The organism is Neobacillus sp. DHD-1R, assembly GCF_057747995.1.
This window is the reverse complement of sequence record NZ_CM173232.1, coordinates 4,718,283-4,775,953: the sequence shown is the minus strand read 5'-3', so window position 1 is coordinate 4,775,953 and position 57,671 is coordinate 4,718,283. Positions and strand designations below refer to the sequence as shown.

The window sequence follows — 57,671 nt, the reverse complement described above, 5'->3', positions numbered from 1 at the left end:
GATCCATAGAAAGAGGGGCTATTCAATGAGCTTTAAAATGACGAGAAAGCAATATGCTGAAATGTATGGTCCAACAGCAGGTGATTCTATTCGTTTAGCAGATACAAATTTAATCATTCAAATTGAAAAAGACCATACAACATATGGAGAGGAAGTCGTTTTTGGCGGAGGAAAGGTCATTCGTGATGGAATGGGGCAGCATCCACTTGTAACACGGGGGGATGGGATCCCAGATGTGGTGATTACAAATGTCGTTATTTTGGATTATACCGGAATTTATAAAGCTGATATTGGTATTCGTGATGGGGTCATTGCTGCAATTGGCAAAGCGGGGAATCCATTAGTAATGGATGGTGTTGATATTGTTATTGGAGCCTCCACTGAAATTATTGCCGGAGAGGGAATGATTGTGACCGCAGGTGGTATTGATACTCATGTTCACTTTATTAATCCTGCTCAAGTAGATACAGCACTTACTTCAGGTGTGACCACTCTGATTGGAGGAGGTACCGGTCCAACCGCAGGGTCCAGAGCAACAACCGTTTCTCCTGGTGAATGGAATATTCATCGGATGCTCGAAGCTGCTGAAGGGTTGCCGATTAACGTAGGTTTTACCGGGAAAGGTCAAGCTGCTGCAGAAGAACCGCTTGCGGAACAAGTACGTGCAGGTGCCATTGGGCTTAAAGTTCATGAAGACTGGGGAGCTACCGCTTCTGCCCTTGACTATTCCCTTAGAGTAGCTGACCAATTTGATGTACAAGTAGCCCTTCATGCCGATACCTTGAATGAAGGGGGATTTGTGGAAAATACAATGGCAGCCATTAAAGATCGGGTTATACACATGTACCATACCGAAGGTGCAGGTGGCGGTCATGCTCCTGATTTAATTAAATCAGCCAGCTTTATGAATGTTCTTCCGTCCTCCACGAATCCAACATTGCCTTATACCGTGAACACTATTGATGAACATCTAGACATGTTGATGGTTTGCCACCATTTGAACCCTGCTGTACCAGAGGATATTGCCTTTGCTGATTCCCGAATTAGAAAGGAAACAATTGCAGCAGAAGATATCCTTCAGGATATGGGAGTATTTAGTATGGTCAGCTCTGATGCTCAAGCAATGGGACGGATTGGAGAAGTAATTTTACGGACATGGCAAACCGCAGATAAAATGAAAAAACAAAGAGGAACCATGCAAGGAGACAGCGAGTTTTCAGATAATAACCGTGTAAAGCGCTTCGTTGCCAAATACACCATTAATCCAGCCATTACGCATGGTATTTCTGATCATGTTGGTTCTGTGGAAGTAGGGAAAATTGCTGATCTTGTGCTCTGGAATCCAGCATTTTTCGGTGTGAAACCTGAACTCGTTTTAAAAAATGGCTTTATTGTTCAAGCCTTAATGGGTGATGCCAATGCATCCATTCCGACACCTCAGCCGATTATTTATCGACCGATGTATGCCTCAATAGGGAAAGCTTTGTCTAAAAGCTCGATTACTTTTATCTCTCAAGCAGCCTTTGATGGCAAAGTACATGAGAAATTAGGATTGGAAAAAATAATACTCCCTGTTCATGGAATTCGAAAATTAACAAAAAAGGATATGAAGCTTAATTCCGAAACTCCTGAAATTACTGTAGATCCCCAAACATATGAAGTAAAAGTAAACGGGGAACTCATTACGTGTGATCCAGTTGACGTAGTACCAATGGGTCAACGCTATTTCTTATTTTGAGGTGAAAACAATGATTGTTGAAAGTATTGTAATGAATATAGAAGAAATGGAAAAAGAAGAACTTTTAAAACGGCATATGGAAAAGGTATATCTAGAAAGTTCAGATTTAGTGAAACGAATTCAGCGAGTAAAAACAGACCACGGCAAAGAAATAGGAATTCGTTTAAAAAATCCACGTGATCTTGTGGCCGGTGATGTTTTATTTATGGATGATAAAAATATGATTATTGTGGATGTTCTATCCGATGATTTGCTCGTTATTAGCCCGCGCTCTTTGAACGAAATGGGGACGATTGCTCATCAATTAGGGAATCGCCATCTTCCTGCTCAATTTGAAGAAGGTGACATGCTCGTTCAATATGATTACTTAGTGGAAGAATTGCTACAAGATTTGCAAATACCTTTTAAACGAGAAGATCGGAAAGTGAAAAAAGCATTTCGACATATCGGCCATAGTCATGATTGATAAAATGCTTTCTTTGTTCCAACTTTGTGATTCTAACTTTCCAACAGGTGCTTTTAGTCATTCATATGGTCTAGAGAGTTATATTCAAGAGAATCTTGTACATGATCAGGCTTCGTTTGCGAAGTGGCTTCATGTTTATTTAAATGAGTTTCTTGTTTATTCAGATGGACTGGCAACTCGTTTTGTTTATGAATCATTAGAAAATGAAGAGATGGAACAGGTGTGGAAAATTGATCGGATGTTAATGGTTCAGAATTTACCACGAGAAACACGAGACGGGACACAGAGAATGGGAGAGCGAATGTTAAATCTTGTGCAATCCCTATATCAGGATCCAATACTCGCCCAATATAGAGAAAGAATCCAACAGAAGAAATCTTTTGGACATCCGGCAATTGTGTTTACGATGATTGGCCATCATCTTAGCGTTTCACAAGAAAGCACAACACTATATTATTTATATTCTACCTTGTCAAGTCTAGTTCAAAATGCGGTAAGGGCCATTCCATTAGGTCAAACAGCCGGGCAAAAAACGATTAAAGAATTTCAAGATGCTTTAGTCAAGGCAACGGAAAAAATTCAAGGTTTGGATAAAGATGATTTTGGAATTGTGTCTCCAGGCTTAGAATTAGCTCAAATGATGCATGAGCGTGTGAATATTCGTATTTTTATGTCTTAGGAAAGGATGAGTTTAAATGGAACCTATTAAGATTGGCGTAGGCGGTCCTGTTGGGGCAGGAAAAACATTGTTAATTGAGAAACTTACCCGAGATTTAGATGGGAAAATTAGCATGGCGGTTGTGACAAATGATATTTATACAAAGGAAGATGCTAAATTCCTTATGCAAAATGGAGTTTTACCTTCTGACCGTATCATCGGTGTCGAAACAGGTGGATGCCCTCATACAGCAATCCGTGAAGATGCCTCAATGAATTTTGCAGCCATCGATGAATTAAAAGAGAAACATCCGGATGTTGAACTTATTTTTGTTGAAAGTGGTGGAGATAATCTTGCGGCTACATTTAGCCCGGAGTTAGTTGATTTTTCTATCTATATCATTGATGTAGCCCAAGGTGAAAAAATCCCAAGAAAAGGCGGACAGGGAATGATTAAATCTGATTTATTTATTATTAATAAAACAGATTTAGCTCCCTATGTTGGCGCAAGCTTAGAGGTAATGGAATCAGACACAAAGGTTTTTCGTGGAGACAAACCGTTTGTCTTTACAAATTTAAAAAATAATTCGGGGCTTGATGAGGTCATCAACTGGATTAAGCAGGACACCCTTTTAAAGGGACTGGCTTAGAATGACAGACTGGACAGGGGAATTACGTTTAGCTGTTGAAAATCGGAAAGGTAAGACAGTTGCAAAAAGTGTATATTTCCAGGGCGCATTGAAAGTAATGCGCCCTATTTATCACAACGATTCGGGAAAGGTCTGCTATTATATTTTAAATCCTGGGGGAGGGTACTTAGACGGTGACCGATATCGCATCCGGATTGCGGTAGATAAACAGGCTAAACTCACCTTAACCACACAGTCTGCTACAAAAGTGTATAGGACCCCCAATACATATGCATATCAAGAAACGGAAATCTTTTTGAAGAAAGACAGCTTTCTAGAATATATTCCAGATCCTTTGATTGCCTATCGACAAGCGCGATATAAGCAAAAAAATGTCATCCACATGGAAAAAGGTGCTACGTTTCTTTATTCAGATATCATTACTCCAGGATGGTCCCCAGATGGCAAAAGATTTAGCTATGACCAGCTACAATTATTGAATGAAATATACATGGATCAGGAATTGGTGACTTATGATCATATTAAGTTAAGTCCAGCAAACCAGAATGTGGAAGCGCTGGGACTTATGGAAGGGTTCTCTCACTTGGGCTCAATGCTGGTTATCGGGGAACAAACCACCTCAGAGCTGCTGGATCGGTTATATCATGTGATTCAATCAAAAAAGAATATCAGTAAAGTGGGGTTATCCCAATTAGCAGTGAAAGGGTTTGCGGTGCGGGTTTTAGCAAATTCAACACAGGAGATTGAAAGAATATTTACGGATCTTCATCATATGATTAGTCATGAATGGTTTGATACAACCCCCAGCTTCCTTAGAAAATATTAAGGTGCAAATGGCGGATTCAGGATGATGAGGGTATGGGATTAAACAGAGATAAAGTTTAAGGGAGGACCTGGATGGAGGTTACATTATTTTCCGTGTTGGCAATTGGGTTCATTTTGGGGATTAAGCATGCGATTGAACCTGACCATGTTATTGCTGTAACTACAATTGCCAGTAAAAGCAAAAAATTATGGCATGCTTCACTAGCAGGGGTCTTTTGGGGGATTGGACATACTACCACGCTTTTTATCCTTGGGATTATATTAATCCTAATGAAAAAGGATTTGTCGATTAAATGGTCCATGTCACTAGAATTTCTTGTAGGTATTATGCTTATCTATCTAGGTATTACTAGCTTATTAACCTTTAGAAAGCCTAAACAACACGATCACTTTAATGAAAAAAATTCAAATCATAATCATTTGAATAAGAATCATATATCTTATTTTAAATCATTGTTCATTGGATTTGTTCATGGACTTGCAGGAAGCGCAGCAATGGTTCTACTTACGATGAGCACGGTTGACACCGTGTGGCAGGGTGGTTTGTATATATTGATTTTTGGCGTAGGTACTACAATAGGTATGTTAATATCCACAACGATACTAGGCATTCCATTTGTGCTAAGCAAGAAACGGTTTACATTAAGCCGCAAACTTATCATGGCATCAGGAGCAATTAGTGTTTTGTTTGGAGTTTATTATATGTATAATTTAGGAATCAGTGAAGGACTATTTAAGCTTTGGATTTAAAAGTCTTAATGAGAATGATAACAACATGAAACCTTGACAAAAAATATATATTTTACTATCCTGTTATAAAATATAACTGAATAACAGAATTCGTATAACTCCAATGATATGGTTTGGAGGTCTCTACCAGGAACCTATAATTCCTGATTACGAAGAGAGTGCACTGACGTGTATTTTCTTCGTAATCAGGAATTTTTTTTTATAAAAATTTACTTGAATGAAGGGGGATTAGTATGAATTTTTCAACCTTACCTAAAATTGAACTTCACTGCCATTTAGACGGAAGTCTTAGACCGGAAACAATCATCGATATAGCGAAGAGAGAGGGAATCCGTTTACCTTCTTTAGATAAAGAAGAATTAACAGGAGAACTAATTGCTCCTTTAGAATGTGAATCGTTGGATGAATACTTAAAACGCTTTGCTATTCCTAATTTGGTTATGCAGTCAAAAGATAATTTAAAAAGAATTACCTTTGAACTTTTTGAAGATGCAGCGCTAGAAAATGTAAAGTATATGGAGGTTCGATTTGCTCCGTTACTGCACATTGCCAAGGGATTAAGTGTGGAAGAAGTGATTCAAAGTGTCATAGATGGAATGAAGCAAGCAGAAGCTCAATTTGCAATAAAAGGAAATATTATTTTGTCCTGTATGAGAACAATGACCGCTGAAAATGCTTTTGAGGTCGTCGAAAAAGGGAGAGTATTCCTGGGCAAAGGGGTGGTGGCCATCGATTTATGTGCATCCGAAGTGGAAGGATTTTGCGGTCAATTCGAGGAACCCATCGCATTAGCAAGAGAATATGGCTACAGAGTCACGATTCATGCCGGTGAAACGGGAATTGGAAAAAATGTGCTCGAGGCGGTCGAGCTGTTAGGTGCGGAACGAATTGGACACGGCGTATTTATAAAGGATTGTCCAGAGGCATACGATATTGTGAAAGAAAAACAAATCGTTCTTGAAATGTGCCCAACCAGTAACGTCCAAACAAAAGCGGTGAAGGATTTTAGTGACCATCCTATCTATCAATTTCATCAAGATGGCATCAAAGTTACCATTAATACAGACAACAGAACGGTATCTGATACAACGATGGCAAAGGAATGTACAATCGTATGGAATGAATTTCATATCAATGCAGCGGACTACAAACAAATCTATCTTAATAGTGTAGAAGCTAGCTTTGCTGATCGTGTGATTAAGGAAAAACTGAAGGAATATATCAGATAACCATCTTGTGCAAGCTAACCACCATGATTAATTATAAAAAGGTGCCTGACACCCATGCTGTAAAACGCATGGGTGTCAGGCACTTTTTATTAAGGATAAGTTAAGGTACCCCCGCCATAATAGGCTCAAGAAATAAAAAATGGCTGTGGTGTGGTCCAGACTGCCCTTGGCAAAAAAGGAGTTTTTAAAATGAAAAAATGGATTTGGATACTGATCAGTGTCCTGATAATTGGATTTGTGGGTTATCAATGGTATAACGCAAATTACAGCAATAGCAGTAGTGCCACAACCACGCAGGTTCGAACAGCCACAGTACAAAAAGGTAAATTAGAGGTTAAAATTAGCGGTTCAGGAACGGTAGAACCGGTGACTAGTGAAGATATAAAAGCAACAGACGATAATAACGAGATCGATGAAGTGTTAGTGGCTGCTGGTGACAATGTAAGCAAAGGAGACGAATTAGTAACCTTTACAGATGATAGTGATCCCATCACAGCCCCTGCTGACGGAACCATTACATCGGTGGCAGTTAAAGTGGGTGAACGTGTTAGCAATGGAATGGTGGTGGCCCACCTGACAGATTACGCGGAACTACAAACAGTGGTGCAAGTAGATGAGTTAGACATTCCTAAAGTGAAAAAGGACCAAACAGTAAGTTTAATAGTAAGTGCCTATCCTGATGTGACCTATTCAGGGACAGTGACAAATGTTTCCGAAGAAGGAAGCTCGGAAAATGGCTCCTCAACGTTTGATGTCACGATCCATATTGAAAAGCCTGTTAACTTAAAAGTTGGGATGAGTTCAGAAGCTAGTATTTTGACTAATAGCAAGGAAGATTCATTATATGTACCTGTAGATGCTGTGTATACAAACAATAGTGACAAGTATGTCATTGTCACATCTGCTAGCACAGATACTGTCACGGGGACAACCGAGCAAAAAATTGTTAAAACTGGCCTTAGTACAGATGAATATGTCGAGATCACAGAAGGAGTATCAGCAGGTGAAACAATCCAATTACCGCAGCTATTTTCAGGAAGTTCCTCATCTAATCAACAAGGCGGGATGATGCAAGGCATGGGTGGCATGAGCGGTGGAATGCCTGGCGGCGGGATGCCTCCAAGCGGTGGTGGACAAGGAACACCAAGTGGTAAAAGTAAATAAATACGTAAGATAAGAGTTTGAGCGACAAGAACGGAAGCACACCAAGAGATGATTGGGTGCTTCTTTTTATGTTGAAAAGAACGGGCAGACTTAAGTCTATCTTAAGATTTCTCTAGTAGAATGCCAGTAAGGTCAGAGTTTTTGATAGTTTATAAAAACTTAATCTAAAGGAGCATGATTAATGAATGTCCTATTAGCAGAAGATGATTCCCGACTTGGTGATTTAATAGTTTATATGCTTAAAAAGAAAGGGGACTGTAATGTCGAATGGGTAATGGAGGGAGAAGATGCTTTCTATTATGCTACCTCCGCTCACTATGATGTGATTATCATGGACTGGATGATGCCGAATGGGGATGGCGTGGAAGTCTGTAGAAGATTACGAAAACAAGGTTATTCAGGCGCCATTCTGATGTTAACGGCCAAAGACACTGTTCAAGACCGAATAGAAGGATTGGATTCAGGAGCAGATGATTACCTCGTCAAACCATTTGAGATTGGTGAGCTATTGGCTCGGTTACGTGCTCTTTCCCGCCGCAACTATGCCCCAATTGTAGAAGAGGAAATTGCGATAGATGATTTGGTGTTACATCGGATGAGCCATGTGGTTCGTGTAGGGAGCAAGGAAATTCAATTAAGCCCTCGTGAATTTCAACTATTAGATTTACTGGTGCAAAATAAAGGACTGGTCCTTCCGCGTGAGGTTATTTTAGAACGGGTCTGGGGTCTTGAAACGGATGTGGCTTTAAAAACAATTGATGCGACGGTTAAATTGATTCGAAGGAAATTACAATTATTCCAGAAACAAGATAGCCTTCAAAGTATTAGAGGGGTAGGCTATCGATTTGAACAGTAAATTACTTTCCATCATACACTTATTAACAACCCCTTCTGAAAAAGATGTTTTTAAAAGCACACAAAATCGACTGACTCGTAACTTTAGTGGATTACTTATGCTATTTCTCATCTTGTTTATTGTCATTGTCTATTTGGTTCTATATATAGTCATACTTAATAACCAGGAACGGGAACTGCAAACATTAGTAAAACAGGAAGCAAGCTACATTGAAAATGTTTTAGTTAAAAATGAACAGAGTAATCTGTATGGAATTCGAAATCAAGAAGTTGTATTTGCTGGGTTGAATCAATTTTTTTATTATGTGATAAATCCTAAGGGTGAACTATTGATGGGGAACGAAGCGAATCCTCGCTTACGTTCAGATATACTGAGTCTGATTAACGGCAGGCTGCAAAATAATAGGGATATTCGCAATGAAATCTTACACACGGATGAGAATTCGAGGGGAAGGGGAAATAAAGGAGAATTCCGACCGCCAGGTGCTGCTCAAGATATTCGCATCATGATTGCCAATCAAGCGATTTATGATAAGGGTCAATATGTTGGACAGTTATATATCGGGAAAGACGTCACATACACCTATAAGTTATTTCGTTGGGTCCTTATCATTCTCATCGTGTTAGGCGTTATTTTTGTTGGTGTTGCTTTATTTATTAGTAGGGGCATGTCTAAAAGAGCCATGGTTCCAATTAGATCTGCCTTTACGAGACAGCGGGAATTTGTTGGTGATGCCTCTCATGAATTACGGACACCTTTAAGTGTGCTGTTATCTTCTGTTGATGCGATGGAAATGACCATTGATACAAATAAGGAAAATGCTGTAGGTAAATTACTCTCGAATATGAGGGAGGAAGTGAAGCGGATGACTCATTTGGTTAGTGATCTTTTAACACTGGCCCGTTCTGATTCGAATACCATCGAAATTAACTCTGAAATATTTGATTTACGCCCACTTTCAGAAAAAACGATAGAGTCGTTAAGTCCAATTGCCAATTCCAAACAAATTTCACTTGAATTGAATGCCCCTGCATCCCTAATGGTTACTGGAGATCCGCAAAGATTGTCACAACTAGTTTATATTCTTATAGATAATGCTATCAAATACACCCCAAACGGCGGGGATGTGAAACTTTCACTTTCCAAAGAAGGGCATGAGTTAAGAATCATCGTCCAAGACACAGGAATTGGAATTAAAAAAGAAGATTATCTTCGGATTTTTGAACGGTTTTATCGGGCTGATAAATCCCGTTCTCGGCAAATGGGCGGGCATGGATTAGGGCTTTCTATTGCCAAGTGGATTGTAGAGACGCATAAAGGGACCATTCAAGTAACAAGTGAAATAGGTAAGGGCAGTAAGTTTATGGTTAAGATGCCTGACACCCGATGATTTTTCTGGATCGGGGTCAGCTGCCTTATACAAGAGTATTTTAGTAATGCAAAAAAATATTTAAATAATAGTTGACCTCGGCTAAATATAATAGTAATATAGTAATCCTGGTGAGGGAAATTATAAAATAGAAGATTATCTTATTTAAAAAAACCTTTCAGCAGTTGACAAAAATGATTTTATTTGATAGATTTATATTCTTGTGAAAAACGAAATAAAATATTTTAAAATAATGTTTGACTTTCTAAAGACAAGATGTTATATTAATAAAGTCGCTTTTGATCGATTGAAAAATTGTTCTTTGAAAACTAAACAAACAAAAACGTCAACAAACAATAACAATCGTATTTCTTCTATTATATATAATTGGAGAATGCGAGCCAACGTAACATTTATGAGCTATATCAACTTTCTTGGAGAGTTTGATCCTGGCTCAGGACGAACGCTGGCGGTGTGCCTAATACATGCAAGTCGAGCGGACTAACAGGAGCTTGCTCCTGTTAGTTAGCGGCGGACGGGTGAGTAACACGTGGGCAACCTGCCTGTAAGACTGGGATAACACCGGGAAACCGGTGCTAATACCGGATAATCTTTTTCTTCACATGAAGGAAAACTGAAAGACGGTTTCGGCTGTCACTTACAGATGGGCCCGCGGCGCATTAGTTAGTTGGTGAGGTAACGGCTCACCAAGGCAACGATGCGTAGCCGACCTGAGAGGGTGATCGGCCACACTGGGACTGAGACACGGCCCAGACTCCTACGGGAGGCAGCAGTAGGGAATCTTCCACAATGGACGAAAGTCTGATGGAGCAACGCCGCGTGAGCGATGAAGGCCTTCGGGTCGTAAAGCTCTGTTGTTAGGGAAGAACAAGTATCGGAGTAACTGCCGGTACCTTGACGGTACCTAACCAGAAAGCCACGGCTAACTACGTGCCAGCAGCCGCGGTAATACGTAGGTGGCAAGCGTTGTCCGGAATTATTGGGCGTAAAGCGCGCGCAGGCGGTCCTTTAAGTCTGATGTGAAAGCCCACGGCTCAACCGTGGAGGGTCATTGGAAACTGGGGGACTTGAGTGCAGAAGAGGAAAGCGGAATTCCACGTGTAGCGGTGAAATGCGTAGAGATGTGGAGGAACACCAGTGGCGAAGGCGGCTTTCTGGTCTGTAACTGACGCTGAGGCGCGAAAGCGTGGGGAGCAAACAGGATTAGATACCCTGGTAGTCCACGCCGTAAACGATGAGTGCTAAGTGTTAGGGGGTTTCCGCCCCTTAGTGCTGCAGCTAACGCATTAAGCACTCCGCCTGGGGAGTACGGCCGCAAGGCTGAAACTCAAAGGAATTGACGGGGGCCCGCACAAGCGGTGGAGCATGTGGTTTAATTCGAAGCAACGCGAAGAACCTTACCAGGTCTTGACATCCTCTGACACTCCTAGAGATAGGACGTTCCCCTTCGGGGGACAGAGTGACAGGTGGTGCATGGTTGTCGTCAGCTCGTGTCGTGAGATGTTGGGTTAAGTCCCGCAACGAGCGCAACCCTTGTTCTTAGTTGCCAGCATTCAGTTGGGCACTCTAAGGAGACTGCCGGTGACAAACCGGAGGAAGGTGGGGATGACGTCAAATCATCATGCCCCTTATGACCTGGGCTACACACGTGCTACAATGGATGGTACAAAGGGCAGCAAAGCCGCGAGGCCTAGCCAATCCCATAAAACCATTCTCAGTTCGGATTGTAGGCTGCAACTCGCCTACATGAAGCCGGAATCGCTAGTAATCGCGGATCAGCATGCCGCGGTGAATACGTTCCCGGGCCTTGTACACACCGCCCGTCACACCACGAGAGTTTGTAACACCCGAAGTCGGTGGGGTAACCGTAAGGAGCCAGCCGCCTAAGGTGGGACAGATGATTGGGGTGAAGTCGTAACAAGGTAGCCGTATCGGAAGGTGCGGCTGGATCACCTCCTTTCTAAGGATAATGCAGTCCTTTCGGACTGATAAGAAGTTGACCGCTTTTTGTTTGTTTAGTTTTGAGAGAGCAATTCTCTCGAAACATTCGTTCTTTGAAAACTAGATAATCGTAAGAAGAAGCAAGTGAAACATCGAGTAATCGCCATTTTAGTTTTCTCTCTTATTTAATAAGAGAAATAACCTTTTAGGTTAAGTTAGAAAGGGCGCACGGTGAATGCCTTGGCACTAGGAGCCGATGAAGGACGGGACTAACACCGATATGCTTCGGGGAGCTGTAAGTAAGCTTTGATCCGGAGATTTCCGAATGGGGAAACCCACTGCTCGTAATGGAGTAGTATCTTTACCTGAATACATAGGGTATGGATGGCATACCCGGGGAACTGAAACATCTAAGTACCCGGAGGAAGAGAAAGCAAACGCGATTCCCTGAGTAGCGGCGAGCGAAACGGGACATAGCCCAAACCAAGAGGCTTGCCTCTTGGGGTTGTAGGACACTCAACATGGAGTTACAAAGGAACGGGGTAAATGAAGCGATCTGGAAAGGTCCGTCATAGAAGGTAAAAACCCTGTAGTTGAAACTTCGTTCCCTCCTGAGTGGATCCTGAGTACGGCCGGACACGAGAAATCCGGTCGGAAGCAGGGAGGACCATCTCCCAAGGCTAAATACTCCCTAGTGACCGATAGTGAACCAGTACCGTGAGGGAAAGGTGAAAAGCACCCCGGAAGGGGAGTGAAATAGTTCCTGAAACCGTGTGCCTACAAGTAGTCAGAGCCCGTTCATGGGTGATGGCGTGCCTTTTGTAGAATGAACCGGCGAGTTACGATCCCATGCAAGGTTAAGTTGAAGAGACGGAGCCGCAGCGAAAGCGAGTCTGAATAGGGCGAATGAGTATGTGGTCGTAGACCCGAAACCAGGTGATCTACCCATGTCCAGGGTGAAGTCCAGGTAACACTGGATGGAGGCCCGAACCCACGCACGTTGAAAAGTGCGGGGATGAGGTGTGGGTAGCGGAGAAATTCCAATCGAACTTGGAGATAGCTGGTTCTCTCCGAAATAGCTTTAGGGCTAGCCTCACGTAGTAAGAGTCTTGGAGGTAGAGCACTGTTTGGACTAGGGGCCCTCATCGGGTTACCGAATTCAGACAAACTCCGAATGCCAAAGACTTATCCGTGGGAGTCAGACTGCGAGTGATAAGATCCGTAGTCAAAAGGGAAACAGCCCAGACCACCAGCTAAGGTCCCAAAGTATACGTTAAGTGGAAAAGGATGTGGAGTTGCTTAGACAACCAGGATGTTGGCTTAGAAGCAGCCACCATTTAAAGAGTGCGTAATAGCTCACTGGTCGAGTGACTCTGCGCCGAAAATGTACCGGGGCTAAACGTATCACCGAAGCTGTGGATTGACATCAACGATGTCAGTGGTAGGAGAGCGTTCTAAGGGCGTTGAAGCTAGACCGTAAGGACTGGTGGAGCGCTTAGAAGTGAGAATGCCGGTATGAGTAGCGAAAGATGAGTGAGAATCTCATCCACCGAATGCCTAAGGTTTCCTGAGGAAGGCTCGTCCGCTCAGGGTTAGTCGGGACCTAAGCCGAGGCCGAAAGGCGTAGGCGATGGACAACAGGTTGATATTCCTGTACCACCTCTTTATCGTTTGAGTGATGGGGGGACGCAGGAGGATAGGGTAAGCGCGCTGTTGGATATGCGCGTCTAAGCAGTTAGGCTGGTAAGTAGGAAAATCCGCTTACCGTGAAGGCTGAGCTGTGACAGCGAGGGAAATTTAGTACCGAAGTTCCTGATTCCACACTGCCAAGAAAAGCCTCTAGCGAGATAAAAGGTGCCCGTACCGCAAACCGACACAGGTAGGCGAGGAGAGAATCCTAAGGTGAGCGAGAGAACTCTCGTTAAGGAACTCGGCAAAATGACCCCGTAACTTCGGGAGAAGGGGTGCTCTTTGGGGTGAATAGCCTCGAAGAGCCGCAGTGAATAGGCCCAGGCGACTGTTTAGCAAAAACACAGGTCTCTGCGAAGCCGCAAGGCGAAGTATAGGGGCTGACGCCTGCCCGGTGCTGGAAGGTTAAGAGGAGGGGTTAGCGCAAGCGAAGCTCTGAATCGAAGCCCCAGTAAACGGCGGCCGTAACTATAACGGTCCTAAGGTAGCGAAATTCCTTGTCGGGTAAGTTCCGACCCGCACGAAAGGCGTAACGATCTGGGCACTGTCTCAACGAGAGACTCGGTGAAATTATAGTACCTGTGAAGATGCAGGTTACCCGCGACAGGACGGAAAGACCCCGTGGAGCTTTACTGTAGCCTGATATTGAATTTTGGTACAGCTTGTACAGGATAGGTAGGAGCCTGAGAAGCCGGAGCGCTAGCTTCGGTGGAGGCGTCGGTGGGATACTACCCTGGCTGTATTGAAATTCTAACCCGCACCCCTGATCGGGGTGGGAGACAGTGTCAGGTGGGCAGTTTGACTGGGGCGGTCGCCTCCTAAAGAGTAACGGAGGCGCCCAAAGGTTCCCTCAGAATGGTTGGAAATCATTCGTAGAGTGTAAAGGCACAAGGGAGCTTGACTGCGAGACCTACAAGTCGAGCAGGGACGAAAGTCGGGCTTAGTGATCCGGTGGTTCCGCATGGAAGGGCCATCGCTCAACGGATAAAAGCTACCCCGGGGATAACAGGCTTATCTCCCCCAAGAGTCCACATCGACGGGGAGGTTTGGCACCTCGATGTCGGCTCATCGCATCCTGGGGCTGTAGTCGGTCCCAAGGGTTGGGCTGTTCGCCCATTAAAGCGGTACGCGAGCTGGGTTCAGAACGTCGTGAGACAGTTCGGTCCCTATCCGTCGTGGGCGCAGGAAATTTGAGAGGAGCTGTCCTTAGTACGAGAGGACCGGGATGGACGCACCGCTGGTGTACCAGTTGTCTTGCCAAAGGCATCGCTGGGTAGCTATGTGCGGACGGGATAAGTGCTGAAAGCATCTAAGCATGAAGCCCCCCTCAAGATGAGATTTCCCATAGCGTCAAGCTAGTAAGAACCCTGAAAGATGATCAGGTTGATAGGTCAGAGGTGGAAGCGTGGCGACATGTGGAGCTGACTGATACTAATCGTTCGAGGACTTAACCAAATAGAAAAGCGAAGGCGACTGGTCAACTTCGACAGACGTTGGAGAGCCGGCACTGCAAATCCTGGTTTTGGATTTGAAGGGACGGATCGAAACGGCCGAGAAGTTAGGAGCCGCAGCTGGACAATTTTTAAAGCGAACTTGAGTTTTACCACTTCTTCTGCATTATCTAGTTTTGAGAGAACGATCTCTCTAATTTTATAGTCTGGTAATTAAGGCGAGAAGGTCACACCCGTTCCCATACCGAACACGGAAGTTAAGCTTCTCAGCGCCGATGGTAGTTGGGACACGCGTCCCTGTGAGAGTAGGACGTTGCCAGGCGAAGACAGAAATAAATCTTTCTGTCTTTTTATTTCCCATATTTAATGATTGAAAAAAATTCTATTGTAAATTAACACTGATGGTGTTATGATAGAAAAGCTTCTCTTGACTTGAGTGAGCACATCAATCAAAAATGGAAATAATTGATGGTTGTTTTAAACAAAGAAATGCGGTATGATAAATCTTGTCGCTTCTTTAATGAGTAAACTTGTTCTTTGAAAACTAAACAAACAAAAACGTCAACAAACAATAAATTATTAGTTTCTTACGAAACTAAGCCAACGTAACATTTATGAGCTAATCAACTTTCTTGGAGAGTTTGATCCTGGCTCAGGACGAACGCTGGCGGCGTGCCTAATACATGCAAGTCGAGCGGACTAACAGGAGCTTGCTCCTGTTAGTTAGCGGCGGACGGGTGAGTAACACGTGGGCAACCTGCCTGTAAGACTGGGATAACACCGGGAAACCGGTGCTAATACCGGATAATCTTTTTCTTCACATGAAGGAAAACTGAAAGACGGTTTCGGCTGTCACTTACAGATGGGCCCGCGGCGCATTAGTTAGTTGGTGAGGTAACGGCTCACCAAGGCAACGATGCGTAGCCGACCTGAGAGGGTGATCGGCCACACTGGGACTGAGACACGGCCCAGACTCCTACGGGAGGCAGCAGTAGGGAATCTTCCACAATGGACGAAAGTCTGATGGAGCAACGCCGCGTGAGCGATGAAGGCCTTCGGGTCGTAAAGCTCTGTTGTTAGGGAAGAACAAGTATCGGAGTAACTGCCGGTACCTTGACGGTACCTAACCAGAAAGCCACGGCTAACTACGTGCCAGCAGCCGCGGTAATACGTAGGTGGCAAGCGTTGTCCGGAATTATTGGGCGTAAAGCGCGCGCAGGCGGTCCTTTAAGTCTGATGTGAAAGCCCACGGCTCAACCGTGGAGGGTCATTGGAAACTGGGGGACTTGAGTGCAGAAGAGGAAAGCGGAATTCCACGTGTAGCGGTGAAATGCGTAGAGATGTGGAGGAACACCAGTGGCGAAGGCGGCTTTCTGGTCTGTAACTGACGCTGAGGCGCGAAAGCGTGGGGAGCAAACAGGATTAGATACCCTGGTAGTCCACGCCGTAAACGATGAGTGCTAAGTGTTAGGGGGTTTCCGCCCCTTAGTGCTGCAGCTAACGCATTAAGCACTCCGCCTGGGGAGTACGGCCGCAAGGCTGAAACTCAAAGGAATTGACGGGGGCCCGCACAAGCGGTGGAGCATGTGGTTTAATTCGAAGCAACGCGAAGAACCTTACCAGGTCTTGACATCCTCTGACACTCCTAGAGATAGGACGTTCCCCTTCGGGGGACAGAGTGACAGGTGGTGCATGGTTGTCGTCAGCTCGTGTCGTGAGATGTTGGGTTAAGTCCCGCAACGAGCGCAACCCTTGTTCTTAGTTGCCAGCATTCAGTTGGGCACTCTAAGGAGACTGCCGGTGACAAACCGGAGGAAGGTGGGGATGACGTCAAATCATCATGCCCCTTATGACCTGGGCTACACACGTGCTACAATGGATGGTACAAAGGGCAGCAAAGCCGCGAGGCCTAGCCAATCCCATAAAACCATTCTCAGTTCGGATTGTAGGCTGCAACTCGCCTACATGAAGCCGGAATCGCTAGTAATCGCGGATCAGCATGCCGCGGTGAATACGTTCCCGGGCCTTGTACACACCGCCCGTCACACCACGAGAGTTTGTAACACCCGAAGTCGGTGGGGTAACCGTAAGGAGCCAGCCGCCTAAGGTGGGACAGATGATTGGGGTGAAGTCGTAACAAGGTAGCCGTATCGGAAGGTGCGGCTGGATCACCTCCTTTCTAAGGATAATGCAGTCCTTTCGGACTGATAAGAAGTTGACCGCTTTTTGTTTGTTTAGTTTTGAGAGAGCAATTCTCTCGAAACATTCGTTCTTTGAAAACTAGATAATCGTAAGAAGAAGCAAGTGAAACATCGAGTAATCGCCATTTTAGTTTTCTCTCTTATTTAATAAGAGAAATAACCTTTTAGGTTAAGTTAGAAAGGGCGCACGGTGAATGCCTTGGCACTAGGAGCCGATGAAGGACGGGACTAACACCGATATGCTTCGGGGAGCTGTAAGTAAGCTTTGATCCGGAGATTTCCGAATGGGGAAACCCACTGCTCGTAATGGAGTAGTATCTTTACCTGAATACATAGGGTATGGATGGCATACCCGGGGAACTGAAACATCTAAGTACCCGGAGGAAGAGAAAGCAAACGCGATTCCCTGAGTAGCGGCGAGCGAAACGGGACATAGCCCAAACCAAGAGGCTTGCCTCTTGGGGTTGTAGGACACTCAACATGGAGTTACAAAGGAACGGGGTAAATGAAGCGATCTGGAAAGGTCCGTCATAGAAGGTAAAAACCCTGTAGTTGAAACTTCGTTCCCTCCTGAGTGGATCCTGAGTACGGCCGGACACGAGAAATCCGGTCGGAAGCAGGGAGGACCATCTCCCAAGGCTAAATACTCCCTAGTGACCGATAGTGAACCAGTACCGTGAGGGAAAGGTGAAAAGCACCCCGGAAGGGGAGTGAAATAGTTCCTGAAACCGTGTGCCTACAAGTAGTCAGAGCCCGTTCATGGGTGATGGCGTGCCTTTTGTAGAATGAACCGGCGAGTTACGATCCCATGCAAGGTTAAGTTGAAGAGACGGAGCCGCAGCGAAAGCGAGTCTGAATAGGGCGAATGAGTATGTGGTCGTAGACCCGAAACCAGGTGATCTACCCATGTCCAGGGTGAAGTCCAGGTAACACTGGATGGAGGCCCGAACCCACGCACGTTGAAAAGTGCGGGGATGAGGTGTGGGTAGCGGAGAAATTCCAATCGAACTTGGAGATAGCTGGTTCTCTCCGAAATAGCTTTAGGGCTAGCCTCACGTAGTAAGAGTCTTGGAGGTAGAGCACTGTTTGGACTAGGGGCCCTCATCGGGTTACCGAATTCAGACAAACTCCGAATGCCAAAGACTTATCCGTGGGAGTCAGACTGCGAGTGATAAGATCCGTAGTCAAAAGGGAAACAGCCCAGACCACCAGCTAAGGTCCCAAAGTATACGTTAAGTGGAAAAGGATGTGGAGTTGCTTAGACAACCAGGATGTTGGCTTAGAAGCAGCCACCATTTAAAGAGTGCGTAATAGCTCACTGGTCGAGTGACTCTGCGCCGAAAATGTACCGGGGCTAAACGTATCACCGAAGCTGTGGATTGACATCAACGATGTCAGTGGTAGGAGAGCGTTCTAAGGGCGTTGAAGCTAGACCGTAAGGACTGGTGGAGCGCTTAGAAGTGAGAATGCCGGTATGAGTAGCGAAAGATGAGTGAGAATCTCATCCACCGAATGCCTAAGGTTTCCTGAGGAAGGCTCGTCCGCTCAGGGTTAGTCGGGACCTAAGCCGAGGCCGAAAGGCGTAGGCGATGGACAACAGGTTGATATTCCTGTACCACCTCTTTATCGTTTGAGTGATGGGGGGACGCAGGAGGATAGGGTAAGCGCGCTGTTGGATATGCGCGTCTAAGCAGTTAGGCTGGTAAGTAGGAAAATCCGCTTACCGTGAAGGCTGAGCTGTGACAGCGAGGGAAATTTAGTACCGAAGTTCCTGATTCCACACTGCCAAGAAAAGCCTCTAGCGAGATAAAAGGTGCCCGTACCGCAAACCGACACAGGTAGGCGAGGAGAGAATCCTAAGGTGAGCGAGAGAACTCTCGTTAAGGAACTCGGCAAAATGACCCCGTAACTTCGGGAGAAGGGGTGCTCTTTGGGGTGAATAGCCTCGAAGAGCCGCAGTGAATAGGCCCAGGCGACTGTTTAGCAAAAACACAGGTCTCTGCGAAGCCGCAAGGCGAAGTATAGGGGCTGACGCCTGCCCGGTGCTGGAAGGTTAAGAGGAGGGGTTAGCGCAAGCGAAGCTCTGAATCGAAGCCCCAGTAAACGGCGGCCGTAACTATAACGGTCCTAAGGTAGCGAAATTCCTTGTCGGGTAAGTTCCGACCCGCACGAAAGGCGTAACGATCTGGGCACTGTCTCAACGAGAGACTCGGTGAAATTATAGTACCTGTGAAGATGCAGGTTACCCGCGACAGGACGGAAAGACCCCGTGGAGCTTTACTGTAGCCTGATATTGAATTTTGGTACAGCTTGTACAGGATAGGTAGGAGCCTGAGAAGCCGGAGCGCTAGCTTCGGTGGAGGCGTCGGTGGGATACTACCCTGGCTGTATTGAAATTCTAACCCGCACCCCTGATCGGGGTGGGAGACAGTGTCAGGTGGGCAGTTTGACTGGGGCGGTCGCCTCCTAAAGAGTAACGGAGGCGCCCAAAGGTTCCCTCAGAATGGTTGGAAATCATTCGTAGAGTGTAAAGGCACAAGGGAGCTTGACTGCGAGACCTACAAGTCGAGCAGGGACGAAAGTCGGGCTTAGTGATCCGGTGGTTCCGCATGGAAGGGCCATCGCTCAACGGATAAAAGCTACCCCGGGGATAACAGGCTTATCTCCCCCAAGAGTCCACATCGACGGGGAGGTTTGGCACCTCGATGTCGGCTCATCGCATCCTGGGGCTGTAGTCGGTCCCAAGGGTTGGGCTGTTCGCCCATTAAAGCGGTACGCGAGCTGGGTTCAGAACGTCGTGAGACAGTTCGGTCCCTATCCGTCGTGGGCGCAGGAAATTTGAGAGGAGCTGTCCTTAGTACGAGAGGACCGGGATGGACGCACCGCTGGTGTACCAGTTGTCTTGCCAAAGGCATCGCTGGGTAGCTATGTGCGGACGGGATAAGTGCTGAAAGCATCTAAGCATGAAGCCCCCCTCAAGATGAGATTTCCCATAGCGTCAAGCTAGTAAGAACCCTGAAAGATGATCAGGTTGATAGGTCAGAGGTGGAAGCGTGGCGACATGTGGAGCTGACTGATACTAATCGTTCGAGGACTTAACCAAATAGAAAAGCGAAGGCGACTGGTCAACTTCGACAGACGTTGGAGAGCCGGCACTGCAAATCCTGGTTTTGGATTTGAAGGGACGGATCGAAACGGCCGAGAAGTTAGGAGCCGCAGCTGGACAATTTTTAAAGCGAACTTGAGTTTTACCACTTCTTCTGCATTATCTAGTTTTGAGAGAATGATCTCTCTAATTTTATAGTCTGGTAATTAAGGCGAGAAGGTCACACCCGTTCCCATACCGAACACGGAAGTTAAGCTTCTCAGCGCCGATGGTAGTTGGGACACGCGTCCCTGTGAGAGTAGGACGTTGCCAGGCACTGCCCCTTTGGGGCTATTATTTTGTCAAAAATGAATACCGGCCCCTTGGTCAAGCGGTTAAGACACCTCCCTTTCACGGAGGTAACACGGGTTCGAGTCCCGTAGGGGTCACCATTTGGAGGATTAGCTCAGCTGGGAGAGCATCTGCCTTACAAGCAGAGGGTCGGCGGTTCGATCCCGTCATCCTCCACCATTTACTATTTAGTAATTTTGCGCCCTTAGCTCAGCTGGATAGAGTGTTTGACTACGAATCAAAAGGTCGGGAGTTCGAATCTCTCAGGGCGCATTTTTACGGGAAGTAGCTCAGCTTGGTAGAGCACTTGGTTTGGGACCAAGGGGTCGCAGGTTCGAATCCTGTCTTCCCGACCAGTCGAAGTATTGTTATAATATGTGTGTTTGGCGGTGTAGCTCAGCTGGCTAGAGCGTACGGTTCATACCCGTAAGGTCGGGGGTTCGATCCCCTCCGCCGCTACCAAATGGTTTATTTTAATAATGGAGGAATACCCAAGTCTGGCTGAAGGGATCGGTCTTGAAAACCGACAGGCGGGTCATACCGCGCGGGGGTTCGAATCCCTCTTCCTCCTCCATAATATTTTTTATTGTTTTTTATTGTCGCGGGGTGGAGCACGTTCGAATATGCTTCTTCGATTACTCTACAGCGCAACGATTGAGCTGCTTCTTGGCTATGCTTTCCGAAATCGGGGCGGTCATTAACGAAATATGGAGCATGCTTCAAACTAAATATTTTTTATTGTCGCGGGGTGGAGCAGTCTGGTAGCTCGTCGGGCTCATAACCCGAAGGTCGCAGGTTCAAATCCTGCCCCCGCAATTTGGTCCGGTAGTTCAGTTGGTTAGAATGCCTGCCTGTCACGCAGGAGGTCGCGGGTTCGAGTCCCGTCCGGACCGCCATTTTATTCCAAGTAGGTTTCCTACTATTAATATATATAGATTTTGGCGGTTGTGGCGAAGTGGTTAACGCACCTGATTGTGGTTCAGGCATTCGTGGGTTCGATTCCCATCAGCCGCCCCATTTTTATTATTATTGGGCTATAGCCAAGCGGTAAGGCATCGCACTTTGACTGCGACATGCGTTGGTTCAAATCCAGCTAGCCCAGCCTTTTTATATATTGCGGGTGTAGTTTACTGGTAAAACCTCAGCCTTCCAAGCTGATGTAGTGGGTTCGATTCCCATCACCCGCTCCATAATGAATATGGGCCTATAGCTCAGCTGGTTAGAGCGCACGCCTGATAAGCGTGAGGTCGATGGTTCGAGTCCATTTAGGCCCATCTGAAAAAAATATTGTAGGTGATTGGTACCGTGTGCATTAACACGGGAATCAGTCACCTTTTTTTATTTTACTTAGAATTTTTTATAAAATTCTATTGCAAAAACGCTTTCATTGGGTTTATAATATCAATAAATCGATTTACTAAACCGATTTACTAAACCGTTTTATAATAAATGTTCATCATAGAAAGGATCTTCGTTATGAAAAAAGTGATTGTCCCGTTAAATGCTTTTGATAGGAAGGCAGTATTAGAAAATGGGCAAGCATCCTATGTTGAGCTGATCGCTCAGGCGGGAGCCTATGGGTTAGAAATTCGTCGTGAATTGTTGCCGAATGAGAATCTGCAGCTCGATAAAATAAAAAGTGAAATAGATAAATTTGGACTCTTCACTGTTTATTCTGCTCCGATTGAATGCTGGAAAGAGAACCACCAGCTAAATGAAGAGCAATTAAGTGAAATTTTTAAAGAAGGAGTCTTGCTTGGTGCCAAGTGGATAAAGGTTTCACTCGGATATTTTCAAAAAGGAGAATCCAGTGTTACTGAACTTGCTGCTTTTCTAAAGCAAAAGCCTGAAATTCAATTACTGGTCGAAAACGACCAAACAATACACGGAGGAAATATCAGTCAGTTACAAGCATTTTTTGAAAGCGTTGTCGAACAGGATGTTTCGGTTAAAATGACCTTTGATGCTGGGAACTGGTATTATTCCGGTCAGGATGTTGAGGAAGCATTGAGTAAGCTGGCTCCCTATGTCGTGTATCTTCATTTAAAACAGGTGGAGGTAAAGAATGATACCTTCGTTACAGTGCCACTTCAATCTGAAGGTGAACACAGCTGGAAGAAAGTAATGAGGAGCTTACCGGGTGACATTATGAAAGCACTGGAATTTCCAATCGTGCCGAACAAGAAAACAAAGGATTTTATTAAAATGATTAATGATTTGGTTAAGGAAAGCGAGGCGTTAACAACGTGCAACAGCTAGATGTAGTTACCTTTGGCGAAGCAATGGCCATGTTTATCGCCAATCAGCCAGGACCCTTGCATGAAGTCAGTCAATTTACCCGTGAGCTTGCTGGGGCAGAAACCAATGTTGCAATTGGCCTTTCAAGACTGGGTCTACGGTCTGGCTGGGCTAGTAAAGTAGGAAACGATGCTTTTGGCAAGTTTATAATTGATAGACTCAAAAATGAAAACGTCAACATTGATCATGTCTTGGTTGATGAAAATTATCCAACTGGATTTCAAATGAAATCAAGGGTGTTGAAAGGAGATCCCGAGGTCCAATATTTCCGAAAAGGGTCAGCTGCAAGTCACATGAGTGTAGACGATTTTAATGAAAAGTATTTTCTAGAGGCAAAGCATATGCATATGACGGGGATTCCTTTGGCCCTTTCTGAGCAAGTAAGAGATTTTTCAAAACATGCACTAGCATTTATGAAAAAAAGCGGCCGAACTGTTTCGTTTGACCCAAATTTACGTCCTAGTCTTTGGGAATCACAACAAGAAATGATAAACCACATTAATGAAGCTGCATTCCAAGCAGATACTGTCTTGCCTGGCATTACAGAGGGACAGCTTTTGACTGGCTACAAAGAGCCCCGTGATATAGCATCCTTTTACCTTACAAAAGGCGTTAAGCTGGTAGTGATTAAGCTTGGTGAGGCCGGGGCATTTTATAAAACAACGAAAGAAGAAGGAACAGTTTCCGGCATTAAAGCGGAAAAAGTCGTTGATACGGTTGGCGCTGGTGATGGCTTTGCTGTTGGTGTCATCAGTGGATTAATGGAAGGGCTTTCGGTCCAAGAGGCTGTCTTAAGAGGGAATGCAATTGGTTCCTTGGCGGTTCAAGCACCAGGGGACAACGATGGATACCCAACAAAAGAAAAGCTTTTAAATTATATTGAAATAAATTTACAGGGAGTGAATTGAGATGATACAAACAATGACAAAAAAGCGCTGGCTGCGTCTTATTCCTATTGCTTTTATTACTTACAGTCTTGCTTACCTTGACCGGGCCAACTATGGATTTGGTGCGGCTTCTGGATTAGCTGAGGATCTTCACATTACTGCAGGAACTTCATCTTTACTTGGTTCGCTATTCTTCTTAGGATATTTCTTTTTCCAAGTGCCTGGTGCGGCATTTGCCGAGAAAAAGAGCGCTAAAGTACTAATTTTCTGGTCATTGATTGCTTGGGGGTTATTAGCTTCTTTCACAGGTATGATTACGAATATTAAATTATTATTTGTGATACGCTTTGCACTTGGAGTCGTGGAGAGTGCCGTTATGCCGTCCATGCTAGTACTTTTAAGTAACTGGTTTACGAAAGCAGAGCGTTCTCGTGCGAATACGTTCTTAATTTTAGGTAACCCGGCAACGGTATTATGGATGTCGATTGTGTCTGGTTATTTAGTGAACTCAGTGGGCTGGAGATGGATGTTTATTGCTGAAGGTATTCCTGCTGTGATTTGGGCATTTATTTGGTGGAAAGTTGTAAATGACAAACCAAGGGATGCAAAATGGTTAACTGAACAAGAAAAGAATGAGTTTGAAAACCAATTAGCAAAAGAACAAGAAGGTATTAAACCTGTAAAAAATTACGGCGAAGCCTTTAAATCAAAACCAGTTATTCTGTTAAGTGCGCAATATTTCCTCTGGAGCATTGGGGTTTATGGGTTTGTGATGTGGCTTCCTTCGATTATTAAAGCCGCTCCAAATATGGATATTGTGAAAACAGGCTGGTTGTCTTCTGTTCCTTATATTTTAGCAATTGTTCTTATGTTAGTGGCTTCTTATTTCTCTGATAAAACATTGAATCGAAATGCATTTGTTTGGCCATTCCTATTAATTGGTGCGGTCGCATTTTATGCTTCTTATGCGATTGGAACACAACATTTTTGGATTTCGTTTATCCTATTAGTTATTGCCGGTGGTGCTATGTATGCGCCTTATGGTCCATTTTTTGCAATCATTCCTGAGATTCTTCCTCGAAATGTTGCTGGGGGCGCAATGGCCCTTATTAACAGTATGGGTGCATTAGGTTCATTTGTCGGTGCCTATATCGTAGGTTACTTAAATGATTCGACAGGTGGATTCGGTGCATCTTATATCTTCATGGCAGGGTCATTATTCCTATCCGCTATTTTAACAATTTGGGCGGTAAAGGCAGCAAAAAAAGATAGTAAACGTCAATCATCAGATATGAAAATCACTGCCTAAATGTTAGAGTTTTGAAGCAAAAGACAGTAAAAAGAAGTACTAGTAAATTAGAGGATAACGGTAGCAATAATACTACTGTTATCCTCTTTTTCTTGTGAAACTGGTAATAAAATCGTTTTGAGGCTAAAATGTAGTCATCGACTGTTAATGAGTGAGGAAGATTGAAATGGAAAAAGTGACGATGGCTGATGTGGCAAAAGCTGCAGGTGTATCAAAAAGTACGGTATCCCAATTTTTAAATAAACGATTTGAATATATGAGCGAAAAGACGAAACAAAAAATTGAGGAAGCGATAGATGTACTAGGGTATCATCCTAATTATATAGCGAGAAGTCTAAAGCAAAAGCGAACCTCTATGGTAGGAATTATTGTCGCAAACATCATGCATTATTTTTCCACAGAGGTTAGCAGGGCTATTGAGGATTTCTGTAATGAACATGACTTGCACGCGATTTTGTGTAATGCCGATGACGACCCGGAAAAGGAAAAGAAATATATTGAAATGCTTCGGGCCAAACAGGTGGATGGTCTGATTATATTTCCAACAGGACAAAATAACCTTCTGTATCAGAGTTTGATTAGGCAGGACTATCCGGTTGTATTTGTGGACAGGAAAGTGGAAGAACTTGAGGCGTTTTCTATTGTAACGGATAATCAAGAGGCAACGTATAAGGCCATTCAGAGTTTTGTGGCTAAGGGACACAAACAAATAGCTTTTGCAGTTCAGCCGCTTACAGTTAGTACACGGAAAGCTAGATTTGAGGGATACAAGAAGGCCATGATGGATGCAGGTCTAGAAATAAATCCTGATTATGTAATTGAGTCAGCTATTACGGAGATGAAAGGCAAGTTGGACAAACTTTTTTCAATCGGGGAAAGGCCGACTGCCATTTTTGCAGGAAACGATCGTGTCTTTTTAGAGGTAATGAAATCGCTCAAAGATAATCGGCTTAAAATAGGTCAGGATATTGAATTGGTTGTATTTGATAATGTTCCATTTGCCGATTTGCTGGAGGCAGCCCCCATTTCTTTTATCGTCCAACCAGCCTTTGAAATGGGACGTACAGCAGCAGAACTTTTATTTGAACAAATCAATAAAGTGGAAAGAGCACCAAAGGAGTTTGTTTTTCCAAGTTGGATTTTGTAGAGGGGGAGTGGATTCTCAATCCTTCTCCTTCATGGATTCTATTGAAAAACGCTTACAATGGGAGTATAATCTTTTTATAAACCGATTTAGTAAATCGGTTTATCTTCGAGATTAAGGAGCTAAAATTATGAAAATACAACTTGCTTTGGATCGGATGGACATTGCTGATGCCATCCAGTTATCTAGAAAAGTAGAAGACTCGATCGATTGGATCGAAGTTGGAACATCCCTAATAAAAGAATTCGGGGTAGTCAGTATTCAAGAACTAAAACAAGCGTTTCCAAATAAAACAATTGTGGCTGACATTAAAACTATTGATAATGCCCGATATGAGTTTGAAATGTGTTTTGAAGCTGGGGCGGATGTTGCGACCGTAATGGGTGTGTCACCGTTAGTCACCATTGATGCCTGTTTAGAGGTAGCGCAACGGTACAATAAAAAAGTGATGATTGACTTATTAAATACATCTGCAGAACAAAAAAGGACATTATTAAAATGCAAAGAAGCGATTTTTTGTGATCATGTTAGTAAAGATCAACAAGAAGAGGCAGGCTCGCAGAATCACGGAACAAAGGAAAACGAGCTTTTTGACGACTCCGCCATTGAGGTCGCTGTAGCAGGCGGTATTACGTTAGAATCCATCGGAAAATTAAGAAAGACACTGAATCCAGCGGTTGTGATTATTGGGTCGGCCATAACAAAAGCAATCAATCCAGCAGAGGCCGCAGCAAAATTTAAAGAAATTTGTATACAGCAGGAGGAGAAGTAACATGATTATTCCTACAATTTTAATGGAAGTTGAAACCGTACTAAGCCAAGTAGAAGAGGATCAACTGCAAGAATTGGCAGTACAATTGCAAACAGCAAAGCGAATCTTTATTATCGGTGAGGGCCGCTCTGGGTTAATGGCCAAATCGTTTGCGATGAGATTAATGCATTTAGGGGCCACGGTATATGTTGTTGGAGAAACGATTACCCCGGCCATCACGGAGGGTGACCTTTTAGTAGCTGTTTCTGGGTCTGGAACAACGAAGAGTGTGGTTTGGACAGCTGAAAAGACAAAATCACTAGGCTGCTCCGTGATTGCTGTTACCACAAATCCAGAGTCACCACTTGCCCAGGCAGCAACAAAAATCCTGCATGTTCCAGCAGCCACAAAATATCGCCGTCAAAATGAGCTGAAAACCATCCAACCGCTTGGTTCGTTATTTGACCAGTGTGCACACCTATTATTTGATACGATTTGCTTGCTTTTCAGCGAATTAAATAGCATCAACAATTCAGATGCATTTGCCCGCCACAGCAATTTAGAGTAGGGTGAATGAATGGTGCCTGACACCATACCTGCACAAATGTCCGTCTGTGGAGGACGGCAGTTCTCCAAGAAAGGTGCCTCATACCACTTACGTAATTGGACTGCACCCCAAAAGTTAGAGTGAACTCTGACTTTTGGGGGTCACCTCAGATTCCTGTTGTGTTTAAACACAACAGGAATCTTTTTTTGCGCTAGAATTTTCTTGACCTGAAACGCGTTTCATCAAATATGCTGTATGTGTAAGACAATACAACACCGGTCGGCGTAATCGGGATCGTCTGAGCGTTACGACGGTGTTGTATTAAAAAATCCGTTCAAAGCAAAAAGACTTGAAGTCTAAATCACTTAAGTCTTATGGATTATGTAATCTGGTGTTAGGTACCAACTTCTAAACCGTTTTACGTTCAATTAACGAAACCGGTACTTCTTGATAGGTGGTTTCATTTTGATCGTTCATTGCTTGAAGAAATAGTTTTCTACCCATTTCCATAAGCGGGATTTCGATGGTTGTAATTTGCATCATTTTGGCAATAGGCTGGTTATTGAATCCTATAATGGCAAGCTCAGTTGGAATTGAAATATTTTGATCTTGGGCATAAGTTACAATTCCGGCTGCTACCTCATCACTTGTTATTAACAAGGCTGAGGGGGGATTAGCCATTTTTTTGATTCGCTCAATAACATGTTCCCCATCCTCAACATATAGACATTGTTCAAAAATATAGGAAGGTTCATAAGGCAGATGATGTTTTGCTACAAAATCCTTAAAAGCCATTCCTCTATTTAGACTATTTGTACCAGAGTTACGTCCAATGCAGTAGCCTATTTTTTGATGCCCTTTCGCTAATAAGTATTCAAGAGCAGCAGTGAAACATTTATAATGGTCGACAAAGGTCGAGGACACGTTTTTACCTCTGGTGTCTTCGCATAAAATAATCGGTCCAAAAGGCAAATACTCTTCAACAATAGGCCAGTTGCAAATTCTTGAGCAAATAATTAATGCATCTATCTGCTTTTGCTTCAGCATTTGCAGGGCTTCCAATTCTCTAGATTCCTCGTAATTCGTTTGAAAGAACACTAGTTTATAGTTGTTTTCTAAGGCTTCCATTGCGATCCCTTTGATTAATAGTGCAAAATAAGGATGATCAATGAAAGGCACAACCACGCCAACAAGAAATGTTTTCCCTAAGCTTAAATGGACGGCATTAATATTTGGTTGATAATTACTTTCCTGAATGGCAGAAAGAACGGCCGTTTTTTTATCCTCACTTACATATGGATGGTTATTGAGTACCCGTGAAACGGTTGCAACCGAAACACCAGCCATCTTAGCTAAATCTCGAATATTTGTCATAATATCACCTATTTTTATAAACAAGCTATATGGAACAGAATAACAAAAAGGTGCCTGATGGTGTCAGGCACCTTTTTCATTTTAAAGTAAATTATAGAATGCATCACTGTGAATACATTTAATGAGTTAGATTCGTCCAGCTCCAGCGCCCAGTGTACTTCGCCCATCTCCCTACGATAAGTCAACATCGAATCGACTGTAGCTCCGTGTTTCCTTTATCGCGTTTAACGGGCAGTAGATTCTCAACTGCCCGTAAGAACCCGATCGGTTCAACTAACAATCAGCGAGAAAGAACGTTCGATGATTGAAGTTTCACCTTATCTCAGTCGATGTGCTCCAGTCCTGTCGTGCGCTAACCGGGCGCTTGCGCTTTTGTTCCTATCATACCATGAATTAAGTTATTTAATTGCTTTGCTGACTTTTAGTTTCTTCCCTTTAATGGTTGTATTCTCCATGGCTTGGATGACTAGTGAGCCCTTTCCATTTAGAATATCCACATAGCTCATTTGATCCTGGATCGTAATAATACCGATATCCTCTGCTGTAACCCCTGGGATTTTCGCAATAGTACCAACAAAATCAACCGCGCGGAGCTTTTTCTTTTTCCCACCGCTGAAATGAAGTTTCATAATATCTTGGTTGATGCGTGCCGTTTTATTATTTCTAACTACGCGGCGACCACTGATTTTTTCCTCAAAATCTGCTTTATTTCTCGTAACTTCTTGGGGAGTTGGCGCTTCGAGTACAGGAATCTCAAAACCAATATATCTTTCAATCGCCCTAATGAATTTCCCTTCAAATTCCGTGGCAATCGTAATCGCCGTTCCTTTATTGCCGGCCCGGCCGGTTCTTCCAGTACGATGGACATAACTTTCTTTTTCCATTGGTACGTCATAGTTAATAACAAGTGTCACATTGTCGATATCAATTCCGCGGGCAGCAACATCTGTGGCCACTAGATAGCGGAAATTCCCCATTTTGAAACCATCCATCACAGCAAAGCGATCTTGCTGTTCTAACCCGCCGTGAAGTCGTTCACAAGAATAGCCGGACGCTTCTAAATCAGCGTAAACGGTATCGACATGTTCTTTTGTATTGCAAAAAATAAGGCAGCTGTCAGGGTTTTCAACAACCGTTACATCTTTTAAAAGGGAAAGTTTATCTTCAGGTTTTGCTTCAATTAAACGATGTTCGATCGTATCAGTAGTGATCCCGGCAGACTCAATCTCAATATGCATCGGTTCGGTCATATATTGATGACAGAGATTTTCCACATCCTTCGGCAAGGTAGCCGAGAATATCATTGTGACTCTGTCTGATGGAAGTTCCTTTATGATCGACTCGACTTCATCGATAAAGCCCATATTCAGCATTTCATCGGCTTCATCAATAATCAGATATTTTATTTCGTCTAAAGCCAATGTTTCTCGATCGATGTGGTCGATAACACGGCCAGGTGTCCCAACTACGACATGCGTTTTTTGTTGCAATTCTTCTTTTTGTTTCGAAAAAGGTTCTTTTCCATAAACGGCCATTGCCTTAATCCGTTTAAACCTGCCAATATTTGTGATATCTTCGCGAACTTGAACAGCAAGCTCCCGAGTGGGTGTAAGAATTAATGCCTGCGGCTTTCGTTCTTCCCACTTCAACATTTCACAAATTGGGATCGCGAAGGCTGCCGTCTTACCGCTGCCGGTTTGCGACTTCACAACAAGATCGCGCTTTTCTAATGCTAAGGGGATTACTTCTGTTTGAACCTCAGTGGGAGTGTCATATTTTAACAAAGTAAGTGCTCTCGTAATTTCATCACTTAAATGAAAATCTGTAAAACTTTTTTCGCTCATGTATTAACCTCGTTTTTTTGTATTATCAGACATATCTATAGGATTTCTCATTAAGAATTATCATATGCAATAGTCGAACATGGTTCATTATACAGGAAATATAGTGTAAATGGTGCCTGACACCGTAAACAATATTTCCACCTTATATATGACATTTATCATGGTCTGAATATGACACCTGCTACTAACATATAATATTTCCTTCCTATATACTTGATGTAACGATAGAAAAAGGAAAGGAATGCAAATAAATGACCTTACAAAATACAAAAAATTTGAAAAAACAAGTTGCTCCTTTTGAAAAATCAACGACAAAGGAAAGTATATGGCAAATCATCAATACCGTTGTACCTTATATTGTTTTATGGTATCTTGCCTATCTAAGCCTTTCTGTTTCTTATTGGCTGGCATTAGTCCCTATTGTGATTGCTGCAGGATTTCTAACGAGAATTTTCATCATTTTTCATGATTGCACGCACCATTCTTTCTTTAAGAACCGACATGCTAATCGTATAACGGGAACGATTATGGGCGTATTTACGTTATTCCCATTTGATCAATGGGGCCATGATCACTCCGTTCATCATGCAACAAGTGGTAACCTCGATAAGCGCGGTACAGGGGATATTTGGACACTAACGGTCGATGAATACTTGGCAGCTCCGCTTAAATTGCGGTTAGCATATCGTTTTTATCGTAATCCTTTCGTAATGTTTGGCTTAGGGCCCATTTATGTTTTCCTTTTAAAAAATAGATTTAACCGTAAGGGTGCCAGAACAAAGGAACGCAATAATACGTATTTGACGAATGTTCTTATCGTTGCTTTGATGGGATTGCTTATATGGGCAATCGGCTGGCAGGCGTTTCTTTTAGTGGAAGGCTCGATTTTCATGATTGCCGGAGCAGCAGGGATTTGGTTGTTTTATGTACAGCATACCTTTGAGGACTCCTATTTTGAAGAAGACGCAGAGTGGGAATATGTGAAAGCCGCGGTGGAAGGAAGTTCTTTCTATAAGCTTCCCAAAGTTTTACAATGGCTTACAGGGAATATCGGCTTCCATCATGTTCACCATTTAAGTCCGAGAGTGCCTAACTACAAACTGGAAGAGGCCCACAAAAATACCTTGCCATTACAAAATGTACCAACCATTTCTCTTGTTACAAGCTTGAAGTCACTGCGCTTCCGCCTGTGGGATGAGAATGCCAAGAATTTTGTTTCCTTTAAAGAAATTAAAGCAGTTGTGAAAAATAGAAATTCCTTTCAAGCAAAACCTGAAGTATAACAACACCTTTTAATATAGGATGCGTGAGCGTCCCATCAAGTAAATAAATATAAAAAGGGCATAGACACTTTGTCTATGTCTTTTTCGTACTATAAAAATTTATAAGTTTTGGCTTCGAGAATTGTCTTGCTCCAGCGCCCTAGCGGCTAGTGTCCTTCGCTCTCCGCCCTACGATAAGTCAAGCACGAATGCGCCTCCGGCTCTTCGTGTTTCCTTTATCGCGTTTAACGGGCAGTAGATTCTCAACTGCCCGTAAGAACCCGATCGGCTCAACTAACAATCAGCGAGAAGAACGTTCGCTGATTGAAGTTTCCCCTTATCTCAGTTGGAGCGCTCCAGGCCATACACCGCTGAACAGGGCGCTTCCGCTTTTCTTATTATTTTCAGAATGTTTTATGGATTTATAACAATTCCTGTACTATAATAAAGCGGGTTACAACTGGCAGTTAACGAACTAGATGGGAATTTTTCCATTAAAGCATTTTGATAATTTGAAAAAAGGTGTTGAATCATTGATGAAACAAATGAATATATCAATCGCATTTTTTCGGTCCGGAATTTTAGGGTACGGCGGCGGCCCTTCATCGATTCCCCTTGTCCATAAAGAGGTGGTTCAAACTTTTAAATGGATGAATGATGATGAATTTGCTGATGTATTAGCATTAGCTAATACGCTCCCCGGTCCGATTAATACAAAAATGGCCGGGTACATAGGCTATCGAGTGGGGGGAGTTTTAGGAATGTTGAATGCGATTCTATCCTCCATCGTTCCAACCATTATATTGATGATCGTGTTGCTGGCATCCTTGTCGTCGGTTAAGTCTCTGACTTGGGTAGCTGGCATGACCAAAGCAGTGGTGCCGGTTGTTGGTGTAATGATGCTGACCTTAACTTGGGACTTTTACAAAAAATCTTATCAATCGTTAGGAATAATGAGTGCAAGTATTGCTGTGGCGGTTAGTTTAATCTTATTAGAATTCCTCCATCTACATCCAGCCATTTTAATCATTGTTATATTAATATACGCGATAGGGAAGAAAGATAAGGCATCAAAAGGTGAAAGGGGGGGAGAATGATGTTATACTGGCATATTTTCCTAGCCTTTTTTATTCCTGGGATTGTCGGTTATGGAGGTGGACCTGCATCCATACCTCTTGTCGAAAATGAAGTCGTCGATCGATATGGGTGGATGAATGTATCAGAATTTAGTGAAGTGCTGGCACTTGGCAATTCTCTGCCCGGTCCGATTGCCACAAAAATGGCCGGGTATATCGGATACGAACAAGGGGGCATCCTGGGGTCTGCCATTGCCGTTTTTGCAACGGTAGCACCATCACTCCTATTAATGATTATTCTTTTGGGGATCTTATACAGGTTTAAAGAATCACCCAAAGTAAAGAGAATGACCAATTATATTCGCCCGACAATTGCCGTCATGTTAGGGGTGATGACGTTTAACTTCTTTTCTACCTCTTACACAAATTCTGGTGCACTCCAAACCGTAATTTTGATAATAGCAAGTTTCATTCTCCTAGAAAAAATAAAAGTCCATCCTGGCTTTGTCATCCTAGCATCATTAGTTTATGGTGCGATATTTTTATCATAAAAAATAAGGGGTCAGACCCCACAACCTTAATATATCGCTTAGCTTCTCTAATAGGCGGCTCTATATTAAGTGTAAACGTGAGGTCTGACCCATATGAAACATCCTCTTCATTGTAAATATTATAGTTCCAGAACCATTTGTTTTTCCTTTTCCACTTCCAATGCCGATACAATATAGGCAAACCCATTCATTAAGAAAAACATCACATTGGATTGGAGCCGTTCGCTTTCTCCTAAATAAGTATTTATCATGATAATAACGGAATACAGAATAACGAAGGTTAAAGCAATTCGATTAAAAATAATCATTGAAACAACCCCTTTTTTAGGATGCTTATTTAAGCATATTTATAACAAGCCGGTCTTATGCCGGTCATTAAGGTAATAGAGGGAAATTCTTGATTATGAAAAAGAAAAAAAGCCGAATAAGAAATTGTTCGGCTCTATCTTATTATATGATCTTTACGCCTTTGAAACGTTAAAATCCGCCTTTGCAGCTTGTTCCTTCTTGCCGTGTAAAAAGTAGTAAAGAACAGAAGTTAACAGAACCACCACTCCTAGAATGACATACAGATGACGGAAGCCTGTTAATGGGATGATGAACCCAAGTAAATAAGGGCCCAAGCCAAGTCCTGCGTCTAGAAAAATAAAGAAGGTTGACGTTGCTAATCCCATCCGATGGGGCGGAGTTAGTTTTACGGCAACGGCCTGAGTACTGGACTGAATATTACCGAAGCCAAGTCCAATAAGCGCGCCAGCTAAAAGTAAAGTAACCCCGCTGCTTACTGTACTTAGAAGCACCATTCCGGCTGCTAAAACGATAAAGGCCGCATACATAACATGGTTCGCACCTTTTAAGTCCATTAAACGGCCTGTGAATGGACGTGAAAGTAATACCGCGATGGAATACACAAGGAAGAAAAAGCTGGCTGTACTCACCAAATTAATTTCATTCGCATAAAAATTGATAAAAGAAAGAACACTTGAATAACAAAAGGCAATGACAAGAGTTATGGTTGCAATTGGCAATGCCTTTGGCTCAATAAAGTTTGAAAGCTTGAAGCCTTTGGTTTCTGTCGGCTGTGCTGGTCCTTCTAATGTCGGTACGTACACGAAAATCGAAGTAATGAAGCTGACCACACCTAAAACAACAGAGAAACCAAAAATCATTTGGAAATTGGTGTGTTGGATCATATAAAGTCCGATGAACGGGCCAATAGCAGTAGAAAGAGCAGCACTCATGCTGAAGTAACCGATCCCTTCCGCCTTTCTAGTGGCCGGGATAATCTGAGCTGCAATCGTTCCTGTCGCGGTACCCACCATTCCCGCTGCAATCCCGTGCAATAACCGGGTAAGTAAAAGAATGCTGATATTAAAACTGATTAAATATAAAAGTGTCGTTAAAATAAAGAAAACTAGCCCAATGTATAATGTTTTTTTGCGGCCGATTGACTCAATAAACCTTCCGGTAAAAAGCCTCCCAATTAAGGAGCCGATGATAAAGATTCCTGTAACAAGTCCCGCTTGGCTAGTGGAGGCATGAAATTGCTCTACCGTATACATACCAATGATTACGATTAATAAATAAAAGACAAGATTGATTAAAAAATTAATGGTAGAAACAATGGTAAAATCCTTTGTCCATAGTTTAGGTCTTGATGTATCCACGTTTTTATCCCCTTACTTTGTAATATTATTCTGTATTTCTCCCATAATCCGAATTGCTTCTATTTGTTCCTCTTCTGAGATCCCTGTTAAAATTTCCTGCTCAAATTGATCAACCGTTATACGGACGTCGTGATAAACGTGCCAGCCAATTTCAGAAAGCTGCATTCGTTTCTCGCGCTTGTCTTTGCCGGGAACATGCTCAACATATCCAAGTTCCTCCAAACGGTTTATGGTTCTAGTAACAGTGGGTTTCTCCACACTCATATAATGAGAAAGTTCCACAAGTGTCGCGGATCCATTATTGGCTAAGTAATAAAAAATGGTCCATTGCGCTCTGTATAATTGATGTTCAGCGAGATGAGCATTAAGTCTATTTTCAAAAGGCCGGTACAACAGCACTAATTGCTGAAAGAATTTTTGAGAAGTTTTTATTATAAACACCTCTTTGGGTTCAAAAAATAGTTACCTAGAGTAACTGTTACCGTAAGTAACTAATATAATATATCATACTTGCTAGAAAATTGTCCATATGTTGGACATATAAATATGCTGGATCTTTTTACTATATAAAAAAGGCAAACAGTGACGTGCACTGTTTGCCTTCGCTATAAGCTGGGATTACTTAATAATCAGTTTCAATAAGATTTCGGTCTAGATAGGATTCAATTAATTCGCTAACCTGAAAGGCTACTTGTGGGGAATCAAAATTTTCAAATGCATATTCGCAGCTGTTTTTGTAGTTCATGGTCTCATCATAATGCTTCATATGACGTTCGATATCTTCCTTACTATCTTGGCGATCCTGTTGTCTTTTGATAACTGTATCACGATCTGCGAAAATAAAAATACGGACTAAATCATTACCATACATTGTTTTTAACTTTTCAGCACCTTCTGGGTTTAAAGTTAGATATACGTAATCATGATTTTGGAAGGCATCCACAATATCTTGTTCACGAATTCCATAATAAATGCCATCAATTTCGACGCTTTCAAGAAATTCTTGTTTTGCAAGCATCTGTTGGAAAGATTCTTCATTAACAAAGTGATAGTCTTGACCATCTTGTTCATAATGACGGGGAGAACGAGTTGTGTAAGAGAGAACAGTTTCCATATCAAATGCAGTAGCGACCATTTTAGCAATGGTCTTTCGTCCAGAGCCATCAGGACCTGTATAAACAAATATTTTTTCTTTTCCTTTGATTTGATACATGGTGGGGCCTCCTTTTGTTTTGGCGAGTTAACAGAATCAACATTTTTCTGTGGGGACAGTTTCTTGAAGTGAATGGGCTACCATCATTATATCAAAATGTTGTTACTAATGGGAATAGATGGGTGGAAGGAAGCGACATAGCACCCATTTAAAAAACAGCCCCTAGGTAATTTTCACTAGGGACTGTCTTACTTATATTTTATTAGTTGTTTTTACCATAGCTGATTAAGTTTGTGAAGATTCGATAACCACCAGGTACCTGACCTTGAATTTGACGGTAGAATACTAAGTTGGTGTAAAGGTATGTTCCTTGGCCGTATTTAGCCATGAGGATACCAGCTTCGAATGGTGCTTCACCTGGATCAGCCATGCTGACAAATGTTTCATAATGACTATCCCAAGCCATTGGATAGTAAAGTCCTCGTTCTTGAATCCAATTGTCCCAATCACTATCAGTAATTTTATTCGGATAGTGGAAGAGAGGGGATTCAGGCTGCAAGACTGTGACCTTAGCCTTTTCATCTGTTACTCTCCACTTGATGGACGGATTGCCAATGGTTAATGGATATGGTGCGGTTGTTTGAGCATTCCAGTTATCACCAGTTGGTTTAGAGTATTGCATAACGACATGGCCGCCATTGTAAACATATTCTTTTAGTCTTTCGTTATTTGCTAATAAATCTGCGCGTGAAAGGTAGGCACGAATCCCAACAACAATCGTATCGTATTGACTCAAATCACCGGCTGCAACCTCTGCTTCACTAAGTTTGGTAATATTTAAACCTGCATTAGTTAAATAATCTGCGACTTGGTCAAATCCACTTTCAATATAACCAATTTTTAAATTATCATCCTTCTGTAGTTCAAACGCTACACCGTTCACTTTTGCTGGATACTCATAATAGAATTGACCAATATGGTCATAATAGATTTCTTGGATAGTGGAGTTAAATGTTTTCCCATTAACTGTTGCTTCTGCCTCAACATTAAACTTGCCCTCTTTAATATTTGCTGGCGGCGTTAACTTAAAGGTTACTTCCTTTTCCTCCGACTGGCTGTTCAATTCAACAGCTGCCTCACCTGGAGAGACTCCCCAGCCTGCAGGAACCTTTAACGAGATTGAAGACTGAGTTTTCCCTTCAGCATAGTTTTTCACTTTTACTGCTACAGGAATCTCTTTTTGGATATCGGCCGTATTTACGACAATATCCTCTGGATTTAAAGTAAGAGACACATCAGGAAGAACAGCTATGGTTCCTTCTAATTCTTGGACATGACTAGTTTTTGATCCAGTAGATTCATAAAGGACGTTTGCCTGAATAACAGGTTCTTTATAGGCATGAAAATAGTCAGCATTCTCAGGGACCTGGACTTGATAAGAAACGTTTGCTGATTCGCCTGGAGCAAGGTTCGCAGCCCGATCCTTTGTCGAAACCTTCCATCCCTCAGGAACGGATAATTTCACTTCGGCCATTTTAAGTTCTTGTTTGCCATTATTTTTCAACGCTACTTGAACAGTTGTGGTTTGACCTTTTGTGAGGACGTTAGATGCAGCTGAAGCTTTTACATCCAGCTTTGAGGCTATAAAGCTAGCCGATTGTAATTGCTCTTCTTTTAAGGAAAGCTTATGGAGTAAATCATTCTTTAGTTGTGGGTCAAGCTTTGCTTTTTCTGTTTTATTAAGTAGTTTACGTACATCCTTCAACGTATCCTGGACTTTTGTAAAAACATCTTCACTCTTAGGATAAGCGGTAATTATTGAGTCTAATTCATTCTGGAGCTTTGTAAACTGAATCTTTAAGTCATTTTCATTTTTGGGAAGCTTTTGTGCCCATTCCTTAAAATCATAAGGGATACCTGCGAAAAGGTCAGTCTGGTCCCCAACGGCACTATAAAGTAATTCGAGTTTAACCTGTCTTGGAGCTACAGGAATGTTACTGCCCATTCCTTGGCTTTTATGCATATAACGAGATTGTTCGCCTAATTGAGGATAGGACATTTGGTAAATTGGATCATACATGCCAATTTCAATGGTTGTCTCTGTTTGCTGCTGAGTTTCAGCAGGTAAATAAAGCTTTTTAATCTGCCAAACAGAAAGTCCTTCGTTTAATTGTTCTGGAAAAACATTTGGATTGGCAGCATCTTTAAAAGCTCTTTCACTTAGAATTTCGATTGCACGATGGTGTCCGTGCTGGGTATCCACATTCCGAAATGAAGGCATGACAATATCAGGCTGATAAGTACGGATAAAACGGATTAAACGTTCATATGTGAGATCTTCTCCCCAATTGGCTAGTGTATCCTCTGGGCTTTTTGAAAAGCCAAAATCATAAATAGCATCTGAGGTAGTTTCACTAAGGTGGTAAGCTTTAACACCTGTAATCTTGGCAGCTTCAATCATTTCTCTTGAGCGAATGATTCCTAACCCATTGCCTAGTTCTTTACCAATTTCATTTTGACCGCCTTCACCGCGATTGCCGATTAAACTTGAGGTTTTAACACCTAGTCCCCTTGATAAATAGGCAAGAAAGTCACTACGTTCATCATCTGGATGTGCGCCGGTATTGAGAAAGGTAACAGTAGTCTCGAGAGGTTTAATTACATTCCATAGAGCAACGTCTGGCTCTTGGGCCTGAGTGACATTTCCAGCAAACGGCAGTAATGAAACAACTAATAGAATAGCAAGAAAACCACGTAAATACTTTTTCATTTTGTAACCCCTTTCATAAATAAAATGATGACGAAACTCCACAGCCTCCTTTTGTTCTGTATCGGGTATGTTAGTTAAACTATCTAACTAACTAACAGTAGATAAACCCCTTACCTAATAATAGGCATGAGAGGATAATATTGTAAATACTAACTATATTCAGAAAATTAAAACAGTAATTTTTACCTAGAAATAGTTATTTTGACCTATTTATCAGATTTTACTAAATTTTTTTTTAATTAATTAAAAAGATATTGTAAACAATTTCCTTATGCGTTATATTTTAGTTAATTAGGATAACTTACTAACCAAAAAGATTAAGGCCGTGATGTAATGAGTATGAATGGAAATTCGATGCAGATAAAGTCACTTAACAAAAAAAGAGTATTACAGTGTATTTTGGAGAATGCACCGATTTCAAGGGCTGAAATTGCTGGGAAGATGAATATAAGTAAGCCGACCGTTTCTTTATTGGTTGATGAACTTATGAGTGAAGATTGGATTTATGAAAAGGGAATCGGTGAATCAACTTCACAGGGTGGGAGGAGACCCATTCAACTATTTTTTAATGAAAAAGCAGCATATATTATAGGCACTGATATCGGTGGAACAAAGGTTAAAACGGTCATTTGTGATTTGAATGGAAAGATTATTGCCGCAAGCAGCTTTCATACGAGTCAATATATAAAAACAGGTTTATTGAAACAAGTAGCAAAAGAAATTGATGTGATGATCAAGAAGAACAATATTGAAGCTGAAAAGATATTGGGAATGGGAGCAGGTGTACCAGGAATTACAGAAACAGTAAGTGGAGTTGTTATGGATGCACCTAGCTTAAATTGGGTACGTTTTCCCTTTATTACGGAGGCTAAACGATATTTATCCTTCCCGGTCTTTGTTGATAATGATGTCAATGTAGCCGCCCTTGGTGAACAATGGCTTGGAAATGCAAAAGGAAAGGAAAACGTTTTGTTCATAGCTGTTGGGACTGGAATTGGAAGCGGTATCATTATCCGTAATCAACTTTATCGGGGCGCTTCCAACGCTGCCGGTGAAATCGGTTATATGGTCACAGATAAAAATGACATAAAAAATGAATTCAAGCCCATTTTTCATCGATATGGCTATCTTGAGAGTGTGGCTGGAGGCAAATCAATTGGTGACCAATATACAAAATTAGTGCAGCAGGATTCAGCACATCCGCTGTTTGAACAAGCAAATGCATCGGAATTATCAGGAGAGGATGCGTTTCGGCTTGCTAAAAAAGGAGATAAGATTGCACAACGTGTGATTGATGAAGCAATCGAGCATATAGCCTACGGGATCATTAATGCAGCAAGTCTATTAAACCCAGAGGTTATTATTTTGGGAGGTGGTGTGTTAAAGTCATCCGAATTTATTTTACCTAAACTGCGTGAAATCGTGAATCAATATCTTCCGAGTTCAGTAGAATTGAAAACTTCAAGATTAGGAGAAAATGCTGGTGTCTTGGGGGCGGTTTCATTATTTTTACGCGAGCATGAAAGTATTTTAAATTATTCAATTTAAGGGGGAATTAGTGTGAAAAAGAAAAAGGTATCGATTCTAACGACTTTAACGTTATCTGCAGTGCTGCTGCTTTCAGCATGCGGAGATTCTGAAAAGGGATCAGCAGAACCATCAAAAGAACCGGCAAAGAAAGACGAACCAAAGCTAGAAGAGAAAATTGTTGTGTATTCACCACATGGAAAGGATATTTTATCGAAATTCGAGCAACAGTTTGAAGCAAAATATAACGTTGATGTTGAATGGCTTGATATGGGGTCCCAGGAAGTTTTAGACCGAATTCGTTCAGAAAAAAATAATCCGCAAGCAGATGTTTGGTGGGGGGCACCTTCGGTAAACTTTGATCAAGCAAAGGATGAGGGGCTTCTTGCACCATATAAACCATCCTATGCTAGTAACCTTGAAGCTCAATTCCATGACGCGGATTGGAATTGGTCGGGGACAAGCCAAACTCCTGAAGTGATTATGTATAACAGTAAAGAGGTAAAAAAGGAAGATGCACCAAAGGATTGGGATGAATTATTGGATCCTAAATGGAAAGATAAAATTATCATTCGTTATCCACTTGCATCTGGAACGATGAGAACGATCTTTTCCGCAATGATTTACCGTGACTTCAAGGATTCTAATGATCCGGCAAAAGGATATGAATGGCTGGAGAAACTCGATGCAAATACAAAAGAATACTCTGCTAACCCTGAAATGATGTACAACAAGGTTGCTAAAGGCGAGGGGACCATTTCTGTATGGGCGATGCCTGATGTTGTTATGCTGAAGGAAAATAAAAATTATCCATTTGAATTTATTGTTCCCGCAAGCGGTACTCCCGTTTTAACAGAAGGAATTGCCGTGGTAAAAGATGCACCGCATCCAAAGGCTGCCGAAGCATTCTATGAATTTGTTAATACTCCTGAAGCCGCAAAATTATTGGCTGAAGAATTTTATCGTATTCCCACAAGAACTGATGTGAAAGACTTACCGGACTGGATTACAAAAACCGAGATTAAGAGTATGGATATTGACTGGAAAGTATTTCAGAAGGAAAGTGACGGCTGGATGAAGTATTGGGATGAAAACATTAAGAGCGGAGCTAAAGAAATTAAACAATAGGAAGTGGTAGGGAATGGCGTCAATAAAAATGGATCATGTCCAAAAAGCATTTGGAAAAGTAATTGCAGTGGATCATTTAAACTTAGAAATTAAAGATGGGGAATTCTTTACTTTTCTAGGGCCAAGTGGATGTGGTAAAACGACTACATTAAGGATGATTGCTGGTTTTTATTATCCGACAAAGGGCATTGTTCGATTTGGTGATAAAGATATGACGCGTGTACCTCCAGAAAAGAGAAATACGGGCATGGTTTTTCAAAACTATGCCCTTTTTCCTCACATGACGGTATTTGAGAATGTTGCATTTGGTTTGCGAGTAAGAAAGATCTCTTCTGATGAGCTCAAAACGAGGGTAAAGGAAGTACTTCGTAAAGTCAGGCTGGATCAATATTCAGATCGTCAGGTGAGTCAATTAAGTGGAGGGCAGCAGCAGCGTGTCGCACTGGCAAGAGCACTAGTTATTGAACCTGAAATTCTCCTCCTCGATGAACCACTAAGTAATTTGGATGCAAAGCTGCGTGATGAGATGAGAAGCGAGATATTAAGGCTTCAAAAGGAATATAAGATCACAACTATTTATGTAACGCATGATCAAGCTGAAGCTTTATCAATGAGTGATCGAATAGCGGTATTTAATTTTGGCGTATGCCACCAGGTGGGAACGCCCTCTGAAATTTATAACGAACCAGCAAATGACTTTGTTGCTAGTTTTATAGGTGAAATCAATTTAATACCGGTTGAAGTTCAATCAGTAGACCAAGAAAAGGTATATGTTTCGGCCCAAATTGGTTCTGAGACAAAAGAATTGGTTGTACATAATCATCCCTTTAATGTTAATCAAGAAAACAAAGGGAATCTTGCCCTTTCCATACGGCCTGAAGCGATTAAAGTTCATGAAACTGCAGTTGAAGGAGTAAACGTGTTAATAGGAAGGATCGAAAATGTTGAATTTTTTGGTTCGGTTATTAATCTCACTATTAATGTAGGCGGGAAGCTCCTGCAAGTGCATCTTTTAAACAGTCGATCAAGTAATTTTAACGAGGGGGCATCTGTTTGGGTACAACTACCGGAAAATGAACTTAGGGTTATACCAGTTTTAAGTGGTGATGCCTCATGATTAAAAATCGTGACACGCGGCTTACACTGCTACTGTTGATTCCGGTGTTGTTAGTATTAGTTGCCTATGTTCTGTATCCATCAATCAGGACATTTATGGAGAGTTTGCAAACAACTGATGGAATATCATTTGCAAACTATCAGGATTTTTTTAGCCAGGAATCGAAAACCAATTTAGAGGCATTGTGGAATTCGGTTTATATTTCCATATTAAGTGTATTTGTCAGTGCCCTTATTGGGATTCCTCTAGCATTTATATTCAACCGCTATGATTTTCCGGGCAGAGGTTTTTTTGCTAGTGCAGCGATCATGCCAATCGTTTTGCCGTCATTGGTAGGAGTGATGGCCTTTATGTTTTTATATGGAGAAACAGGGCTCGTTCCCAATGCCATTAAAGATTTATTAGGCCTTGAAAAAGTTCCTTTTAAGATTGGCGGAGTCTCAGGAATTTTGATTGTTCATGCTTATACCATGTATGTTTATTTTTATATGACGGTATCGTCAGCCATTAATAAAATTGATCCCAGTTTGGAAGAAGCTGCCTATAATTTAGGTGCGAGTAAATTTAAAGTGTTCTGGAAGGTTACGTTTCCATTATTAACCCCGGCAATTGTAGCAGCCTCCCTATTGGTATTTATGATTTCAATGGCATCCTTTAGCGCTCCGTTCTTATTAGCAGGGGGATACCGTGTGTTAAGTTTGCAAATTTATTTTTCAAAAATCAATGGGGATATGGAGGTTGCCGCCACACAGTCTGTTATCCTTTCGATCGTTTCGATTGCCTTTTTGCTGTTTATGCGCTGGTACCAAAACAGAAAGGATTACAGGATGGCCTCAAAAGGGATTGGTGCTCATCGAAGTGAAGTAAAGAATCCACTTATGAAATGGATTATGGTGTTTGTGGGTATTGTTGGAGTCATTATTTTGTTACTTCCGCATTTTACCATTTTACTGCTCTCGTTAGTACCAGACGGAACCTGGACATGGCAGACCTATCCGTCTGTATTTAACTTTGAAAACTATCGATTATTGTTACAGGATCCAAATATTTTTAAACCATTAAAAAATAGCTTACTTTTGGCGGTGATTGCGACGGCTGGGAACCTAGTATTTGGAGTCTTAACGTCCTATCTTCTTGTAAAAAGGAAATTTGTCGGAAAAAGCTTTGTGGACATATTGGTCATGATTCCATGGGCGTTACCTGCTACCGTTATTGGGATGAATCTTATTTTTGCTTTTAATGAGCCAAATGTATTTTCATTCGGAAACATTCTCGTGGGGACGTTTTGGATATTGCCGCTTGCTTATTTTGTTCGTCACATTCCATTAGTGGTTCGATCGACGAATGCCGTTCTTGAACAATTAGACGATTCCATTGAAGAAGCATCTAGGAATCTTGGTGCAAAATGGTTTTATACCTTTAGGAAAGTTATCCTTCCCATTATCATGCCAGGTGTTTTATCGGGAACATTACTTGCATTCGTAGAATCAGTTGGTGAATTTCCGACATCAGTTTTGCTGTACACGATCTCCAATAGACCGATTTCGATTGAAATCATGAATCAGCTCAGAATGTTTAATATGGGCCAAGCTGCAGCATATGGAATGATTCAAATTGCTTTAATCGCAGTTGTTCTGTTTATTTCAAATAAAGTTTTTGGTGTAAAAGCCGAACAATCATTGTCATAAAATCGGAGATGAAAAAAATGAGTAAATTAGAGGAATTTATCAAGCGTGAAGGAACATCTTTTCCAGGAAAAACTTACGTGGAAGAGCTGTTAATGCCAGTATTTAATGATCAGCGCGACTTTTTATTCGATGTCATGTTTGATATTCACCGTGCCCATGTGATCATGCTCGAAGAACAAAATATCATTAAAACGGATGAAGCAAGAGAGATGCTAATGGGGATTAATAAGGTAGCGCAAACGGATATTAATCAAATAGCCTATCAACCCCAGTTTGAAGACCTGTTTTTCATGATGGAGGCTAAAATCGGAGAAGAAATCGGTACGGAGCTAGCAGGAAAAATCCATATTGGCAGAAGCAGGAACGATATGGGTGTGGCTATGTACCGTTTAGTATTAAGGGAACATTTATTACAGTTATTGCAGAGTTCTTATCAGTTGAGCGATGCCATTTTGGGGCAGGCAGAACATCATACAGAAACATATATAACCGGTTATACACATACACAGCCCGCCCAGCCGACTACTTTAGGGCATTATTTATTGGCAATCTATGATGTCTTACAACGAGACATTAAACGTCTATGGTCAGCCTATGAAACTGTTAATCAATCATCGCTGGGGGCTGCAGCGTTGACAACTACCGGTTTTCCAATCTGTCGAACGCGTACCTGTGAACTGTTAGGGTTTGATAGAGTAATCGAAAACTCCTATGATTCTATTGGGGGAGCTGATTATTTACTAGAAACATCTTCTGCTTTGATGACTTGTATGGTGAACACGGGCAGATGGATTCAGGATTTCTTGCAGCATGTGACAAGAGAATTCGGTACCTTTTATGTGGCAGATCCCTACGTCCAGGTCAGCAGTATCATGCCGCAAAAGCGAAATCCAGTATCAATTGAACACTCACGGTCCATTGCCAGCAGTGCCTATGGCGATGCACTGGCTGCCATGAATATGATTCATAATACTCCTTTTGGCGATATTGTCGATACGGAGGATGATTTGCAGCCCCATTTATATCGAGCCTTTAATAATGCCAATCGGGTCATGAAATTAATGAATGCGGTGATTACGACCCTAAAAGTAAACGAAGAGCACGCAAAAGAAATGGCAAAAAAATCTAGCATCACCATTACCGAGCTAGCGGATACATTAGCTAGAGATTACAACATTTCGTTTAGAAAAGCTCATTCTATTGCTAGTTATATTTCCAAAAAAACAATTAATGAGAAAAAGGAATTATATGAGTGGGAAATTAGTGAGATTAACCAAATGATTAACGGGTTCGTCGATGTGACCCTTTCCGAACAGGAATGGAAGAAAATCATTTCACCAGAATATTTTGTTGGAATCAGAAATATTCAAGGTGGACCTAGTCCAAAAGAAGTGGTTAGAATGATTAATGACAGAAAGCAAAAGCTAGGGATCCAGATGAAAGATTTTGAAAACGTTGTTGAAAAATTAACTAATAAGAGGGCTCAATTAGTAAAGTATTCAATTTAGGTAGATATTATCTACTGAAGTAGTTATCGGATCTGTTTGATGTTTAAGTGGCAACACGAAATAGGCCGCTCCATCTCGTCATGCTTTATTAAACGATGAGATAGAGCGGCCTAAACTAATTCTTATTTAATGAGAACGTACACTTGTTTCTTCCATCCAGTAGGCTTCCCTAATATTAATCTGTTTACGAATTTTTCGGATCACCTCTGCGGTTATTTCTCCTTCTTCAAATAGGTTCTGAATTTCATCCCGTTCTGCTTGAAAGGCTTTGATGCGAAGTTCTCTTTGCATTTGGGAGTAATCATGGGAATTAGAACCTTTTTTCGCTAGCTTAAATTTCATAATCATTTCATTATATTCCGCGATAATCCCATAAATAATATTTTCATTTTCTGGTGTCATAAGATCTTTCAAATAGCGAATGGCTGCTTTAGCCATGTTCACTTTTAGTGTGATCAACTTTTTCGCTTTGGCATAGCTATTATTTAGTCGTTCCTGGTTTTTAGGCACTAACAACTGAAAAAGCCTGTACACACTTCTTTTAATCAAAGTCCAAATGAATAATCGACGATATTGGATTCGGTTTGTTACGGCAAGCCGCATCCGTTGTATATGTTCTTCAGACAAATAAGAAGTTTCCCGGTCAATCTGACCGGCCTTTTTCAATTTTTCAATGTATTGGGCTTCGGCATCAAGCGCCTTCATCCGAATTTCCGTCTCCTCTAATTTCAATTGATAAGAGTGATCATCACTTCCCGTATTAAGACGATTGCGAATTTGATTGTAGATTGCAATGACCGATACGGCTGCACTGCGATTTTCATCATTCATTAATTCTCGAATCGAACGAATGGCAGCATCGGTTGTTTGAAGCAAAGCAATCCTTTCCATTTCCTTGCGCAACGCCTCGGTGTTTCCTTTTTCCGTTTTTGCGAGAATTGGTAAGAAAATGCTTGCAGTCAGGAGCGTAACCAGGATTACCCCGGCAGCTACAAAGATGATTAACGAGCGCTCAGGAAAGGGACTTCCGTCCGCTAATACAAATGGGATGGTAAATGCACCTGCCAGTGTGACAGCCCCTCTAACGCCAGAAATGGTCATGATGCCAACGGCTTTCATAGAAGGCATTTGAAGCTGCTTTTTGAGGAGCCAGGCCCACCGCCAGGCAACCATAATCCATAGGAAACGAAGCAGTAAAAGTGCCATTGAAATAATGACAATATACTTGCTCACTTCCCAATTATTGAACAACGGATCTTGGAAAATTTCATTTGTGACACTTGGTATTTGCAACCCTAACAACACAAACACCAATCCGTTTAAAATATAAATCAAAACTGTCCAAGTACTTTGCGAAACCACTCGTAACTGCATCGCAGGGGATTGGTCACGATCACGGAAAATCGTATGGACGATCCCGGCTGCTACCACTGATAAAATGCCGGAAAGATGAAAATGTTCAATAATATAAAAAATGACAAAAGGCGTCAGCAGCTGAATGAGCATGTGAATGGTGACATCCTCCATCCCAAGCCTTCGTATAAAAACTTTTAAGCGAATAATAAGGAAGGCAAGAAATGCACCTCCTAGAAATCCCCCAATGGAAATAAGTAAAAAGCTCCAGCTTGCCTCTGCCAGTGAAAAAGTGCCAGTCACAGTGGCCGCAACCGCAAATTTGAACGCCACTAAGCCTGAGGCATCATTCATAAGGCCTTCCCCTTCAAGAATATGCATAATCGTCTTGGGGATCTTCACTCTACTTGAAATAGCCCCTACAGCGACAACATCTGTAGGTGAAAGAATCGCTGCCAACGCAAATGCTGCTGGCAATGGAATTGACGGTATCAGCCAATGAATTAAGTATCCAATCGCAAACACGGTGACAAACACAAGGCCAAGGGCAAGCAATAATATAGGTTTTCGTAATTTCCATAACGCTTGTCTTGAAACATTTTTTCCATCATGAAAAAGTAATGGGGCTATAAAGAGAACGAAGAATAACTCGGGCTCCATCGGGATATGAATTCCTAACGGAAGTGACGCCAGTAAAACTCCGAGAGCAATTTGAACCAGCGGTACAGGTATGTAGGGCATTAAATGATTAATGAAACTAGACAGACCAATGATGGCGAGCAGTCCTAATACGATTAGAAAAAATTCCATGGCATGTCTCCTCTCTTATCTATTTTGTACCATTCTCCTTATGTATATTATATCAAAAGATTCATTCGAAACCTTCCTACGGTTCCTGTAGGAATCCAAAAAAGACCACGTAGTAGGGTTCTACATCTGCATCAAAAATTTTTCTAAGATTATCTTTATTGCCATAATTAGAACATTAACAAACTGTATTGAAGTTAGTTTAATACTGAGATAAGCTGTATTCTTATTCCTAAAAAAATAGTGAAAATTATCCTTGTATAATATCAGTGGAAATGGTCTGATCGTATCTACCTAGCAGCCTTTAAATGCTAGACTACAAGGAAGTGTGAAAAAAGAGATAAAAATGGCTATTTCCATAATGAAAGAAGTCCTCATTTTTTCAAACTTCCTGTCTAGCAGCTGGAAGTCTGAAAAAATGAGGACTTTTTCTATATAAATACTTAATTAGGGAAAAGATAAACCAGAGGAGTTGATCACATGTATTTTTTGTTAAATGCACTAGGTGTATTGGTAGTTATTGGGGTTATTTACCTATGCTCACCTAATAAAAAGAACGTTAAGTGGAAGTCCATATTGACTTTGTTGGTTGTTGAATTTTTAATTACATGGTTTATGTTATCAACGAAGATCGGTTCTTGGATTATTAGTAAAATAGCATCGTTTTTTTCCTGGTTAATTGCTTGTGCAAACGAAGGGATTTCCTTTGTATTTCCGTCCGTTATGGCTAATGAGCAAGTGGATTTCTTTTTTAGCGCTTTGATGCCGATTATTTTTATTATTACCTTCTTTGATATTTTGTCTTATTTCGGAATCTTAACCTGGATCATTGATAAAGTAGGCTGGCTCATTTCAAAAGTATCGGGGCTGCCAAAGCTAGAGAGTTTCTTCTCGATTCAGATGATGTTTCTTGGAAATACGGAAGCACTTGCGGTTATCCGTCAGCAATTGGCTGTTTTAAAGGAAAACAGGCTGCTTACATTCGGAATTATGAGTATGAGCAGTATCAGCGGATCGATTATTGGTGCTTACATATCGATGGTCCCGGCCACCTATATCTTTGTTGCGATTCCATTGAATTGCTTTAATGCTCTCTTGATTGCAAACATGTTAAATCCTGTCGATGTGACAAAAGAGGAAGATATCGTTTATGTTCCTGCCAAAGAGGAACGGGGAGATTTTTTCTCGACGATTTCCAATAGTATGCTCGTTGGGATCAGAATGGTGATTGTAATCATGGCAATGGTGATTGGTTATGTGGCATTAACAGCTGGCGTTAATGGGATTTTAGGATTCATTTTGCATGGCTTGACCATCCAAAAAATCTTCTCGATTATCTTTAGCCCGTTTGCATTCTTGCTTGGTTTATCAGGTGCGGATACCATGTACGTTGCTCAATTAATGGGAATTAAGCTAGCTACGAATGAATTTGTGGCGATGCTGGACTTAAAGGACAAGATACCGGACTTAGCACCCCATACAGTTGCGGTTGCGGTCACATTCTTAACGTCATTTGCTAACTTTAGTACAGTCGGGATGATTTATGGAACGTTTAATTCTACCGTTAGTGAGGAAAAATCCAAGATTATCGGAAGAAATGTATGGAAGCTCTTGGTAAGTGGAATGGGCGTATCATTATTAAGTGCGATGATTGTTGGATTGTTTGTTTGGTAAACATTTTAGCTATAACCCAGGTATTTCGAATTTGGAGAAAAATAAAAAACCTAAATCCAGTTGGTCTTAGGTAAGGTGTTGGTCCATCTTATGGCCTTTAGAAAAATTAATAAACCTTTCTAATTCCAGATAAGCGGATACTGTAAGTCTTTTGAGTTTCATCTTTCAAAGAAAGTATTTGTTCGCGCAAATTCAGGTAAGAAACACGGCCCTTAAAGGTTTGTAAGGTGCCATTTCGATCATAATCAATGGTAATCACTTTACTCTCTGCCAGTTTTTTTAAAAACATCTTAACCCACCTCATTTCGTATGATATTGGTTGTTACAATGTCATTATAAGCTTAAAATTTTAAGGTAAGATGAAGAGAATGTTAAGATATATGTTAAAATCGAGTTTCGTATACAATTCTGCCATCGGCAGGACTCGGAACAGGGACTCACAATACCTGTTCATGAAACTTTTTCTGGTAGGAGAGAACAATGGACGCTAAAGAGCAATCGTTATTAATGTATTATTATGGTAAATTGATGGAAAGTACCTTTGATGAGAAGGATGTCTATGCATTTTTACTGTTAATCCGAAATCAAAGCCAAGAGATTCGCTGTATAAATGAGCTGACAGATTTTGTTACACAGCGCAGTCAGCACAAAGGCTTTATCTATGAATACCTTTTAGAGACGCGAAAAAAGTTTGCAAGTCTTGGTAAAACGAACTCGACATTAAGAATTGAAGATGTATTTCCATTCAAGGAAATCAAACAAGGGTTCAATAAAGCGCTGGAAAATTGTCAATTACAAGGGTTATCAAATGAAAAAGTGAATGATTTGGTTACCTGCCTGATTTCAATCTTGCAACAGACAAATATTACAGAAGATAACAGGGAAATTGGTAAACTATTTTTTGCAATATCGAATAAACAAATTATTTTAATGGCAGAACTTGAAATTTCCCAAAACATTTTCAAGAAAACCAACGCTGTCTTTCCAGTTCTAACCACCAATAATAGCTATATCGATATAAAAAAGCAAGATCGCTTTGATACTCCATATCTGTTTGCTGACGAGGTGGTCGAAGTAACCAATCGTGATGGGAAATTGGAAGTTATTGTACCGAATTAATGATGATGTTTACTTAAAAATATATAGAAGGTACTAACAAAAAAAGCGGCAGGAAAAACGTTCCTGCTGCTTTTTTAGCGAAAGGTAACTAGGATGACATGACTTGCCCTCCGTTAACATGAAGTGTTTGGCCTGTCACAAATCGCGAGTCATCGGAGGCAAGATAAACAAAGGTTGGGGCAAGTTCAAACGGCTGCCCTTGGCGCTGCATTGGATTACCAGCCAATGGAACTTGGTCAGCAGAGAAACTCGCTGGAATCAGCGGAGTCCAAATGCGGCCAGGAGCTATGGCATTTACCCTAATCCCTTTCTCGACTAAATTATGTGCCAAGGCTCGGGTAAATCCAACGTTTGCTGCTTTTGTTGCTGTGTAATCAATCAACTGGTCATTTCCATAATAGGCCACAACGGACGCCGTATTTATAATTGAACTACCTGCTTTTAAATATGGAAGTGCCGCTCGAGTTGTGTAGAAATGCGAGTAGATGTTGACCTTAAAGGTATCATCGAACTGTTCATCCGTTATATCAAGTAAGCTTACTTGCTGAAATTGGATCCCGACGTGGTTGCAAAGAACATCGAGCTGTCCAAATGTTTTGATTGTTTTTTCTACGATATCGCTGCATTGTTGTTTTTGTCGCAGGTCACCTGGTAATAATAAACAACGTTGTCCAAGTTCCTCAATTCTCGTTTTGGTTCGGTTGGCATCCTCATGCTCATCCAAATAGGCGATCGCTACATTTGCCCCCTCTTTAGCAAAAGCAATCGCAGCAGCTGCCCCCATTCCACTGTCACCACCAGTTATTAACGCGACTTTTCCTGCTAATTTTCCACTGCCTTTATAATGGGGGTTTTCTATGATCGGCCTTGGGACCATTAATTTTTCAACACCGGGCTGGCGTAATTGACGTTGTTCTGGAACTGTGAGCGGAATGTCTTCATAACGCGTTATTCTACCGTAATGCGGATACATTGGATAATCCTGATTGGGTGGCTCGCGATGATCATGTGCCATAGAAATCCTCCTATAAAAACATTTTCCTGTTACTTTATGATATCTGTGCTAACTGAGTGCATATAGGATATCAATACATGAAAAATCAGACTTGGTACGGGCTCATTCCAATTAAGGTTGGAATAAAGTGGAGGATAAAAGGAATGTTCAAGGAGGTAATTACTGTGCGGTATGACCAGTTCAGCAGGGAAGGATTACTTTTATTAGTAAATCATTCCGACGAAAAAGTAGCGGTTGTATACAATTCTAATCCGATACCATTTAAAATGCCTAAGATAGGGCCGAGACCACCTTATTACGCGAATCCAAGATATGAGCAGTATTATCCAGTCATCTGATTGGAATTTTCTACAATACCATAGCTAGAGGAAAAGATGCCTTTAAATCATTGGCTGCCGATGATTAGGCATTTTTTATATTATAGTTATTTGCATTTCAAAATAAAATTCTATTTAATAAAAGTGTGAAATTAAATAAAAATAGAATGAGGGTATTCACTTGAAAGCACTTGTGTTTAATACATTTGGAGGGCCAGAAGTACTGGAGTATGCGGAAATCGCAAATCCTACTATTGGGCCGGATGAGATACTAGTCAGAATGAAAGCCATTGGCTTGAACTTTGCTGATATATATAGAAGAAAAGGGAACTACCATCTTGCTGGGAACCCACCTTACATCTTAGGGTATGAAGGAGCGGGTATTGTTGAAAAAATAGGGGGAAATATCCAGGGGATTCAAGTGGGTGACCGGATTGCCTTTGCCGATGTACCCTATGCCAATGCTGAGTTGGTAGCCGTTCCGATTGAAAAGGCCATTCCAGTCCCGGAAGCTATCTCATTTGCGGATGCCGCATCTGTATTGCTGCAGGGCCTGACCGCCCATTATTTAACGCGGGATAGCTATGCTGTTAAGAAAAATGACGTGGTCCTTGTTCATGCGGCAGCTGGCGGTGTTGGGCAGCTGCTTGTCCAAATCATCAATCTGCTCGGTGGTAAAGTAATTGGTTTGACTTCTTCCATAGAAAAGGCAAAGGCTGCGAAAGAAGCAGGAGCAGCTCACGTTTTTCTGTACAAGGATGATTGGAAGAGTCAGGTGCTCGAGGAAACAAACGGCAAGGGCGTTGATGTGGTATATGAATCAGTGGGATCCACACTTCAAGATAGCTTCGAGACCGTCCGTGTCGGTGGAACGGTTGTTTTTTATGGAATGTCAGGGGGAGACCCAGCGCCTGTTGACCCGAGAATGTTAATGGATACATCTAAAACACTGACAGGCGGAGATCTCTGGAATGTTCTTACCTCCCGTGAAGAACGAATTCTGCGATCGAATGAGCTGTTTGGATGGATGGCAGAGGGGAAAGTTCGGGTAGCTGAGCCAACTGTTTTTCCTTTGCGCGATGGCCAAGAAGCACACCGGTATTTAGAGAGCCGTAAGAGCACCGGGAAAATCTTATTGATTCCGTAGGGAAGAGGAGAGGCTATGATTCAATTTCAAAATGAGTTTATGACCGTTTTTCAAAGCGCATTATACCAGACTACATGTACAGTAGTAGAGACAAATGATTTCGTACTCGTAGTAGATCCAAATTGGCTTCCACATGAAATAGAGGAAATCCAGCAGCATGTGTCCCGCATGAAAGGGAATCGGGAGCTGTACCTTCTGTTCACCCATGGCGATTTCGATCACGTGATCGGCTATCGTGCCTTTCCGGGGGCCAAAGTGATCGGGAGCAAGGGATTGCAAGACCATCCAAATAAACAGCAAAAAGTAGAGTTGATTCATCAATTTTATAATGAATATTATATTAAAATGCCCTACCCAATTGACTTTCCAGAAGTGGATTTCGTGATTGAGGAAGATGGACAGCAGCTGGTGCTGGGGGAGACAACGATCACTTTTTATCTGGCGCCGGGACATACGCACGATGGTCTATTTACGATCATAGAACCGCTTGGTGCATGGATTGCCGGAGATTACCTCTCCGATTTTGAACTACCGTTTATATACGACAGTGCCAGGGCATACGAGGTAACACTTCAGAAAGCAGAACAAATTCTGAAGAACCATAAGATCTCGGTTCTGATCCCTGGTCATGGCCAAACGACGACAAGCAAGGATGAAGTCAAGCGGCGTATTCATTTGTCGCAAGATTATCTCGAGCGATTGATTGCAGCGGTGTCGAATGATGATTCAAATGCACTGCTTGCCTTGGAAAAAGAAATGCCATTTCCATCAAGTTTCACAAAACAAAGCCATCAGGACAATATTACGATTATTCAGCGGGAATATACAAAACCCCAAATTTAAAATTTCTTCATTTTTAGTGTCTAGCGATTGTGAGTTTGTTCCTTTGGGGGGTTATAAAAGACAAAAATGGTGGAACACCGAGGAGATTTGTCTTTAATCGAGGTTTATTAAAGACAAAATGTGTGGAACACCGAGGAGAATTGTCCTTAAGCAGGGTTATTAAAGACAAAATGTGCGGAACGCCAAGAAGTATTGTCCTTAATCGAGGGTTATTAAAGACACAAATGGTGGAACGCCAAGGAGAATTGTCCTTAAGCAGGGTTATTAAAGACAAAATGTGCGGACCGCCAAGAAGATTTGTCCTTAAGCAGGGTTATTAAAGACAAAAATGGTGGAACACCGAGGAGATTAGTCTTTAATAAGGGTTATTAAAGACAAAATGCGCGGACCGCCAAGAAGATTTGTCCTTAAGTGGGGGTTATTAAAGACAAAAATGGTGGACCGCCGAGGAGACTTGTCTTTAATCGAGGTTTATTAATGGGTACCATGTTCACCAAAACGTTCCTCTTCCTAAACCTTTCAACCTGTTAAAGTTTTAAATCAAGTTGGTTGACAACAACGCTGGTTGTAACTTATATTATTACATGTAATCAAATTAGTTACAATTAGAAATTATTAATATTGGAGGAGTTAAACATGAAAGTAGCAATTATTGGTGCAAGTGGAAAAGCTGGCAGCCTTATTCTTAAAGAAGCTCTGGACAGAGGTCATGAGGTAACAGCGATTGTACGTACTGCCGCCAAACTTCAAAATCAAGCTGTAGCTGTTTTGGAAAAAGACGTGTTTGACTTAAAAGCAGAAGATATTCAAGGATTTGATGTTGTCGTAAATGCGTTTGGTGCAGCTCCAGGTAAAGAGCATCTTCATGTAGAAGCAGGCCGGGTATTAATCGAGGCACTAAAAGGCGCACCTCAAACAAGATTAATCGTAGTCGGTGGAGCAGGAAGTTTGTTTGTGGATGAAGCCAAAACGATGCGCGTCATGGATACTCCTGACTTTCCAAAAGAATTTTACCCAACTGCTTCAAATCAAGGTAAAAATCTTGAGGATCTACAAAATGCAACAGATATTAAATGGACCTTTATTAGCCCAGCTGCATTCTTTAATCCTGAAGGCAAAAGAACCGGTTCTTATCAAAAAGGTAAAGATCAAATCATCGTAAATGCACAAGGCCAAAGCTATGTAAGTTACGCAGATTTCGCTATCGCTGTACTAGATGAAATTGAAAACCCACAACATATTAATGAACGATTCACATTAGTTTCAGAAGCAGAATAGTTCATAGACAAAAAATGATGTCTCAAAAGGGTTTGACCTCATAACTAACACTCAATATATAAAGGCTTATTAAGAAAAGCACGGTAATATTTTGAGGGGATGGGGTCTGCCCCCCTTTGCTTGCAACATTATGTCCGATACAAATACAACCCAAATCCCAAGGTGTCTCTGCCCCATTTTAAATAAGTTCTTCTCCAAGCTCGAATTCGTTCCAGCATGGCTTCACGATCAGGATCATCTGGATTCTCAAGACAATAATTTTCAATAGAGGAGGAATAAAGCCATTCATAATCATCCCAATTATCATCATTGGCTACATAGGACCAAAGCGGAATTAAACCTAAATCCTCGACGGTTTTAACAGTATCGGCATGGCTTTTACATTCAGATTCATCCGCCCCTCCAAGCGCTTCTAAATATTCCGCACTAGGCGTCTGTTTCCAATAGCCTTCACCGATCAAAATATATCCATTTTTCTTGACGAGGTCCTTCAACTTCTGAAGCGTAGTTTCTAGACCGCCCAATGCATGGGTAGACCCAATACAAATGCCTAAATCATAGCTGCCTTGCTCGCATTCTTCAACAGCTGCGACAGCATCCTCGACAATATACTTAATACTATCCTCAGGAATTCTGCTGCTTGCTCGTTTCTTCGCTTCCTCAATGGCCCCGCTGTACAATTCGATTGCGGTAGCTGTTACTTGGTAGTTTTCTACCAAACGAATCAACAGTTCACACTTTCCTGAACCAATATCAATCACTTTATCTTTCGGCTTTGGCGCGACCATCCCTATCATTTTCATAAGTTTTTCTTCATTAATAGGATTACTAAATGCATGATTACGATGAGCAATCGTTGAAAATTTGTTTCGATCCATGGGTATGTCTCCTTTTTTAAAAAAATAAGGTTGGGATATCACAACTCATCTTTTCAATATTCCTAATACACTAAAGAATATTATATCAGTTCCTGAGTGCTGCAGACACAAGCAGTTAGGGAAGAGCTCTAGGACTTTTGTCTTTCCAATCCTCCTATGGTGAAACTTTAGCGGATCTTTTTCGTATAATATAACAAAGATTAAAAGGAGATGTACTTCATGTTCCTAGCAGAACTTCAACTAGAGGAGAAAATAGCGTTTCTTGAATTAGCTGCGCTTATTGCTCAAATAGATGGAAATGTATCGATTTATGAAAATTCTATTCTTAACAAGTATCAAAAGGAAATGGGGCTTGAGGATTATCAAATAAGAGGTCTAGCCATTAATAATATTCTAGCGGCATTCAAAAATGATCGATCCAAAAATATCGTCTTAACTGAACTTTTTCAATTAATTTATTCAGATGGTGTTTTTCATAATCAGGAAAGTGAATATGTTCGTTTAATAAAAGAACAGTTCGGCTTTAATGCCAGTGAATTTAGCAGTTTTAAGGATTGGATCAGTAAAATAAAGGAATTGTCGGAATCAAAAAGTGAAAGCTAAAATAAGAAAAGCGCAAGCGCCCTGTTCAGCGGCGTATGGCCTCCTCGGAAAAGCTAACGCTTTCCCTTCGTGCGATGCAAATGCTGCCGAAGCCTTCCTTATGGAGCGCTCCAACTGAGATAAGGTGAAACTTCGATCAGCGAACGTTCTTCTCGCTGATTGTTAGTTGAACCGATCGGGTTCTTACGGGCAGTTGAGAATCTACTGCCCGTTAAACGCGATAAAGGAAACACGAAGAGCCGGAGGCGCATTCGTGCTTGACTTATCGTAGGGCGGAGAGCGAAGGACACTAGCCGCTAGGGCGCTGGAGCTGGACATTTCTCAACGTCAAAACTTATAAATTCTTATAGTACTAGGAAAAGGGTCTGCCCCCACGATTAACACTCTATAAATTGTCGCCTAATAAGAAAAGTTTAGCGATATGTTGAGGTGGCGGGGTCTGCCCCTTTTTTTAAAAGGATGAACAAATTTTGAGAATAATTTTTAAAAATAAGGAATAGGATGTTAATTATGTTATTAAACAGGGAACATTACATGTAGGAATATTTATTGTAGAGGTGTGAGACCGTGACAGAAACAGACATGTCAAAATA

At 41.8% G+C, this 57,671-nt stretch carries 44 protein-coding genes, 12 tRNA genes, 6 rRNA genes and 2 riboswitches (2 of these 64 cut by a window edge); of the genes, 51 read left to right on the top strand and 11 right to left on the bottom strand.

Annotated elements, in window-relative coordinates; genetic code table 11:
- The 35 genes from ureB to hxlB form a co-directional block, all read left to right on the top strand.
- A protein-coding gene (gene ureB / locus AC3ANL_RS23605; protein ID WP_488329818.1) for an urease subunit beta crosses the window boundary here: on the top strand, window positions 1–29 show its 3' portion. It extends 295 nt beyond the left edge of the window; the window shows 29 of its 324 coding nt (coding positions 296–324); the start codon falls outside the window, past its left edge; its stop codon occupies window positions 27–29.
- Complete coding sequence (gene ureC, locus AC3ANL_RS23600) at window positions 26–1,738, top strand: urease subunit alpha (protein ID WP_488326749.1); 1,713 nt, start codon at window positions 26–28, stop codon at window positions 1,736–1,738. The genes ureB and ureC overlap by 4 nt, the downstream gene beginning before the upstream one ends.
- A gap of 10 nt (window positions 1,739–1,748) precedes the next feature.
- Window positions 1,749–2,204 carry an urease accessory protein UreE gene (ureE, locus tag AC3ANL_RS23595; RefSeq protein WP_488326748.1) on the top strand — a complete coding sequence of 152 codons (456 nt, stop codon included), beginning with the start codon at window positions 1,749–1,751 and terminating at the stop codon, window positions 2,202–2,204.
- Window positions 2,197–2,883 (top strand): urease accessory protein UreF, encoded by a 687-nt coding sequence (locus tag AC3ANL_RS23590; RefSeq protein ID WP_488326747.1) that lies wholly within the window; start codon window positions 2,197–2,199, stop codon window positions 2,881–2,883. Before ureE ends, AC3ANL_RS23590 begins: the two co-directional genes overlap by 8 nt.
- A gap of 16 nt (window positions 2,884–2,899) precedes the next feature.
- Window positions 2,900–3,511: an urease accessory protein UreG gene (ureG, locus tag AC3ANL_RS23585; RefSeq protein WP_488326746.1), complete on the top strand. Its 612-nt coding sequence runs from the start codon at window positions 2,900–2,902 to the stop codon at window positions 3,509–3,511.
- A 1-nt stretch (window position 3,512) separates the two neighbouring features.
- On the top strand, window positions 3,513–4,337 hold the full coding sequence (locus AC3ANL_RS23580; protein WP_488326745.1) for an urease accessory protein UreD: 825 nt from the start codon (window positions 3,513–3,515) through the stop codon (window positions 4,335–4,337).
- 71 nt (window positions 4,338–4,408) lie between these two features.
- Window positions 4,409–5,086, top strand: coding sequence for an urease accessory protein UreH domain-containing protein (locus tag AC3ANL_RS23575; protein WP_488326744.1), 678 nt, complete (start codon window positions 4,409–4,411; stop codon window positions 5,084–5,086).
- A 70-nt stretch (window positions 5,087–5,156) separates the two neighbouring features.
- Window positions 5,157–5,256, top strand: a riboswitch (purine riboswitch).
- 63 nt (window positions 5,257–5,319) lie between these two features.
- The gene (add, locus tag AC3ANL_RS23570; RefSeq protein WP_488326743.1) at window positions 5,320–6,315 is read left to right on the top strand and encodes an adenosine deaminase; all 996 of its coding nucleotides are present in this window, start codon (window positions 5,320–5,322) and stop codon (window positions 6,313–6,315) included.
- 189 nt (window positions 6,316–6,504) lie between these two features.
- Entirely contained in the window at window positions 6,505–7,479 is a 975-nt protein-coding gene (locus AC3ANL_RS23565) for an efflux RND transporter periplasmic adaptor subunit (RefSeq protein ID WP_488326742.1), read from the top strand.
- 181 nt (window positions 7,480–7,660) lie between these two features.
- Window positions 7,661–8,335, top strand: coding sequence for a response regulator transcription factor (locus AC3ANL_RS23560; protein WP_488326741.1), 675 nt, complete (start codon window positions 7,661–7,663; stop codon window positions 8,333–8,335).
- Window positions 8,325–9,725 carry a sensor histidine kinase gene (locus tag AC3ANL_RS23555; RefSeq protein ID WP_488326740.1) on the top strand — a complete coding sequence of 467 codons (1,401 nt, stop codon included), beginning with the start codon at window positions 8,325–8,327 and terminating at the stop codon, window positions 9,723–9,725. The genes AC3ANL_RS23560 and AC3ANL_RS23555 overlap by 11 nt, the downstream gene beginning before the upstream one ends.
- Window positions 9,726–10,135: 410 nt before the next feature.
- A 16S ribosomal RNA gene (locus tag AC3ANL_RS23550) occupies window positions 10,136–11,685 on the top strand.
- A 189-nt stretch (window positions 11,686–11,874) separates the two neighbouring features.
- Window positions 11,875–14,810 (top strand): 23S ribosomal RNA (locus AC3ANL_RS23545).
- A gap of 201 nt (window positions 14,811–15,011) precedes the next feature.
- A 5S ribosomal RNA gene (rrf, locus tag AC3ANL_RS23540) occupies window positions 15,012–15,128 on the top strand.
- A 307-nt stretch (window positions 15,129–15,435) separates the two neighbouring features.
- A 16S ribosomal RNA gene (locus AC3ANL_RS23535) occupies window positions 15,436–16,985 on the top strand.
- Between the two features lie 189 nt (window positions 16,986–17,174).
- Window positions 17,175–20,110 (top strand): 23S ribosomal RNA (locus AC3ANL_RS23530).
- A 201-nt stretch (window positions 20,111–20,311) separates the two neighbouring features.
- A 5S ribosomal RNA gene (gene rrf / locus AC3ANL_RS23525) occupies window positions 20,312–20,428 on the top strand.
- Together the 16S, 23S and 5S rRNA genes with 12 tRNA genes alongside form the textbook arrangement of a ribosomal RNA operon.
- Window positions 20,429–20,469: 41 nt before the next feature.
- Window positions 20,470–20,544, top strand: a tRNA-Glu gene (locus tag AC3ANL_RS23520).
- A gap of 3 nt (window positions 20,545–20,547) precedes the next feature.
- Window positions 20,548–20,623, top strand: a tRNA-Val gene (locus AC3ANL_RS23515).
- A gap of 19 nt (window positions 20,624–20,642) precedes the next feature.
- Window positions 20,643–20,716 (top strand) — tRNA-Arg (locus AC3ANL_RS23510).
- 6 nt (window positions 20,717–20,722) lie between these two features.
- Window positions 20,723–20,799: transfer RNA gene (locus AC3ANL_RS23505), tRNA-Pro, on the top strand.
- 29 nt (window positions 20,800–20,828) lie between these two features.
- A tRNA-Met gene (locus AC3ANL_RS23500) sits at window positions 20,829–20,905 on the top strand.
- A 19-nt stretch (window positions 20,906–20,924) separates the two neighbouring features.
- Window positions 20,925–21,017 (top strand) — tRNA-Ser (locus tag AC3ANL_RS23495).
- A 168-nt stretch (window positions 21,018–21,185) separates the two neighbouring features.
- Window positions 21,186–21,259, top strand: a tRNA-Met gene (locus tag AC3ANL_RS23490).
- A 3-nt stretch (window positions 21,260–21,262) separates the two neighbouring features.
- Window positions 21,263–21,339: transfer RNA gene (locus tag AC3ANL_RS23485), tRNA-Asp, on the top strand.
- Window positions 21,340–21,384: 45 nt separating this feature from the next.
- Window positions 21,385–21,460 (top strand) — tRNA-His (locus AC3ANL_RS23480).
- Between the two features lie 13 nt (window positions 21,461–21,473).
- Window positions 21,474–21,545 (top strand) — tRNA-Gln (locus AC3ANL_RS23475).
- A gap of 14 nt (window positions 21,546–21,559) precedes the next feature.
- Window positions 21,560–21,633: transfer RNA gene (locus AC3ANL_RS23470), tRNA-Gly, on the top strand.
- A gap of 10 nt (window positions 21,634–21,643) precedes the next feature.
- Window positions 21,644–21,717: transfer RNA gene (locus tag AC3ANL_RS23465), tRNA-Ile, on the top strand.
- A gap of 202 nt (window positions 21,718–21,919) precedes the next feature.
- Window positions 21,920–22,702, top strand: a complete 783-nt coding sequence (locus tag AC3ANL_RS23460; protein ID WP_488326739.1) for a sugar phosphate isomerase/epimerase family protein — start codon at window positions 21,920–21,922, stop codon at window positions 22,700–22,702.
- Window positions 22,690–23,649 (top strand): sugar kinase, encoded by a 960-nt coding sequence (locus tag AC3ANL_RS23455; protein ID WP_488326738.1) that lies wholly within the window; start codon window positions 22,690–22,692, stop codon window positions 23,647–23,649. Before AC3ANL_RS23460 ends, AC3ANL_RS23455 begins: the two co-directional genes overlap by 13 nt.
- A 1-nt stretch (window position 23,650) precedes the next feature.
- Window positions 23,651–24,937, top strand: a complete 1,287-nt coding sequence (locus tag AC3ANL_RS23450) for an MFS transporter (protein ID WP_488326737.1) — start codon at window positions 23,651–23,653, stop codon at window positions 24,935–24,937.
- Between the two features lie 166 nt (window positions 24,938–25,103).
- Window positions 25,104–26,084: a LacI family DNA-binding transcriptional regulator gene (locus AC3ANL_RS23445; RefSeq protein ID WP_488326736.1), complete on the top strand. Its 981-nt coding sequence runs from the start codon at window positions 25,104–25,106 to the stop codon at window positions 26,082–26,084.
- Between the two features lie 127 nt (window positions 26,085–26,211).
- A complete protein-coding gene (gene hxlA / locus AC3ANL_RS23440; protein WP_488326735.1) occupies window positions 26,212–26,853 on the top strand; it encodes a 3-hexulose-6-phosphate synthase in 642 nt (213 codons plus the stop codon).
- 1 nt (window position 26,854) lies between these two features.
- A complete protein-coding gene (hxlB, locus tag AC3ANL_RS23435) occupies window positions 26,855–27,400 on the top strand; it encodes a 6-phospho-3-hexuloisomerase (RefSeq protein ID WP_488326734.1) in 546 nt (181 codons plus the stop codon).
- Window positions 27,401–27,787: 387 nt separating this feature from the next.
- Here hxlB and AC3ANL_RS23430 read toward each other — a convergent pair whose 3' ends face one another.
- Complete coding sequence (locus AC3ANL_RS23430) at window positions 27,788–28,753, bottom strand: LacI family DNA-binding transcriptional regulator (protein WP_488326733.1); 966 nt, start codon at window positions 28,751–28,753, stop codon at window positions 27,788–27,790.
- 398 nt (window positions 28,754–29,151) lie between these two features.
- Complete coding sequence (locus tag AC3ANL_RS23425; RefSeq protein ID WP_488326732.1) at window positions 29,152–30,597, bottom strand: DEAD/DEAH box helicase; 1,446 nt, start codon at window positions 30,595–30,597, stop codon at window positions 29,152–29,154.
- Between the two features lie 251 nt (window positions 30,598–30,848).
- Between AC3ANL_RS23425 and desA the strand changes: the two genes are divergently transcribed.
- The 3 genes from desA (at window position 30,849) to AC3ANL_RS23410 (ending at window position 33,486) form a co-directional block, all read left to right on the top strand.
- A complete protein-coding gene (gene desA / locus AC3ANL_RS23420) occupies window positions 30,849–31,880 on the top strand; it encodes a Delta(5) desaturase DesA (protein WP_488326731.1) in 1,032 nt (343 codons plus the stop codon).
- A 515-nt stretch (window positions 31,881–32,395) separates the two neighbouring features.
- Window positions 32,396–32,956 carry a chromate transporter gene (locus AC3ANL_RS23415; RefSeq protein WP_488329817.1) on the top strand — a complete coding sequence of 187 codons (561 nt, stop codon included), beginning with the start codon at window positions 32,396–32,398 and terminating at the stop codon, window positions 32,954–32,956.
- On the top strand, window positions 32,956–33,486 hold the full coding sequence (locus tag AC3ANL_RS23410) for a chromate transporter (RefSeq protein WP_488329816.1): 531 nt from the start codon (window positions 32,956–32,958) through the stop codon (window positions 33,484–33,486). Before AC3ANL_RS23415 ends, AC3ANL_RS23410 begins: the two co-directional genes overlap by 1 nt.
- Window positions 33,487–33,605: 119 nt before the next feature.
- Here AC3ANL_RS23410 and AC3ANL_RS23405 read toward each other — a convergent pair whose 3' ends face one another.
- The 5 genes from AC3ANL_RS23405 to AC3ANL_RS23385 all read right to left on the bottom strand — a co-directional run bounded on the left by AC3ANL_RS23405 (window position 33,606) and on the right by AC3ANL_RS23385 (window position 39,076).
- Window positions 33,606–33,794 (bottom strand): hypothetical protein, encoded by a 189-nt coding sequence (locus tag AC3ANL_RS23405; RefSeq protein WP_488326730.1) that lies wholly within the window; start codon window positions 33,792–33,794, stop codon window positions 33,606–33,608.
- 153 nt (window positions 33,795–33,947) lie between these two features.
- Window positions 33,948–35,153, bottom strand: coding sequence for an MFS transporter (locus AC3ANL_RS23400; RefSeq protein WP_488326729.1), 1,206 nt, complete (start codon window positions 35,151–35,153; stop codon window positions 33,948–33,950).
- Between the two features lie 12 nt (window positions 35,154–35,165).
- The gene (locus AC3ANL_RS23395) at window positions 35,166–35,585 is read right to left on the bottom strand and encodes a MarR family winged helix-turn-helix transcriptional regulator (RefSeq protein ID WP_488329815.1); all 420 of its coding nucleotides are present in this window, start codon (window positions 35,583–35,585) and stop codon (window positions 35,166–35,168) included.
- 190 nt (window positions 35,586–35,775) lie between these two features.
- Window positions 35,776–36,366 (bottom strand): guanylate kinase, encoded by a 591-nt coding sequence (locus tag AC3ANL_RS23390; protein WP_488326728.1) that lies wholly within the window; start codon window positions 36,364–36,366, stop codon window positions 35,776–35,778.
- A gap of 202 nt (window positions 36,367–36,568) precedes the next feature.
- Window positions 36,569–39,076: an NEW3 domain-containing protein gene (locus AC3ANL_RS23385; RefSeq protein WP_488326727.1), complete on the bottom strand. Its 2,508-nt coding sequence runs from the start codon at window positions 39,074–39,076 to the stop codon at window positions 36,569–36,571.
- A 333-nt stretch (window positions 39,077–39,409) separates the two neighbouring features.
- On the opposite strand from AC3ANL_RS23385, the gene AC3ANL_RS23380 reads away from it, so the two are divergent.
- Genes AC3ANL_RS23380 through argH form a run of 5 tightly spaced genes read left to right on the top strand, consistent with a single transcriptional unit; the run spans window position 39,410 to window position 46,044 of the window.
- Window positions 39,410–40,624 carry an ROK family transcriptional regulator gene (locus AC3ANL_RS23380; RefSeq protein WP_488326726.1) on the top strand — a complete coding sequence of 405 codons (1,215 nt, stop codon included), beginning with the start codon at window positions 39,410–39,412 and terminating at the stop codon, window positions 40,622–40,624.
- A gap of 12 nt (window positions 40,625–40,636) precedes the next feature.
- Window positions 40,637–41,731 (top strand): extracellular solute-binding protein, encoded by a 1,095-nt coding sequence (locus tag AC3ANL_RS23375; protein WP_488326725.1) that lies wholly within the window; start codon window positions 40,637–40,639, stop codon window positions 41,729–41,731.
- A gap of 13 nt (window positions 41,732–41,744) precedes the next feature.
- Window positions 41,745–42,848 (top strand): ABC transporter ATP-binding protein, encoded by a 1,104-nt coding sequence (locus AC3ANL_RS23370; protein ID WP_488326724.1) that lies wholly within the window; start codon window positions 41,745–41,747, stop codon window positions 42,846–42,848.
- Window positions 42,845–44,536 carry an ABC transporter permease gene (locus tag AC3ANL_RS23365; protein ID WP_488326723.1) on the top strand — a complete coding sequence of 564 codons (1,692 nt, stop codon included), beginning with the start codon at window positions 42,845–42,847 and terminating at the stop codon, window positions 44,534–44,536. Before AC3ANL_RS23370 ends, AC3ANL_RS23365 begins: the two co-directional genes overlap by 4 nt.
- Window positions 44,537–44,553: 17 nt before the next feature.
- Window positions 44,554–46,044 carry an argininosuccinate lyase gene (gene argH / locus AC3ANL_RS23360; protein WP_488326722.1) on the top strand — a complete coding sequence of 497 codons (1,491 nt, stop codon included), beginning with the start codon at window positions 44,554–44,556 and terminating at the stop codon, window positions 46,042–46,044.
- Window positions 46,045–46,170: 126 nt separating this feature from the next.
- Here argH and AC3ANL_RS23355 read toward each other — a convergent pair whose 3' ends face one another.
- A complete protein-coding gene (locus tag AC3ANL_RS23355) occupies window positions 46,171–48,207 on the bottom strand; it encodes a Na+/H+ antiporter (RefSeq protein WP_488326721.1) in 2,037 nt (678 codons plus the stop codon).
- Between the two features lie 233 nt (window positions 48,208–48,440).
- Window positions 48,441–48,543: riboswitch (purine riboswitch) on the top strand.
- Window positions 48,544–48,684: 141 nt separating this feature from the next.
- Between AC3ANL_RS23355 and AC3ANL_RS23350 the strand changes: the two genes are divergently transcribed.
- Window positions 48,685–49,878: a nucleoside transporter C-terminal domain-containing protein gene (locus AC3ANL_RS23350; RefSeq protein WP_488326720.1), complete on the top strand. Its 1,194-nt coding sequence runs from the start codon at window positions 48,685–48,687 to the stop codon at window positions 49,876–49,878.
- A 106-nt stretch (window positions 49,879–49,984) separates the two neighbouring features.
- Here the strand turns inward: AC3ANL_RS23350 and AC3ANL_RS23345 are convergent, their stop codons facing one another.
- Window positions 49,985–50,167 carry a YolD-like family protein gene (locus tag AC3ANL_RS23345; protein ID WP_488326719.1) on the bottom strand — a complete coding sequence of 61 codons (183 nt, stop codon included), beginning with the start codon at window positions 50,165–50,167 and terminating at the stop codon, window positions 49,985–49,987.
- A 191-nt stretch (window positions 50,168–50,358) separates the two neighbouring features.
- Between AC3ANL_RS23345 and AC3ANL_RS23340 the strand changes: the two genes are divergently transcribed.
- Entirely contained in the window at window positions 50,359–50,997 is a 639-nt protein-coding gene (locus AC3ANL_RS23340; RefSeq protein WP_488326718.1) for a hypothetical protein, read from the top strand.
- Window positions 50,998–51,085: 88 nt separating this feature from the next.
- Here AC3ANL_RS23340 and AC3ANL_RS23335 read toward each other — a convergent pair whose 3' ends face one another.
- Window positions 51,086–52,012, bottom strand: coding sequence for an SDR family oxidoreductase (locus AC3ANL_RS23335; protein ID WP_488326717.1), 927 nt, complete (start codon window positions 52,010–52,012; stop codon window positions 51,086–51,088).
- A gap of 143 nt (window positions 52,013–52,155) precedes the next feature.
- On the opposite strand from AC3ANL_RS23335, the gene AC3ANL_RS23330 reads away from it, so the two are divergent.
- The 4 genes from AC3ANL_RS23330 (at window position 52,156) to AC3ANL_RS23315 (ending at window position 55,597) form a co-directional block, all read left to right on the top strand.
- Window positions 52,156–52,350, top strand: a complete 195-nt coding sequence (locus tag AC3ANL_RS23330; protein ID WP_488326716.1) for a hypothetical protein — start codon at window positions 52,156–52,158, stop codon at window positions 52,348–52,350.
- 160 nt (window positions 52,351–52,510) lie between these two features.
- Window positions 52,511–53,476, top strand: coding sequence for a quinone oxidoreductase family protein (locus tag AC3ANL_RS23325; protein ID WP_488326715.1), 966 nt, complete (start codon window positions 52,511–52,513; stop codon window positions 53,474–53,476).
- Window positions 53,477–53,491: 15 nt separating this feature from the next.
- A complete protein-coding gene (locus tag AC3ANL_RS23320; protein WP_488326714.1) occupies window positions 53,492–54,319 on the top strand; it encodes an MBL fold metallo-hydrolase in 828 nt (275 codons plus the stop codon).
- Window positions 54,320–54,955: 636 nt separating this feature from the next.
- Entirely contained in the window at window positions 54,956–55,597 is a 642-nt protein-coding gene (locus AC3ANL_RS23315; protein WP_488326713.1) for an NAD(P)-dependent oxidoreductase, read from the top strand.
- Between the two features lie 128 nt (window positions 55,598–55,725).
- Here AC3ANL_RS23315 and AC3ANL_RS23310 read toward each other — a convergent pair whose 3' ends face one another.
- A complete protein-coding gene (locus AC3ANL_RS23310) occupies window positions 55,726–56,475 on the bottom strand; it encodes an SAM-dependent methyltransferase (RefSeq protein WP_488326712.1) in 750 nt (249 codons plus the stop codon).
- Between the two features lie 219 nt (window positions 56,476–56,694).
- Here AC3ANL_RS23310 and AC3ANL_RS23305 point away from each other — a divergent pair, with 219 nt between their 5' ends.
- Both AC3ANL_RS23305 and AC3ANL_RS23300 read left to right on the top strand, forming a co-directional pair.
- A complete protein-coding gene (locus tag AC3ANL_RS23305; protein WP_488326711.1) occupies window positions 56,695–57,078 on the top strand; it encodes a TerB family tellurite resistance protein in 384 nt (127 codons plus the stop codon).
- A gap of 582 nt (window positions 57,079–57,660) precedes the next feature.
- Window positions 57,661–57,671, top strand: partial view of a GNAT family N-acetyltransferase gene (locus AC3ANL_RS23300; RefSeq protein WP_488329814.1) — the beginning only. The gene runs 1,513 nt beyond the window's last position; only the first 11 of its 1,524 coding nucleotides appear in the window; it begins with the start codon at window positions 57,661–57,663; the stop codon falls past the right edge of the window.

Excerpts from the sequence above, each read along its gene's own strand:
- AC3ANL_RS23575 (WP_488326744.1), top strand. The coding sequence starts at position 4,409 with ATGGAGGTTACATTATTTTCCGTGTTGGCAATTGGGTTCATTTTGGGG.
- AC3ANL_RS23335 (WP_488326717.1), bottom strand. The coding sequence starts at position 52,012 with ATGGCACATGATCATCGCGAGCCACCCAATCAGGATTATCCAATGTAT.
- AC3ANL_RS23370 (WP_488326724.1), top strand. The coding sequence starts at position 41,745 with ATGGCGTCAATAAAAATGGATCATGTCCAAAAAGCATTTGGAAAAGTA.
- ureG (WP_488326746.1), top strand. The coding sequence starts at position 2,900 with ATGGAACCTATTAAGATTGGCGTAGGCGGTCCTGTTGGGGCAGGAAAA.
- AC3ANL_RS23410 (WP_488329816.1), top strand. The coding sequence starts at position 32,956 with ATGTTATACTGGCATATTTTCCTAGCCTTTTTTATTCCTGGGATTGTC.
- AC3ANL_RS23320 (WP_488326714.1), top strand. The coding sequence starts at position 53,492 with ATGATTCAATTTCAAAATGAGTTTATGACCGTTTTTCAAAGCGCATTA.
- hxlA (WP_488326735.1), top strand. The coding sequence starts at position 26,212 with ATGAAAATACAACTTGCTTTGGATCGGATGGACATTGCTGATGCCATC.
- AC3ANL_RS23345 (WP_488326719.1), bottom strand. The coding sequence starts at position 50,167 with ATGTTTTTAAAAAAACTGGCAGAGAGTAAAGTGATTACCATTGATTAT.
- AC3ANL_RS23310 (WP_488326712.1), bottom strand. The coding sequence starts at position 56,475 with ATGGATCGAAACAAATTTTCAACGATTGCTCATCGTAATCATGCATTT.
- AC3ANL_RS23405 (WP_488326730.1), bottom strand. The coding sequence starts at position 33,794 with ATGATTATTTTTAATCGAATTGCTTTAACCTTCGTTATTCTGTATTCC.
- AC3ANL_RS23355 (WP_488326721.1), bottom strand. The coding sequence starts at position 48,207 with ATGGAATTTTTTCTAATCGTATTAGGACTGCTCGCCATCATTGGTCTG.
- add (WP_488326743.1), top strand. The coding sequence starts at position 5,320 with ATGAATTTTTCAACCTTACCTAAAATTGAACTTCACTGCCATTTAGAC.
- AC3ANL_RS23560 (WP_488326741.1), top strand. The coding sequence starts at position 7,661 with ATGAATGTCCTATTAGCAGAAGATGATTCCCGACTTGGTGATTTAATA.
- AC3ANL_RS23315 (WP_488326713.1), top strand. The coding sequence starts at position 54,956 with ATGAAAGTAGCAATTATTGGTGCAAGTGGAAAAGCTGGCAGCCTTATT.
- AC3ANL_RS23430 (WP_488326733.1), bottom strand. The coding sequence starts at position 28,753 with ATGACAAATATTCGAGATTTAGCTAAGATGGCTGGTGTTTCGGTTGCA.
- AC3ANL_RS23415 (WP_488329817.1), top strand. The coding sequence starts at position 32,396 with ATGAAACAAATGAATATATCAATCGCATTTTTTCGGTCCGGAATTTTA.
- AC3ANL_RS23385 (WP_488326727.1), bottom strand. The coding sequence starts at position 39,076 with ATGAAAAAGTATTTACGTGGTTTTCTTGCTATTCTATTAGTTGTTTCA.
- AC3ANL_RS23565 (WP_488326742.1), top strand. The coding sequence starts at position 6,505 with ATGAAAAAATGGATTTGGATACTGATCAGTGTCCTGATAATTGGATTT.
- ureE (WP_488326748.1), top strand. The coding sequence starts at position 1,749 with ATGATTGTTGAAAGTATTGTAATGAATATAGAAGAAATGGAAAAAGAA.
- AC3ANL_RS23365 (WP_488326723.1), top strand. The coding sequence starts at position 42,845 with ATGATTAAAAATCGTGACACGCGGCTTACACTGCTACTGTTGATTCCG.
- AC3ANL_RS23340 (WP_488326718.1), top strand. The coding sequence starts at position 50,359 with ATGGACGCTAAAGAGCAATCGTTATTAATGTATTATTATGGTAAATTG.
- AC3ANL_RS23445 (WP_488326736.1), top strand. The coding sequence starts at position 25,104 with ATGGAAAAAGTGACGATGGCTGATGTGGCAAAAGCTGCAGGTGTATCA.
- AC3ANL_RS23450 (WP_488326737.1), top strand. The coding sequence starts at position 23,651 with ATGATACAAACAATGACAAAAAAGCGCTGGCTGCGTCTTATTCCTATT.
- AC3ANL_RS23380 (WP_488326726.1), top strand. The coding sequence starts at position 39,410 with ATGAGTATGAATGGAAATTCGATGCAGATAAAGTCACTTAACAAAAAA.
- desA (WP_488326731.1), top strand. The coding sequence starts at position 30,849 with ATGACCTTACAAAATACAAAAAATTTGAAAAAACAAGTTGCTCCTTTT.
- ureC (WP_488326749.1), top strand. The coding sequence starts at position 26 with ATGAGCTTTAAAATGACGAGAAAGCAATATGCTGAAATGTATGGTCCA.
- AC3ANL_RS23350 (WP_488326720.1), top strand. The coding sequence starts at position 48,685 with ATGTATTTTTTGTTAAATGCACTAGGTGTATTGGTAGTTATTGGGGTT.
- AC3ANL_RS23460 (WP_488326739.1), top strand. The coding sequence starts at position 21,920 with ATGAAAAAAGTGATTGTCCCGTTAAATGCTTTTGATAGGAAGGCAGTA.
- AC3ANL_RS23590 (WP_488326747.1), top strand. The coding sequence starts at position 2,197 with ATGATTGATAAAATGCTTTCTTTGTTCCAACTTTGTGATTCTAACTTT.
- AC3ANL_RS23305 (WP_488326711.1), top strand. The coding sequence starts at position 56,695 with ATGTTCCTAGCAGAACTTCAACTAGAGGAGAAAATAGCGTTTCTTGAA.
- AC3ANL_RS23425 (WP_488326732.1), bottom strand. The coding sequence starts at position 30,597 with ATGAGCGAAAAAAGTTTTACAGATTTTCATTTAAGTGATGAAATTACG.
- hxlB (WP_488326734.1), top strand. The coding sequence starts at position 26,855 with ATGATTATTCCTACAATTTTAATGGAAGTTGAAACCGTACTAAGCCAA.
- argH (WP_488326722.1), top strand. The coding sequence starts at position 44,554 with ATGAGTAAATTAGAGGAATTTATCAAGCGTGAAGGAACATCTTTTCCA.
- AC3ANL_RS23390 (WP_488326728.1), bottom strand. The coding sequence starts at position 36,366 with ATGTATCAAATCAAAGGAAAAGAAAAAATATTTGTTTATACAGGTCCT.
- AC3ANL_RS23330 (WP_488326716.1), top strand. The coding sequence starts at position 52,156 with ATGTTCAAGGAGGTAATTACTGTGCGGTATGACCAGTTCAGCAGGGAA.
- AC3ANL_RS23580 (WP_488326745.1), top strand. The coding sequence starts at position 3,513 with ATGACAGACTGGACAGGGGAATTACGTTTAGCTGTTGAAAATCGGAAA.